Raw genomic sequence first — 57,671 nt, forward strand, 5'->3', positions numbered from 1 at the left:
ACATACATAGGGGATGCTGAAGTTGGAAGCAAGTGCAATTTTGGCTGTGGAACTGTTGTAGTAAACTATGATGGAAAAAATAAGAATAAAACCTTGATCGGAAATAATTCATTTATAGGATGTAATACAAATTTGGTGTCTCCAGTTAAGGTTAATGACAATACTTATATAGCTGCAGGTTCTACTATAACAGATGAAGTCCCAGAAGGTGCACTGGCTATAGCAAGGGCACGGCAGGTGAATAAGAAGAGTTGGGTGTATAAAAAAGGATTAAAGAAATAAAAATTTTTAGGAGGGCTTTACATAATGATAACCCATGGTAAAAATATTAAAATTTTTGCAGGAAATTCTCATCCTGATTTAGCTAAACAAATAGGGGATATTTTAGGCATTAAAGTAGGAGATTCCAAAGTTACAACTTTTAGTGATGGGGAAATATGTGTAAATATTAATGAAACAGTAAGAGGAATGGATGTATTTATAGTTCAATCCACAAATAATCCAGTAAATGACAATTTGATGGAACTTTTAATTATGATTGATGCTTTTAAAAGAGCCTCTGCAGGAAGAATAACTGCTGTAATACCTTATTATGGTTATGCAAGACAAGATAGAAAGGCTAAGGCAAGGGATCCAATTACAGCAAAACTTGTAGCTGATATATTAACAGCTACCGGTGCAGATAGAGTACTTACAATGGATTTACATGCTTCTCAAATTCAGGGATATTTTAATATACCTCTTGATCATCTTTTAGGAACACCTATACTTGCAAAATATTTTATACAAAAAGGATTTGATGAAAAGGATGATGTGGTTGTGGTTTCTCCGGATCTTGGAAGCGTAACTAGAGCCAGAAAGTTTGCAGATAAACTTCATGCGTCCATAGCTATTATAGATAAAAGGAGACCTAGAGTTAATGTATCAGAAATAATGAATATAATTGGAGATATAAAAGATAAGACCGTTATATTAGTAGATGATATGATAGATACAGCAGGTACAATAACAAATGGAGCTAATGCTCTTATAGAACGGGGAGCAAAAGAGGTTTATGCATGCTGTACCCATGCTGTTTTATCTGGACCTGCAATAGAAAGAATAAAGAACTCTGCTATAAAAGAGTTAGTAATGTTAAACACAATAAATTTACCAGAGAACAAGATACTGGATAACTTCAAGATATTATCTATAGCTCCAGTATTTGCTGAAGCTATAAGAAGAATATATGAAGATATTTCGGTGAGTAAATTATTCGAAGATTAATAATATAAAGGCATGTGGAAATAACCCACATGCCTTTATAGCGGTGATTTTGAGGCTTAGGTGAAGTTTGGTAGTAAGACATGTTTTATCCATTTAAATCTTATAGGATAAATATTTGTAACTTATTTGTAACTTTTGAAGATACAATATTATTTAGGCTAAAATATATGATAGATTTAATATAGGAATAATCGTTTAAGTATAATTATTTGACAATATTTGATTAAAAATTATATAAAGGGGTTAAAATCATGTAACTTATAGAATTATTTATCCAAATGTGGTAATTAGCTAATATTCCAATTTTCTTCAAAGTAGGAGATAAGCATTTCCTATAGCAAACTTCATCTGAACCTAATAATCATTTGTTCTAGGGGAGCAGCAGAGCTTATCTTATATTTTAGAGAAATTTTAGAAGTATTTTGGTAATGCTAGCTTTAGGATAAATATAGGTACGTGTTTATAATTTTAGGAGGGGAATGAAATGGAAGGCTCAATAGGAAAAATTTTAATTGTAGATGATGATGAAAATATATGTGAAGTAATAAAAATGTATGTGGAGAGTGCTGGCTATGAAGTGCAAGTTGCAAATGATGGAAAGTCAGCAGAAACAACATTTTTAGAATATAAACCGGATTTAGTGATCCTAGATATAATGCTTCCTAATATCGATGGAATAGATGTTCTTAAATGGATAAGAAAAGATTATGAAACTCCTGTAATTATGCTTACCGCAAAAGGAGAAACCTTTGATAAAGTTTTAGGGCTTGAACTTGGAGCAGATGATTATATAGTAAAGCCTTTTGAACCTAAGGAGATGTTAGCAAGGATTAAAGCAGTACTTAGGAGATACAGCGTAGATAATGAAAACAAAGAAGTATTGAAATTTGAACAGTTAACTATTGATATAAATTCCTATACAGTTACCTATAGAAATGAAGATATAAAGATGCCGCCAAAAGAGTTTGAATTATTATATTACCTGGCTAATAATAAAAATAGAGTATTTACTAGAGAGCAGCTTTTATGTGAAGTGTGGGGATATGATTATCCTGGAGATTCTAGAACTGTAGATGTACATGTTAAAAGATTAAGAGAAAAACTTCAAGGAGGACCTAACTGGCAAATAGAAACAGTATGGGGTGTTGGATATAAGTTTGAGGTGAAGTAGATGAAAAAGGGATTATTTTCAAAGCTTGTAGCTGCATTTACTGCAATTATTATAGTAAGTTTTGTAATGACAGCAGCTTTTTTGTCTTACTGGTTTGAGAGTTATTATTTTGAACAGAGAAAAAGTCAGCTGCTTAAAGAATCCCAATTTATAAGTTATAAGGCACTTCAATATTTAGCAGGAGACTTAACTTCAGATGAGATAAATGAAACTTTAAATAATATAGCCAAGTATCTTTCAGCGGATATATGGCTTGTGGATAACTATGGCTATGTGTATTCAGTATCAAAAAGTGAACACAAACAATTAGTAACTAATCCCACTCAGATAGTTACTAAAGATTTGGAGGAGCTTAGAGAAAATAAAACTGTAGATAAAAAAGAAATTAATTCAGATATACTTGTGGATCCAGTACATACTTTTGAAATACCTATTTTTTCAAATGGAGTTTTTAAAGGTGCTATACTTATGCATACTTCCATAAATGAACTAAGAGAACCTTTAAAGAGAGTATATGAAATTATATGGATATCTGCTATCTTAGCTATTATAATATGCTGTGTTGTAATTTATTATCTTTCTCAGAGAATAATAGTATATCCACTTAAGAAGATTAATTATGTAGCAGATAAAATATCAAAAGGAGAAGTGGAAAAAAGAGTATGTATAAATTCAAATGATGAAATTGGAGAATTGGCTAAATCTTTTAATAGTATGGCGGATTCACTGGAACAAGTGGAAAAAAACAGGAGACATTTTATATCTAATGTATCTCATGAAATAAGATCTCCATTAACGTCTATAAAAGGGTTTATAGGCGGAATGATTGACGGCATTATTCCGCATGAAAAACAAAATTATTATTTGTCAGTTACTTATTCTGAAATACAGAGACTTACAAGACTTGTAAATGATCTTTTGGATTTATCCGCTATTGAAGCGGGGCAATTCAAGCTTAGAATAGAGGAATTAGATATAAATGAAATTATAAGATTATGTATTATAAAATTTCAAACTAAAATAAACGAAAAAAAATTAAAAGTAGACGTAGTTATGGAAAATGACAAACTTTATGTAGCTGCAGATAGAGATAGAATAAATCAGGTGGTCACAAATCTGATAGATAATGCTGTTAAGTATGTAAATGTAGGTGGTAATATAAAAGTTTCAACTAAAATTAAGGGAGAGAAAGCATTTATATCTGTTTATAATGATGGTGATGGAATACCAGAATCAGAGCTGAAACATATATGGGATAGATTTTATAAATCAGATAAGTCAAGAACTTCAAAAGTTAGTACAGGGCTTGGACTTTCTATTGTAAGGAGTATATTAACACAACTAGGAGAAGATATATGGGTTGAGAATAGAGAATCTGGTGGCATTATATTTGCATTTACTTTAAAAAGGATTTAAGAAATTATTACATTCTGTTCATATTTGTGTAAAAATTTTTTACTATAATAACTCTAAATTTCAGTTATGAGGTGTATTTAATGAATGATAACAACAGATATGATGACATAAAAGACGTTTACTGGGAAAAAGTAGATGCAGATAGTGGAAAAATAAAATTTATAAATATGAATAGGCGATCGACTGTAAGAACATTGGTTAAACTGTGTTGTTTTATACTGGTGGCAGCTGTTTCGGGAGGCATATCTGGGGCATATATAGCAAATAAGAAGGAAAGTACCAAAATCTATACGCCTGATAATCAGTTATTGGTGGAATCTAATAAAGGCAATAAAAAACAAGAAGATACATCTGAAGATAATATATATACAAATTCTATATCGAAAGTAGCACAAACGGTAGGTTTATCTGTAGTTGGTATAAGCAATAAGGCAGAAGGATATTTTGGATTAGAGGATATGGGAAGTGGATCGGGTATAATAGTTGATTCAAATGGATATATAGCCACTAATTATCATGTAATAGAAGGGGCAGATAAGGTTACAGTAAGACTTTCAAGTGGAAGGATTCTAGATGCATCTATATTGGGAGTTAATCAGCAGGCCGATTTAGCTGTAATAAAGGTGGATGCTAAAAATCTTCCTGTAGTTAAATTTGGAGATTCTTCAGAGGTAAAAGTAGGTGATATTGTAATTGCCGTAGGGAATTCTCTAGGTCAGGAGTTTCCAAGTGTTACTGCAGGTATAATAAGTGCATTAAATAGAAAAATAGAGTATAATGGAACTGTATACAAAGTTATTCAAACAGATGCGGCTACAAATCCCGGAAATAGCGGAGGCGCTCTTTGTAATATAAAAGGTTATGTTATAGGTATTAATACTTTGAAGATAGGTTCTGATTCCAATGTAGAGGGTATAAGTTTTGCAATAAATATAAATGATGCTAAAAATATAATAAAATCCCTTATGAGTTATGGGGAAGTTTCAAAGCCTTACTTGGGCATATATGGTGAAAGTGTAACATCACAGAATAATAATGTTCAAGGGGTGTACATACAACAGGTGGAGAAAGATAGTGGTGCTGCAGCTTCAGGTATAAAACCTACGGATATATTGACAGAAATAGATGGTAAGAAGGTAAAGAGTTTATCAGATATAGAAGGGATACTGCAAGGACATAAGGTAGGAGATAAGGTTTTAGGGAAGATATGGAGAAATGGTAAAATCATAGAAATAGAAATAGTTCTTTCTGAAAATAAAGAAAGTGAATAATAAAGAGACTATTGTAAGTCTCTTTATTATTTATGTTTTTTAGTATAATATATTATTAAGATGATAATTTAAAGCTTAGATTGGAGTAAGAACATGTTTTTAATAGTTGGTTTAGGAAATATAGGAGTTAAATATCACCGTACAAGACATAATATTGGATTTGATTTTATAGATTTAGTGAGCAAAAAGTATAATATTACCTTAAATAGGGAAAAATTTAAAGGAAATTATGGAGAAGGGTTCATAGGACAAAATAAAGTTATATTATTGAAACCTGGTACTTATATGAATCTAAGTGGGGAAAGTGTAAGAGAAGCTGTAAATTTTTATAAGATTGAAAATGACCATATGATAATTATATATGATGATATAGATATAGATATTGGAAGGTTTAGAATAAGGTCTCGGGGAAGTGCTGGAGGACATAATGGTATAAAAAATATAATATTAAATCTAGGAACGGATGTATTTCCAAGAATAAAAATAGGTATTGGACATCCTACTGTAGATCTTGTATCTTATGTTCTTGGAAAGTTCTCTGAAGATGATAGGATTAATATAGAAAAGGTTTTAAAAACTAGTGTAGAAGCATTAGAGTGTATTACGGATTTTGGCATAGAAGTAGCTATGAATAAGTTTAATGGATTTAAGCTGTGAAATTTTATAATGTTACTTCAAACCGTTTAGTTTCTTTAATATAGAGAAACTAACGGTTATTGTGCGTTTGATTTTTTATGAATAAATATTATAGGGTGGTTGTTAAAATGAGACTAGATGGACTTATGGAACCTATTAGAAAAAGCAGTGAATTTGGAGATATTATAGCGGGGATAGATAGAAAGAAGTTTCCTATAGCGGTATTTGGACTTTCGGAATCTTCTAGAAGTTATTTAATATATGCAGTATATAATCAGCAAGATAAGCCTTTTTTAATCATTACTCATAGTGATGTAGAGGCTAGAAAGTTATACGAAGATTTGTGTTTCTATTTACCACAAGTATATTATTTTCCTACTAAAGAAGTAGTGTTCTATAATATAGATGCTATATCTGGGGATCTAAGATGGGAAAGATTAAAAGTTATAAGAGAAATGTTGAATCCGGGTAAAAAAATCATAATAACTTGTGTGGAATCCTTAGCTTCTGTATATGTGCCTGTAGAATTGTATAAAAATTACATATTTAAGATATCTGTGGGGGATAAAGTAGATTTTAAAAATATTAGTGAAAAATTAATACAGTGTGGATATGAGAGAATGGAAATGGTAGAGAGAAGAGGACAATTTTCTATAAGAGGGGGTATAATGGATATATATTCTCCTATTTCACAAGAACCCTATAGAGTTGAATTATTCGGTGATGAGGTAGAATCTATCAGAAATTTCAATTTAGAATCTCAAAGAAGTATTGAAAAGATAAATAATATAGAAATATTTGCTGCAAAGGAGATTATATTTGACAGAGAGCGAATTGAAATAGGAAAAAGCAAAATAAAAGAGGATTTAGCATCAATAGTAGAAAAACTAAAAGAGAATAAAAATAATGAAGGAATGGAAAAGATAAAAACGATAACAAACAAAAATCTGGAAACCCTTCAAGAAACATGGACATTTGAGAGTATAGATAGCTTTCTACCTTATTTTTATGAACATACTTCTTCTTTCTTAGATTATGCAAAAAATTATTTTGTGATTGTAGATGATATAAAAAGATGTAGTGGAAAATTAGATAGTGTATATTTTGAGTTTCTGGAAAATTATAAAAATTTTCTGGAAAGGGGGAATGTATTACCAGGACAGAGTAAAATGTTACTTGATAGATCTGAATTGATTGATGAACTTAATTATAGAGAAATTATTATATTAGATGCTATTGCCAAATCTACTAAAATTCTTCCACCAAAACTAATAGTGAATTTCACCCAGATAACTTTAAATAATTATCAGGGCAAATTAGAGCTTCTTATTGAAGAAATAAAGCATAAGAAATCTAAAAGCTTTAAAATTTTAATTTTATCCGGTACAAGGGCAAGAGGAGAAAGGCTAGTAGATACCTTAAGGGATAACGGAATTGAAAGTAGTTATAGGGATGTGGTGAACGAAATTAGGCCTGGTGAAGTGGTTATAACTTTTGGAAATCAATTAAAAGGGTTTGAGTATCCAGAGATTAAGATAAGTGTTATTTCCGATAAAGAGGTTTTTGGGAAAGCTAAAAGAAAAAATATAAGAAAAACTAATAAAAAGGGAACAAGTAAGATAAAAAGTTTTACAGAATTGAAACCAGGGGATTTTATAGTTCATGTAAACCACGGTATAGGAGTATATAAAGGAATAAAACAGCTGGAACTTCAAGGGCATAAAAAAGATTATCTGGAACTTGTGTATGAATGTGAGGATAAATTATATGTACCAGTAGAACAGCTTGATATGGTACAAAAGTACATAGGCTCAGAGGGGAAAAATCCAAAGATAAATAAACTAGGAAGCTCAGAATGGAGTAAAGTTAAAAAGAAGGCAAAGAAATCAATAGAAGAGATGGCAGAGGATTTGATAAAATTGTATGCAATCAGGTCTACTTTAAAGGGATATAAATATTCAAAAGATACTATATGGCAAAAACAATTTGAGGATGAATTTCCCTATGAAGAAACTCCAGATCAGCTATCTACTATACAGGATATAAAGATGGATATGGAATCAGATAAAGTAATGGATAGATTACTTTGCGGGGATGTAGGCTATGGTAAAACGGAAGTTGCAGTGAGGGCTGCTTTTAAAGCGGTGATGGATGGCAAGCAAGTAGCTTTTTTAGTTCCAACTACAATATTGGCACAGCAGCATTATAATAATTTTATTCAAAGATTTTCTGATTTTCCTGTAAAAATAGACATGATAAGTAGATTTAAAACTGCCGCACAACAAAAGGCTACTATAAAAGCTGTTAAAATAGGAGATGTAGATGTACTTATTGGAACTCATAGAATACTTCAAAAAGATGTACAATTTAAGGACTTGGGGCTTCTTATTATAGATGAGGAACAAAGATTTGGAGTTAGCCATAAAGAAAAAATTAAACAGATAAGAAAGAATGTAGATGTATTAACTCTAAGTGCCACCCCTATACCTAGAACACTTCATATGTCCCTTGTGGGAGTTAGAGATATAAGCGTTATAGAAACACCACCAGATGAAAGATATCCTATACAAACTTATGTAGTTGAATACAATGACCAGCTGATTAGGGATGCTGTTTTAAGAGAGTTAAGCAGAGGAGGACAGGTTTACTTTGTATATAACAGGGTGGAGAGTATAAAGGAAATGGCATCTTACATAGCTAAGTTGATTCCAGAAGGTAAAGTGGCAGTGGCTCATGGTCAAATGCAAGAGAGGGAACTTGAAGGAATAATAATGGACTTCATGCAGAATAAGTATGATATTTTAGTATCTACTACTATAATAGAAACGGGCATGGACATACAAAATGTAAATACCATGGTAATATATGATGCGGATAAAATGGGACTATCTCAATTATATCAATTAAGAGGAAGGGTGGGAAGAACTAATAGAATAGCCTATTGTTATTTAAGTTATCGCAAGGATAAAGTTCTTAAAGAAGTGGCAGAAAAAAGACTTAAGGTTATTAAAGAATTCACTGAATTGGGTTCTGGATTTAAAATAGCATTAAAAGATCTGGAGATAAGGGGAGCAGGTAATATGATGGGTTCCTCTCAACATGGGCACATGGCAGCTATAGGATATGATTTATATTGTAGAATGCTTGAGGATTCTATAAAATTGATAAAGGGTGAGATAGATAAGGAACCGGTAGAAACTACAGTGGAATTGAAAGTAGATGCATATATACCGGATAATTATATAGAAAATGAAGTCCAAAAAATAGAAGTGTATAAGAAAATAGCCGCTATAAGTTCCTATGAAGATATGTTGGATATAAAAGAGGAATTAGAGGATAGGTTCTATGATATACCACCATCTGTGTATAATTTGATGGATATAGCTTATATAAGAAGTATAGGTAAGGAACTTGGAATAGAATCTATAAAAGAATCAAAAAATGAAGTGGCCTTTACCTTTCAGAATGAAGATAGAGTAGATAAAAATATATTAAAGGCATTGGTGAAAACTTATTTTGGTAAAATAGTTTTAAAAATGAATAAAAAACTTAGTTTTGGATATACATTAAAAGATGTAAAGAGAGAAAATCTTTTGAGTAATGTTAAGGAAATTGTTAAATATATGATACAAATATATGAACAAAAATAGTTTTGTAGTAAAAATGCTTTTATGTTAAAATAAATTTGTATTTTGTAAAACTTGAAGAAAGTGGGGGAATAAACTGTGAAAAATATAGGAAGGTTGGCGGTTACTGCACTTATAGCAGTATTTATATTTTCAGTAACTGGATGCAATATGATAGAGAAAACACCAGAGGCCATAGCTAAGAGTATGGTAGCAGAGGTTAATGGGGAGAAGATAACAAGAAGTGATCTAGATAAGGATCCAAATACAATACAATTAATAGCCCAAGTTAAGCAGCAATATGGGGAAAACTATAAAGAAAATGAAGATGCGGTTAATACTATAAAGACTCAAAAAGAGCAGATACTTGATGATTTAATTACAAATAAGGTAGTTGCACAAAAAGCTAAGGAATTGAAACTTTTACCGGATGAGACTAAACTTAAATCTGATATGGAGACTCAAATTGCACAACTTAAGAAACAGAATTTTAATGATGATGCAGAACAATTTAATACTGCATTAAAAGCACAGGGATTTACTGAAGAATCATTTAAAGCTATGTTTTTATCTCAGTTGAGAACTCAGCAGACTCTGGAAAAAGTAACTGAGAGTATTTCAAAAAATATAAAAATAACAGATAAGGAAATAGAAGATTATTATAATGCCAATAAGAGTAAATATACAGAACAACCTAATAAGATGCATTTGGCTCACATACTGGTAAAGACTGAAGATGAAGCCAAGAAAGTAAAAAAGAGATTAGATGATGGAGAAGATTTTGCAAAAGTTGCAAAAGAAGTATCGGAAGATACAGCTAGTAAAGATAACGGTGGAGATTTAGGAACTGTAAATTATGATAATTCAGGATTTGATGCTGATTTTATGGCAGGAGCTCTGGCATTAAAAGAAGGTGCTATATCAAAACCAGTTAAAAGTAGTTTTGGATATCATATAATAAAGTGTATAAAAAAGGAAGAATATCCAGTTAAGGCTCTTAGTGCAGTTAAGGATCAGATAAAAACACAACTTGAAAGTGATAAAAAGAACAGTTTAGTTTCCCAAAAAATTCAGGAATGGAAAAAAGCTTCTACCATAACTAAAAAAGAGAAAAATATTATATAGAAGAGATTACATATCAAGTGATTCTTAGAAAAACTTATATTTAACTTGGAATGTTCTAAATTTATTTGGAAAATAACTTTAGAATAAAAAGCTTTAAAAGAACTGTAGTATGTATTATTACAGTTTTTTTTAAGTTTTTTCTAATTTAAATAACAATTGTGTATAAAATTTCATGTTTAGAAAGATAATAATAATACAAGTTATATATAATTTTTAAGGAGGAATCAATTAAGTATGAAAGCAACAGGAATTGTTAGAAGAATAGACGATTTAGGTAGAGTTGTTATACCAAAGGAAATAAGAAGGACTCTTAGAATAAGGGAGGGAGATCCTTTAGAGATATTTACAGACAGAGAAGGAGGAGTCATACTGAAAAAATATTCTCCTATTGGAGAGTTAAGTGATTTTTCAAAAGGGTATACAGAATCACTTCAGCAGACTATAGGTCATATAGTTATGATTTGTGATAAAGACAGCGTAGTATCCGTAACTGGTACACCAAAAAAGGAATATATAGAAAAGAAAATAAGTCCTGAACTAGAAAAACTTATAGAAGATAGAAGGACAGTATCAACATGTAGGAATGAAAATCAGATTATTCCGTTATATGATGATGAGGACATAGAAGGAAAGTATTCAGCTCAGGTTATATGTCCTATAATAGCAGGAGGAGATGCAATTGGAGCTGTAATAATAGTGTCAAAAGAAGAAGCTGAATTTGGGGATGTGGAAATTAAATTAGCCGAAACTGCATCATCCTTTTTAGGAAAGCAAATGGAACAATAGATAATAGTGGCAGCAAAGCTGCCATTTTATTTTTATCCATTGATATATTAAGACATTATTGACTGAAATATAAAAAATATTCACTTAAAGTAATAATAGCCTCTGGTTTTAAATAATTATAAACAGGGAAATAAATTGTTTGGTAATATAGTAAGCTGGAGGTATATTTATGAAAAAACAATCGCTTATAAAAGGAACCGTTGTATTAGGAATAGCGGGTATAATATCTAAATTTTTAGGTCTATTTTTTAGATGGCCTCTTCAAATGCTTATTGGAGATGAAGGTGTAGGATATTATCAGATGTCTTTTCCATTATATATGTTTTTTATTGCGGTGGCGTCAGGCATACCGGTAGCAGTATCTAAAATGGTATCCGAAAGAAATGCTACAGGGGATTATGAGGGAGTAATTCAGGTATTTAAAAAATCCGTACTTTTAATGTTTGTCTTAGGGACAGGTTTTACGGCCATACTTCTTATATTTTCTGACCCTATTATACATTTTTTAAAATGGGATAAAAAATCCTATTATTCTCTAGTAGCAATTGCATTTGCACCTATGTTTATATCTATAATGAGTGCTTTTAGAGGATTCTTTCAAGGACTCCAAAATATGAATTATACTGCTATGTCTCAAGTGGTAGAGCAAATAGGAAGAATATTGGTAGGAGTTGGACTTGCATATTTACTTTTACCTAAAGGCATAGAGTATTCCGCAGGAGGGGCGGCATTGGGAGCTGCTGCCGGAGGACTATTTGGGGGAATATATCTAATAATTAAATATGTTCATGTGAGAAAAGAGATAAAGGTATTTAAAGTATCAGATAATAAAGAAATATTGACTAAATTACTATACATAGCAGTTCCAGTATCTCTGGGAGCGGCTGTAAGCAGTATAATGAGTCTTATAGACTCAGCTTTGGTACCCCAAAAATTACTAGAAGCGGGATTTACATATAGGGATGCTGCCATATTATATGGACAACTCACTGGGAAAGCCTTTATATTAATAAATGTACCCTTAACATTATCCTCTGCATTATGTGCTTCTCTAATGCCTATAATTGCAGAATCCCATATATTAAATAAAAAGGTTGATGTTATAAACAAAGTAGATCTATCCTTTAAACTTTCTAATGTAATTGCATTCCCATCCATGTTAGGATTATATACTTTGGCATATCCAATTTTAGATCTAATATTTCCTGGTCAGTCTGCAGGCTTTAATATACTACAATATTCAGCCTTATCTATACCATTTATAATATTAGTGCAGACATCCACAGCTATATTGCAGGGAGTAGGATATTATATTAGACCTGTATTTAATTTAGCTGTAGGATGCATTATAAAAATAATTATAACTTTATCTATGGTACCCGTTCCTTCTATAAATATTTATGGAGCAATTTTAGGAAGTATAGGAGGATATGCGGTAACATGTGTTTTAAATATAGTATTTTTAAGTAAAAAGTTAAAAATAAATATGAATTATTTCCAGACTATGGTTAAACCAGCATTTGCTTCTTTTTTTATGATAGGATCTGTTGTAATTATATATTGGTACGTCTATAATTATACCATGAGCAGCAGAATAGCCTGTTTTTTATCTATTATTTCAGGTCTAATTATATATGTGCCTCTTATAGTTGTATTTGGCATATTTAAATATAGTTATATAAAAGATAAATTTTTAAAGAAATAAGGAGAGGTTACAAGTGATTAAAGTAGTAGGATTAGGTCCTGGTTCTCCAGATTCCCTTACCATGGGTACTATTGATATACTAAAAAATACAGATAGAATTTATTTAAGAACAGAAAAACACCCTACGGTAAGCTATTTAAGACAGTTAGGCATTAATTTTGAAACTTATGATTATGTATATGAAAAAGAAAAAAAATTTGAAGATGTATATAGTAATATTGTAAAAGATTTAATATTTAAAGAAAAACAATTTAAAGAAATAGTTTATGGGGTACCAGGTCATCCACTGGTAGCGGAAAAATCTGTTATGTTATTGTTAAAACTGTGCGAAAAGCAAGCTATAGATGTAAAAGTAATACCTTCAGTTAGTTTTATAGATGTAATTATGGAAAGATTAAAAATAAATGTAGTTGAAGGAATAAAAATAATAGACGCTTTTGATATAAAAAGTCATCTGATGGATAAACGAGTAGGAATAATAATAACACAGGTATATGATAGGCTAATTGCATCAGAGGTAAAGTTGGCACTTATGGATTATTATAAAGATGATACAAATATATTTTTTATAAGAGCTGCGGGGGTTGAAGGAATAGAAAGTATAAGGGAAATTAAATTATATGAGCTTGACAGACAAAGTGATATAGATTATTTAACTTCAGTTTATATACCTAAAGGTATAGAAATCATCTATGATTTAAAAGATTTGTTAGATATAATGGAAAGATTAAGAAGTGAAACAGGATGTCCGTGGGATAAAGAACAAAATCATGATAGTTTAAAAAAATACCTTATAGAAGAAAGTTATGAAGTTATAGAATCCATAGAAGAAAAAGATGATACAAAATTAGTAGAAGAATTAGGAGACGTATTATTACAGGTGATTTTTCATTGTCAAATAGGAAAAGAGGAAGGTTTTTTCAATATAAATGATGTAATTAGGGCTATATGTGATAAAATGATAAAGAGACATCCACATGTATTTGGAAATATGGAAATTGATAATTCTAAGGAGGTGCTAGCAAGCTGGGATAAAATAAAGAAAAAGGAACAAGGATTAAAAACATATACAGATGAACTCAGACATGTAGCTAAAACTTTACCGGCCTTAATGAGAGCTTTTAAGGTTCAGGAAAAAGCCGCAAAGGTAGGTTTTGACTGGGAAAAAGTTGAATATGCTTTAGATAAGGTATTAGAGGAATATTATGAAGTCAAAGAGGTATATAAAGGTGAACAAAAGGTAAAAATATTAGAAGAAATAGGGGATTTAATATTTGCATGTGTAAATGTTGCAAGATTCCTTGACATTGACCCCGAGTTTGCATTAAATTATACTATAGAGAAATTTATAAGGCGTTTTGCATATATAGAAAAAAATTCTAGAGAACATGGATTAGATATGGCAAATATGACTTTGGATGAAATGGATGAACTTTGGGAGGAAGCCAAAAATAAGTTTTAAATACTTTGTATAAAAAAGAAGGAATTTTTAATTATGTATAGAATATGCTAATATGCCTATATAAAAAATATGTTTAGTAATTCAGAAAGCAATAACAATTTTAAAGATATGTACAAATATACATAAATAAATGGTAAATATTTTTTGTATATTATCTAAGTGTATTTAAGGTTCATCCACATATTTTGTAATTTGATACTTGTAAATAATACAAATGTATTTAAATTAGGCATTCTCAACATACATTGATAATAAATGTTAATTATCATAAAATATAAGGGTGAACCTGTATTTGTTGATTAAATTAAATTTTAATTTTAAAATTTAATTTAAGAATAGCCAAAGCTTCGTTTATAGTATAGGTATGTATATTTGTGTACTTTTATCTATAAAAATAAGAGGAGGTAAAAAGATGAATAAATCAGAATTAATTGTTGGTATAGCAGAAAAATCCAAGTTAACTAAAAAAGATGCAGAGGCAGCTTTAAAGGGATTCATAGAAAGTGTAGAGGAGACATTAGAAAAAGGAGAGAAAGTTCAATTAGTAGGGTTCGGGACATTTGAAACAAGAAAAAGAGCTGCAAGAGTTGGAAGAAATCCAAGGACTAAAGAAGTGATAAACATACCAGAATCAACAGTTCCTGTATTTAAGGCTGGTAAGGAATTTAGAGATAAAGTAAATAAATAGTATAGTTTATACAAAACGCCTGGATGAAAATCCGGGCTTTTCCTTTTAAATATATGATATAACAAACTAAATAAGTATTAGATCAGGAGGATTAAATATGAGATTGGATAAATATCTTAAGGTATCCAGAATAATAAAAAGAAGAACAATAGCAAAGGAAGCCTGTGAAGGCGGACGAGTTACTATAAATGGTAAAATAGCCAAACCTAGTACGGAAGTTAAAGAAGGAGATATAATAGAAATTAAATATGCAAATAGATCTCTAAAGGCAAAGATTCTGGATATTCAAAATCATGTTAAAAAAGAAGAAGTTCAAAATATGTATGAAATAATTTCAGGTTAAGAATATATGGTAATATAATTTATTCAGCTCACATATATTTATTATATGTGGAGGGGATGTTTTATGGAGAAAAAAGAAATAAATATAGAACATAAGAAGAGTCTTCTGAGTCTTGAAAGTAGGAGGAAGTTAATTTTAACGGGTATTATAGAAGTAGTCAGTTTTAATGAAGACCAAATAGTTTTAAATACTAATCTTGGAACCCTCAATATAAAAGGAAAAGATCTGAAAATGAATAAGTTGGATGTACAAAATGGCGATGTTGTTATTATAGGAGTTATAAATGCCTGTGTATATACAAGCAGTGAACCCAAAAAAAAGAGACAAAATCTAATATCAAAGATATTTAAATAATAAAGATATAGTTATTTAGGAAAGGGTTACTATGATTATATCAATAGGAGAACAAATTCGACTTATAATATTTAGTATTATGGCAGGAATAATAACCGGAATATTATTTGATTTTTATAGGTTAATACGAGGATACTCTAATTTAAGTAAAATAATAATGTTCATAGAAGATACTCTGTTTTGGATATTTACCGCTATAATTGTATTCGTGTTTTTACTTTATACTAATTATGCATATATGGGTATGTATGCATATGTATTATTAGCAGTAGGAATATATATATATATGAAATTTTTCAGCAATATATTTGTAAAATTTCACAAGAGCCTATTTAAAGTGTGGGGAAGGATTTTTAGGATAATTATAAATATATTATGTTATCCATTCCAGTACCTTATTTATAATATCGCGAGAAAAAATAAAAAAAATTATAAAAATTAACTTGAAGAAAATGAAAAATCAAATTACAATATAAATATGATGTTTTATAGTTAATGGATTATTAATGTTTGTTGAAAAAAGTATATACTATAGATATTTTAAATCATAGAAAATTGGTGATTATTTAATGAAAGTAAGAATTAAATGGAAAAAAATATTTTTTTTATTAATAATTCTATATGTGGTATATATTTTTGTAAGTCAACAGATTACTATGTATAATATAAAAAAACAGATTACTGAGAGAAAAGTTGAAGAGATTAGGATGAAACAAAAAAATCAAAAATTACAGGATGAAGTTAAGATGTCTACATCTGATGCTTACATAGAAAAGTTAGCTAGAGAAAAATTAGGTCTTATTAATGAAGGTGAAACTCCTGTAATAGACAAAAAAAATTAATAGTCATCAATATATAATAAATAATAAAAGTAGAATTTTAAGTGTCTACAGAAATTATGGAGGATAAATTGTTGTGGAACTAGAAAAAATTTCAGGGAAGGATCCAAGGAGTCCTACTCTGAAGGGGAAGAAGAAGATTATATTATATAGTATTATTTTTAAGGAGGAGTCTTTTTAATATGACCTTAAAGGCAGGAAGCATACTAGAAGGTACAGTGATTAATATTACCAGTTTTGGAGCATTCGTGGACGTTAATGGTAAAACAGGATTAGTGCACATATCTGAAGTGTCAGATACCTATGTTAAAAATATAAGAGATTATTTAAAAGAAAAAGATAAGATAAGAGTCAAAATAATTTCTATTGATGATAATGGTAAGATAAGTCTATCTATGAAACAAGCAGAAAAGGATAAAAAAAGTTTAAAACCACAGGAAATAGACTGGCAAAAAGAAAAAACCAGAAATAATCAAGGCAGTTTTGAAGATAGATTATCTAAGTTCTTAAAAGATAGTGAAGAGAGATTTCAAGATATTAAAAAGCATCAGGATTCAAAGGGCAAAGGGTACAAAAAATCATCTAATTATTAGTTAAAGAGGCTGGTGCCTCTTTATTATTTTGTAAAATTAAAAAGTTTCATAAAATGGTTGACAATAAAATATTTATCATATATAATAACTTATGTCGTCAAATTGAGACTTTATCGCTGGAGTGGCGGAACAGGCAGACGCACAGGACTTAAAATCCTGCGGGCTTTAAAACCCGTACCGGTTCGATTCCGGTCTTCAGCACCAAAATATAGCGCGGGGTGGAGCAGTTGGTAGCTCGTCGGGCTCATAACCCGAAGGTCGTAGGTTCAAGTCCTTCCCCCGCAACCAAAATTATATAAGGCGGAATAGCTCAGTTGGCTAGAGCATTCGGTTCATACCCGAAGTGTCGTAGGTTCAATTCCTATTTCCGCTACCATTTTAAATTTGCTGGAGTGGCGGAACAGGCAGACGCACAGGACTTAAAATCCTGCGGGCTTTAAAACCCGTACCGGTTCGATTCCGGTCTTCAGCACCAAAATATAGCGCGGGGTGGAGCAGTTGGTAGCTCGTCGGGCTCATAACCCGAAGGTCGTAGGTTCAAGTCCTTCCCCCGCAACCAAATTGTATATAAGGCGGAATAGCTCAGTTGGCTAGAGCATTCGGTTCATACCCGAAGTGTCGTAGGTTCGATTCCTATTTCCGCTACCAGTAGCTTGCAAATTTTTGCAAGCTTTTTTATGATTATATAGTATTTGGGTCATATATTTAAAATATTTTGAGTTTTATGGGTCTTATATGTAAAATATAAATATAGCTTTTATATATATTTACATCAAAGTGAAAATTGATAAGAAACTTGGACATTATTGTCCTAAAAAAAATATACTATTATTTCATGTTATGACATTTATTTCCATTCATTACTGCTATAATTAATAACAGTAATTTTATAAGGTGGGTGGTATAATAATGCAATATGGAGTAGAGGTTGTTACTTATCAAAGAACAGAAAAGTTAAAGGGTGAAGAAAAAAAGCGTAAATTTGAACAATTAAGAAATATAGTAAAACTAATATTTTATTTTTTGTGTGGATTTTTAGTATCTAGGGTCATGATGGTAAATCTTATGGCTCCTTTTGGCATAGCTTTTTTTATATCTATGGCTTTATGTGAAAAAAGAAAACCTGCATTAGTAACAGGAATTGGTACATTGCTTGGATATATTTCAATATATGGAAATATAAAATATCTTCCCTCTTATTGTATAGTAACTGTTACATTAGTAACTTTAAATTATATATTAAAAAATAGTATTAAAGTTAAAAAGTTAATTTTATTTTTTGCTGTTACTTTCTTAGAGCTTTTTGCTTATAAATTTTTTGCAATTAATCTTTCACCTGGGGTAGCTATTTTAAATTCTATGTTTGAAATTATGTGTATATTCCCATTATATTTTATTATTAATTATTCTATAATATGTTTTAATCAATTAAAGACTAGGCATCTTTATAGTAGTGAAGAAATAATTAGCATGTCCATAACTACTTCATTAATTATAGCGGGTACTTGGGGAACGACTATTCAAGGTGTATCTATTAGGAATGTAGTGGCATTGACTTTTATACTTATACTGGGTTATGTAAAAGGAAGTGCTTCGGGTGCTGCAGGTGGTGTAGCTATGGGTACAATAATAGGAGTGACATCTAATGATATGATGACCTATGTTTCAGTCTATGGGTTATGCGGACTTATATCAGGCTTATTTAGAGAAACAGGTAAATGGATGAGTGGCGCAGGTTATATCATAGGATTTGCTGTATTAAAGATGTATTCTAATATAGGTTCTCAGTTTAAAATAATAGAAGTACTTATAAGCTGTATTATATATTTTGGAATACCACAGAGTATATATAGAAAAGTAGAATTAGAATTGGATTGGCAAAAGAAACAAGAACATTTAAAGGAGAATTATGCGGATAAAATCAAATCTATTTTTATGCATAGGCTTGATAGTTTTTCTCATGTACTTAATGATATATCTTCTGTTCTTTCAAGGTTGGCTAGTAATAATAAGCTTACTATGAAAACTAAGAGTAGCGCACTTATAGAAAATTTAGCAGATAGAGTTTGTTCAAATTGTGATATGAATAATATGTGCTGGAAGAGAGAAACTTTTTATACTTATAATGCATTTTTAGAATTAATACAGAATTACCAGGAAAATAAAAAGTTTATTCCAGAGGAACTACAAAAAAAATGTACTCGGAGAACTTTGCTTTTAAAGAATACTAAAGAGATTGTAAATAATTATATTGTAGACGAGATGTGGAAGAGTAGATTAAGTGAATGTAGGGAGCTATTGGCATATCAAATAGGCAATATGGGAAAAACTGTAGGTGAGATAGTACAGGATTTAAACTTAGATGTGAGGTTTAATACATCAGTAGAAAATAATATACGGAGGATCTTAAACAAAAATAATATAAGGTACAAGGATGTATTTTGTTTTAAAGATAAAAATGAACATCTAGTTATAAATTTATCTATGGAGGTCTGCGGAGGAAAACAAGATTGTATAAAAAAAATATTACCTTTAATTAATAATATAACTGGGAAGCTTATGGCCTTAAGTAAAGATAGTTGTGATATAAATTTTTCAGCTAACAGTTGTAGTGTAACTTTTGAAGAAACTCCAAAGTACCATATTGTCACTCATGTGATTAGTCAGTGTAAACATGGAGAAAAGTATAATGGAGATAGTTATAGTTTTTGTAAACTACCGGATGGCACTTATATGACAATTATAAGTGATGGAATGGGTTCTGGACCTCAGGCTGGAGAAGAGAGCAGTGCTGCCGTTGAACTTATAGAGAAATTTGCAAAGGCAGGTTTTAATAAGATGACTGCTATTAATACAGTTAACTCTATTATGGGGATCAAATTTACTGAAGATGAAAAATTTTCTACGTTAGATTTGAGCAGTATAAATTTGTATAAGGGAGAAATAGATTTTATGAAAGTTGGAGCTACAGCTAGTTTTATAAAGAGAGGAGAAGATATTTTAGTAATAAAGTCAAAGACACTCCCTATAGGTATATTAGATAAACCTGATATAGATATAATAAACAAACCTGTAATGAATGGGGATTTTATAATAATGGTCAGTGATGGCGTAATTGACTATAATAGTGAATCAGCAGGTAATTTTATATGGATGATAGAATTTTTAAGGAAGTTAGATTGTACTGAGCCTAAGGACATGTGCGAGAAAATTATGGATAAATCCAAAGAATTATCTGGAGGAAAGGTAAAAGATGACATGACAGTAATAGTGGAAAAAGTTTATACTCTTTATTGAAGTATTCTATAAGTAGTTCAAAATATAGATTTATGTTAATGCAGGTTAAAAAGTACTGTGTTTATGTTATAATTGGGTTGTTGAATGAACAGTAACTATGATAATAAATGAGATGATAATTTTTACAGTAAATACACTTATGCTGTAAAAATTAAATAGAGTTAGGGAAGTGTAGTTGTTGATAGAAAATGTACTTAATACTATAGAAGAAAATAAAATGTTTAATAGAGGTGATAAGGTAATAGTAGCTGTGTCAGGAGGGCCTGATTCCATATGCTTATTACATATGTTATATGTTCTGCAAAATAGATTAGGCATAACTTTATATGCAGCTCATGTAAATCATTGTTTAAGAGCAGAAGAAGGGGATAAGGACGAGGAGTATGTAAAAAAATTTTGTGAAAGTTTATCTGTTGAATTTAAAAGTTTAAAAATGGATGTAAATTATATTGCCAAAGAAAAAAGAATATCCTGCGAAAGTGCAGGAAGAGAAGTAAGATATAAATTTTTTGAAGAATTAAAGAAAGAATTAAAAGCTGAAAAAATAGCTATAGCTCATAATGCTAATGATCAGGCAGAAACTGTTCTAATGAGAATTATGAGAGGGGCGGGTCTACAGGGTTTAACTGGTATAAATCCTGTGAGAGATAATGTTTTTGTAAGGCCTTTAATACGTATTACCAGAGATGAAATTGAAAAATATTGTGATAATAATAATCTTCATCCCAGAATTGATAAGACTAATTTGGAAACTATATATTCAAGGAATAAAATAAGATTAGAGCTTATACCTTATATACAAAATAATTTTAATAAGGATATAGTTACGGTGTTAAATAGGCTTTCTGATATAATAAAAATAGATAATGATTATTTGAATTATATTTCTCGGGAAAAATTTAAAAAATATTGTGAAATAAAAGCACAAAAGGTTATAATATTTAAAGAGGCATTTCTAGAGGATAAAGCTGTATTAGTTAGAATAATTAGGATGTCCCTGGAAGCTGTGGAAGGAAATTTAAAAGATATTGAAAAAATCCACATTTTCAGTATAATAAATGTTCAAAAGTGTTCTACAGGTAAAGAAATAATGTTACCTCACAATTTGGTGGCATTAAATAATTATGGAAATATAATAATAAAAAAATATATAAAAGAATGTATGAAAAATTGTGAGGTACAGTATGTATTACAAATGGGATTTAACAATATTACTGATATTAAGTCTAAAATTTATATAAATTTAATTGAATTAAAAGAATATGCATATTATAAAAAAGATAGATTTATTCAGTATTTTGATTATGATAAAATAAAAGGGAGTATTATATTAAGGAACAGAAGGAAGGGAGATAGATTTATACCGCTTGGAATGATTGGAAATAAGAAATTAAAGAGTTTATTTATAGATTTAAAGATATCTAAAGATAAGAGGGATAAAATTCCCCTAGTATGTTTTGGAGATAACATTGGGTGGATTGTTGGATATAGAATAAGTGAACTTTTTAAGGTAGATAAAAACACTAAGAATATTTTGGCTATAAAGTTTGAAAGCGAGGAACTATAACATTATGAGTAATATGGGTGACGACATTAAGGAGATATTAATTAACAAAAGTGAAATTAGGAAAAAAGTAAAACAAATAGGGAAAAAGATAAGTAAAGATTATGAGGGGAAAGAGTTAATGCTTGTAGGCATATTAAAGGGCTCAGTTCCTTTTATGGCAGATTTACTTAGAGAAATAACTATTCCATGTAGCATGGATTTTATGGCGGTTTCAAGTTATGGAAGTTCTACAAAGAGTTCAGGAGTTGTTAGAATATTAAAAGATTTAGATTTTGAAATAGAGGATAAATATATATTGATAGTAGAAGATATTATAGATTCAGGCACGACTTTGTCTTACCTGATTGAATATTTGAAAGGCAGGAAAGCTAAGAGTATAGAAATAGCGTGCCTTTTAAATAAACCTGAAAGAAGAAAGGTTAAAGTTGAAGCCAAGTACATAGGATTTGAGGTCCCAGATTATTTTTTGGTGGGATATGGATTGGATTATGCAGAAAAGTACAGGAATTTTCCTTATATTGGTGTATTAAAAGAGGAAATTTACAAATAATTAGTATTAAAACTTATTGTAAAGGAATTTTACTTATGATACAATTTTACAGTATAAAACTAGAAAGAGAGGGGGGCCTTTAATGAAAAAATTTTCAAGTGCAACGGCCTGGGTTATAGTTTTTATATTAGTGATTCTTTCAGCATTGTGGTTGGTAAGAACCAATGAAAATTCAACAGCCATTAGTTTTAGTGATTTCCAAAAGTATTGGTTAAGTAATGATATTAAAAATTTTCAGCTTAGAGAAGATAAAATGACAGTTCAAGGTAGTTTGAAAAATGGAACAACATATGAAACAGTAGTTCCATCTGAAAGATTATTTCAATTTATAGGTGAGCACCCTAAAGAGGGAGAAGTTCAAGAGATATATCTTAAACCCGCTACAATACCAATGTGGGTACAGTATTTACCAACAATTCTTTTAATACTTATGCTTGTAGCATTTTGGTTTATGTTTATGCAGCAATCTCAAGGTGGCGGAGGAAATCGAAATGTTATGAATTTTGGTAAGAGTAGAGCTAAAATGGCTACACCAGATAAGAAGAAGGTAACTTTTGCAGATGTAGCTGGGGCAGATGAAGAAAAAGAAGAATTGGCAGAAATAGTGGATTTTTTGAAACAACCTAAAAAGTATATAGAAATGGGAGCTAGAATTCCTAAGGGGGTTTTACTTGTGGGGCCTCCGGGAACTGGTAAGACACTTTTAGCTAAAGCTATATCTGGTGAAGCAGGAGTGCCATTTTTTAGCATATCAGGTTCAGATTTTGTTGAAATGTTTGTTGGTGTAGGAGCTTCAAGGGTAAGGGATTTGTTCGATCAGGCGAAGAAAAATTCTCCGTGTATAGTATTTATAGATGAGATAGACGCAGTTGGAAGACAAAGAGGAGCAGGACTTGGTGGAGGACATGATGAAAGGGAGCAAACCTTGAATCAACTTTTAGTTGAAATGGACGGCTTTGGAGCTAATGAAGGAATAATTATGATAGCTGCAACAAATAGGCCTGATATATTAGATCCTGCACTTTTAAGACCAGGAAGATTTGATAGGCGAATACTTGTAGGAGCACCTGATATTAAAGGCAGAGAAGAAATTCTTAAAGTTCATTCTAGAAACAAACATTTAGCAGATGAAGTAAAGTTAGATGTTCTGGCTAAGAGAACACCTGGGTTCACAGGTGCGGATTTAGAAAATCTTATGAATGAATCTGCACTTTTGGCAGTTAGAAATAATAAGAATTTAATAGGCATGAATGAATTAGAGGAAGCGGTAACTAGAGTAATAGCAGGTCCTGAAAAAAGAAGTAGAGTGATCGATGAGGAAGATAGAAAGCTTACAGCTTACCATGAAGCAGGTCATGCAGTGGTAATGAAACTTTTGCCTAATGCTGACCCTGTACATGAAATAAGTATAATACCAAGAGGAATGGCAGGAGGATATACAATGCATCTTCCAGAAAAGGATAGTGCCTATACCTCAAAAGCTAAGCTTAAAGATGAGATTGTAGGACTTCTTGGAGGAAGAGTAGCAGAAAAATTGGTTATAGGCGATATAAGTACAGGAGCTAAAAATGATATTGACAGAGCAACTACTATAGCTAAAAAGATGGTAATGGATTATGGTATGAGTGATTTGGGACCTATTGCATTTGGTTCAGGTCATGATGAAGTGTTTTTAGGAAGAGATTTAGGAAAAGGAAGAAATTTTAGTGAAGAAGTGGCTTTTGAAATAGATAAGGAGATAAGAAAATTAATAGATGAAGGATATGATAAGGCTGAAAAACTTCTTTCGGAAAATATGCATAGACTTAAGGCTGTGGCAGAGAGACTTTTAGAAAAAGAAAAATTGGAAGCAAGTGAATTTGAGGAAATATTCGCTCAAGCTTAATTTTGTATATTATATAAAAAACCCTGTGTGCATTTCACGGAGTTTTTTATTTTATTTTTTTATAATTTTAAAATTTAAGCAACAGTGATATAATAAACATGTGTGTGTTGTTATAAATCTAAATGAAATGAGATGATTGTGATGGAATTTAATCTAAAAGAAGGCATTACCTCTACCATGGAAATGCATGTAACTGATAATAATACAGCTAAGAAATTAGGATCAGGTAATTTAGATGTATTTGCCACACCAGCTATGATAGCTCTTATGGAAAATACATCTAAAAATAGTGTAGATCTTCATTTGCCTACAGGATATACTACTGTTGGAATAGAAATAAATGTAAAACATATTAAAGCATCTCCAGTTGGGGCTAAGGTTAGATGCGAAGCATCTCTAAAGGAAGTTAAGGGAAAAAAATTAGTTTTTTATGTTGAGGCCTGGGATGAAAGTGGAAAGATTGGAGAAGGATCTCATACTAGATATATAGTAAATAGTGAGGATTTTATGAAGAAAATACAATAAAGTATAGCTTGTTATTTAATCTTGACAAATAAAATTTTATTGATACAATTAAATTGTTAATTTGAGAGAAATTAATGTTTTGGGGCAGTGGAAAATCTGCTCTTTAATTATGTATATATTGATAAACAAGTCAAAGGTGGTGTTATGTTTAATGATTTTAGTCTTAGATGTTGGAAATACTAATATTGTTTTAGGGGTCTATGATAACAGAGAGCTTATATCAGTTTGGAGATTATCTACAGACTCTAAAAGAACAGCAGATGAATACGGAGTTCAGGTAATAGATTTATTCCTCCAAAGTAAATTAAAACCGGAAGATATAACTGGTTCTATAATATCTTCAGTAGTCCCTACTATTATGTATTCATTAGAACATATGATAATAAAATATTTTCAAGTTAGTCCTATTATAGTGGGACCAGGAGTAAGAACAGGCATAAATGTGAAATATGATAATCCAAGGGAAGTAGGGGCTGACAGGATAGTAAATGCTGTAGCTGCCCATGAAATTTATAATAGATCCCTAATTATTATAGACTTCGGAACAGCTACTACATTTTGTGCGGTTACATCTGCAGGAGATTATTTAGGAGGAGCTATATGTCCAGGCATAAAAATATCTTCTTCTGCTCTTTTTGAGATGGCAGCTAAACTTCCGAGAGTAGAGATAATAAGACCACAAAATATTATAGGAAAGAATACGGTTTCTAGTATGCAATCTGGTATAGTATATGGATATATTGGTCAGGTGGACTATATAGTTAAAAAGATGAAAATGGAAATGATGGATTTAGGAGAAGAAGAACCTTTGGTAATAGCTACAGGAGGACTTGCTAAACTCATAAATGAAGGAACAAAATCCATAGATATAATTGATTCTGTATTGACTTTAACAGGGCTTAGATTAATCTATGAAAAGAACAAAGAGTAGGTATGATAATGAGAATAGGAGAGATAGAATTTAAAAACAATGTATTTTTAGCTCCTATGGCAGGTATAACAGATAGGGCATTTAGAGAATTGTGTATAGAATTTAAATGTGGACTTGTTTATACTGAGATGATAAGTGCAAAAGCTTTATTTTATGGCAGCAAGGCTACAGAAAATATGTTAGTTGTATCTCCGGTAGAAGCACCCATAGCAGTCCAAATATTTGGGAATGATCCGATCATAATGGCTAAAGCTTGTGATTATTTTAATGAAAATAAAGATATTTGTATTGTAGATATAAATATGGGTTGTCCAGCTCCTAAGATAGTAAGAAATGGAGAAGGTTCTGCACTTATGAAGAATCCAGGGCTTGCATCAGAAATAGTAAAAGAAGTAAAAAAAGCATTTTTAAAACCAGTAACTGTAAAAATGAGGATTGGTTTTGATTCTGAGAGTATAAATGCTGTAGATTTTGCTAGAGTCATGGAACAATCAGGAGCAGATGCTGTAACTATTCATGGGAGAACTAGTACTCAAATGTATAACGGTAAAGCAAATTGGGATATAATAAGTGATGTAAAACAATCAATTAAAATTCCCGTAATTGGTAATGGAGATGTATTTACTGTAGAAGATGCAAATAGACTTTTTAAATTTACTAAATGTGATGGCATAATGATTGGAAGGGGAAGCTTGGGAAATCCATGGATATTTTCTCAGATATATGAGAATAAAAATTCCCAGTCTGTCACCTATCCTACTCCACAGCAAAAAATAGATATGTGCATAGAACATTATAATAGGGCTATTTATTATAATGGAGAGTATAAGGCTGTGAGAGAAATGAGAAAACAAATAGGGTGGTATATAAAAGGTCTAAAAAACAGTAAGGAAATAAAAGAGAAAATTAACTGTGAAGAACGCAGTGAAATTGTACTTGAAATTTTAAATCAATACAAATTTATGTTGTAATTTTTAATTTGATATAGGAATAATATAGTATTGTATAGTAATTTAAGGAGAATATAAAATGTGAAATCAATCCTATATGCTGATTCCAATATGGCTAAATTTTATGATGATAATAGTTTTTGGGGAAATATAAAAGATAGACTTAAAATGAGAATAAAAGAAGAGCTTTTCATAAAGGAATTGAAATTAAAAATTAAAAATGTAAAATTTCCTCCTAATATTAATATAAATTCATATAATAGTAATATTTTAAGAGCTAAAAAAATGTGTAAAATTAAAGACATAGAATTGGCACCTAAAGTATATAGATATTTAGATTATACTCTATATAGTAAATTTCAGAAAAAGTTAATGGCTTTTAGTATTGTGGAAAGTTCTAAAATTATACTCAGAAATAAAAAAAAGAGTATAAGGTGTAGTTGTATGGCAGTTTATGATGCTGCAGATCCTATTTTATTTGATACTATATGTTATTTATCTAGGGAAGCTAAATATATAATACTTATATCTAAAAAGATCACAAAAGTAAACAATATAAGCAAATATATTATAGCAAATTATGGAGTTACACCTATAATTACTTCTGATATAAAATTTTCTTTTAAAAATGCAGATTTTATAATAACATCTAGAAGAATAACTATAGATAATAATAAATATGTATGGTATGTAGATAATAGCTATATACCATGTGGTAATAATATAGTAAACGATATTAGTTATAAAGTTCCTTGGGAATTTAAATATGAAGAAGTATCATTTGAACTTTTAGGATCTATACTTTCACAGATGGATGAGCGAGATGTAAAAAAATCTTTAAATTATAATGGTATATTTTTAGACAAAATAAAGTTTAATAAAAATATATTAATATTATAGATATATTGAAATCTATAATATTTTAATTAAATTTTGAAAATGTTGACATTGTAATAGTGCTGTTTTATAATTACTTAAATGATAATTAGCGTAAATAAGGCAAGGTATATTAAAGATTTTAAGACATTACTGGGGTATAGGAGAATTTTTATAAATTATTAAAAGGGGAGAATAAAATGAGCGGATTAAAAAAATATGTTATGACCTATGAAGGCATAAAAAAGCTGGAAAATGAATTAGAATATTTAAAGACAGTCAAGAGAAAAGAAATCACTGAAAAGATTAAAGTAGCTCTTTCCTTTGGAGATTTAAGTGAAAATTCAGAATATGATAGTGCTAAAAACGAACAAGCATTTGTAGAAGGTAGAATAGTACAACTAGAAAATATGCTTAAGAATGCCAGCATGGTAGATGAAGATGAAGTTCCATTAGATATAGTGGGTATAGGCTCGATTGTAAAAGTTAAGGATTATGATTTAGATGAAGAAGTAGAATATTTAATTGTAGGGTCTGCGGAAGCGGATCCTATTAATAATAAAATATCAAATGAATCCCCTGTAGGCAAAGGACTTGTGGGAAAAAAACCCGGGGATGTAATTGAAATACAGGTCCCAGATGGAGTTAGTAAGTACAAGATACTTAATATAAGAAGATAATTTGGAGGGTAATGTCAATGGCAAAAGAGGAAAAAAATTTACATGTACTAGAAGAGAATTTCAATCAATTGATAAGGGAGAGGATACAAAAGTTTAAAAATTTACAAGAGCAAAATAAAGATCCCTTTGAGGTATATAAGGTTGAGAGAACCCATACTTCAAAGGAAATAAAAGATAACTATGAAACTTTAGATGGCACAGATGTTACTGTGGCTGGAAGACTAATGTCTAAAAGAGTTCATGGAAAGGCTGGATTTTCAGATTTATATGATAGATATGGTAAAATTCAACTATATATAAAGATAAATGATGTAGGAGAAGAAAAATTAAAAGAGTATAAATCCTATGACATAGGGGATATTTTATCTGTAAGTGGCAAGGTTTTTAAGACTAAAACAGGAGAAGTATCAATTCATATTACGGATTTTCAACTTGCAGCTAAATCACTTAAACCTCTTCCAGAAAAATGGCATGGACTTAAGGATCCGGATTTGAGATATAGGCAAAGATATGTGGATTTGATAATAAATCAGGATGTTAGAGATACCTTTTTAAAGAGGACTGCTGTAATAAGAGCTATAAGGGAATTTTTAGATAGTAGAGATTACATAGAGGTAGAGACACCCATACTGTCATCAATAGCTGGTGGAGCAGCTGCTAAGCCATTTATAACTCATCATAATGCTTTGGATATAGACATGTATTTAAGAATAGCAACTGAATTATATTTAAAAAGGCTAATAGTAGGTGGCTTTGAAAAAGTATATGAGATAGGTAAAAATTTTAGAAATGAAGGAATAGATGTAAGGCATAATCCTGAATTTACAGCTATGGAATTATATGAAGCTTTTTCAGATTATAATGATATGATGGAGTTAACTGAGAATATGCTGGCATATGTATGTGAAAAGGTGCTTGGCACTACAAAAGTTACATATCAGGATACGGAAATAGACTTTAAACCTCCTTGGAATAGAATTACTATGGTAGATGCAGTTAAACAATTTACGAAAGTAGATTTTAGTGAAGTTGAAAGTGATGATGAAGCTAGAAAGATTGCTGTTGAAAAAAATATTGAACTTAAAAAAGAATTAAAGGATTGTACAAAAGGGGATATATTAGTGGGAATGTTTGAAGAATTTTGTGAACATAAATTTATTCAACCAACTTTTGTAATGGATTATCCTGTTGAAATATCACCTTTAACTAAAAAGAAAAGAGGAAATGATAAATATACTGAGAGATTTGAGGGCTTTATATTTGGTAGAGAGGTATGTAATGCATATTCAGAGTTAAATGATCCTATAGTTCAGAGGGAAAGATTTATGCAGCAGATAAGAGAAAGAGAACTAGGAGATGATGAAGCCTATATGATGGATGAAGATTTTATAAATGCTCTTGAAATAGGCATGCCTCCTACAGGAGGACTTGGGATAGGTCTGGATAGAATTATAATGTTTCTTACAAATTCTTATTCTATAAGAGATGTTATATTATTTCCTACTATGAAGCCAAGTCAACAGTAGAAAGTATTCCTTAATAAGTAAACTTTATCTTAATTTAAGAATCACTTGATGTTATAGCATAAAAATTTGAAATCCATAAATTTTTAGATTTATTAGTAAAAAAATATTGCATTTTTTAAATTGCGTGATATAATAATACATGTGAGTTCTTCCGTGGTAGCTCAATGGTGGAGCATTCGGCTGTTAACCGAAGGGTTGGAGGTTCGAATCCTCTCCACGGAGCCATTTTATTTTTTGTAATGGTTAAAAGCTTACTTAGTTATAGTTACATGTAGTAATTAACAGATAGGTATTATAATTTAATAAGTTGCTTTGATAAAGGATAGTAACAATTTAAGTCTCTAGATGGAAAGAGAAGTTGTGGATGGTGTAAACAACTGAGATTTTATTGTGAAGGAACTTTGGAGTTATATGTTTAAAAGATGAGCTTGTGCTAAAAAGGGTGGAACCGCGGATATGAAATTCGTCCCTTAAAGGCAGGCTTTTTTTATATTTAAAAATCTAAATATAATTTAAATTGATTATGGGAAGGAGAAATAATTTATGCCTTTTGAAAAAACTATGGATAAGATAGTAGCTTTAGCTAAGAATAGGGGATTTGTATATCCAGGATCGGATATATATGGAGGATTGGCTAATACATGGGACTATGGTCCTATTGGGGTAGAATTAAAGAACAACGTAAAAAAAGCGTGGTGGCAAAAGTTTGTACATGAAAGTCAGTATAATGTGGGTATAGACTGTGCCATACTTATGAATAACGAAGTCTGGGTTGCTTCAGGTCATGTAGGAAATTTTTCGGATCCGCTTATGGATTGTAAGGAATGTAAATCAAGATTTAGAGCTGATAAGTTAGTTGAGGAACACATGACTTCAAAGGGTGTAGAGAAAGCTAGTGCAGATGGCTGGAACAATGAAAAGTTAAAAAAGTATATAGATGATAATAATATTGTTTGTCCTGATTGCGGAAAAACAAATTTTACAGACATCAGACAGTTTAATCTTATGTTCAAGACTTTTCAAGGGGTTACGGAGGATTCAAAATCAGAAATATATTTAAGGCCAGAAACAGCACAGGGTATATTTGTGAATTTTAAAAATGTCCAAAGAACAAGTAGAAAAAAAATACCTTTTGGAATAGCTCAGATAGGAAAAGCCTTCAGAAATGAAATAACTCCAGGAAACTTTACTTTTAGAACTAGAGAATTTGAACAGATGGAATTAGAATTTTTCTGTGAACCTGGTACTGATTTAGAATGGCATAATTACTGGAAAGAGTATTGCTGGGAATTTTTATTGAAACTTGGCATAAAAGAGGAAAATATAAGATTTAGAGTTCATGAAAAAGAAGAACTTTCTCATTACAGTAATGCCACTTCAGATATTGAATATTTATTTCCATTTGGATGGGGAGAACTTTGGGGTATAGCAGATAGAACTGATTATGATTTAACTCAACATCAAAATCGTTCGGGAAAAGATATGACTTATTTAAATCCAGTCACTAATGAAAGGTATATACCTTATTGTATAGAACCCTCTGTAGGAGCTGATAGAGCAGTGCTTGCATTTTTAGTTGATGCCTATGATGAAGAAGAACTAGAAGGAGGAGATGTAAGAACAGTAATGCATTTCCACCCTGCTATAGCGCCCTTTAAGGCTGCCATTTTACCTTTAAGTAAAAAGTTGTCGGAGAAAGCTCTGGATGTTTATAATATGCTGAGGAAAGATTTTAATGTGGATTATGATGATGCTGGGAGTATAGGCAAAAGATATAGAAGAGAAGATGAAATTGGTACACCATATTGTATAACTATAGATTTTGATACTATGGATAATGACACCGTTACTATAAGAGATAGGGATACTATGAAACAATTTAGAGTAAAAATAGATGAATTGAAAGACTTCATGAAAGAAAAAATACAGTTTTAGTAGGTGTATCATGTTAATTTTATTACCTCTATTAAGAGGCAGTGAAATTAGCATGATACTATTTTTATTTATTGTAAATATTTACCATAAATTATTTTAATTGCATGTCAATAAATATTCTACAGCAAAAATTTACCGGACTTTCGTCCGGTAAATTAGGGTTTAATCATGGGGATATGTTATATGTTTAATTAAAACTTGGGGAATTATATTAATGTTTTCTTACGACACAACTAGAGTATATCACAAGTGAATGATAATTTTCAATAGCGAAATATAAAATCATTAAATTAAGTATTTTCATATAATTTTGATTTTACTAGACAATTTCATCTTAAAGATAGATGTATATTATATTTTTCATAAAATCATATCTGTTTTATTTCCAATATTTGCATTGTCATCATATGCTTTTATAAAATATTATGTTATTATATAATCAAGTATAGGTTTATCTAAAGTGGCAATTAGATATATTCCATCTCTTTTAAAGGGGAGATGAGTACTGCTGCGTGCTTGGATAAGTTGTTCTAAGGTTCAGATGAAGAAAAACATTTCTCATAAATGAACTCACCTGAACCCTTGAATTACTTGATTGTAATAGGCTTATTTTGGAGGTTTTTAAATGAAAAGAAATTTCGATGACTTTAAACAATTCATAAAATGTAAAAAAATAGGGGTAGTGGGAATAGGAATAAGTAATAAACCCTTAATTGATTTTTTATTAAAATTAGGTGCTAGGGTGAGTGCTTTCGATAAAAAAAGTCCAGATGAGATTGGAGAGGTAGCTAGAGAATTAAAAGAAAAAGATGTAGATTTGGTATTGGGTGAAAAATATCTTAATGATTTAAGTGATTTTGATGTAATATTTAAGACACCTTCCATGAGGATAGATAGTCCAGCCTTTGTAAAAGCTAAAGAAAAGGGTGCATATGTAACCTCTGAAATGGAGGAGTTTATTAGATATTGTCCTGCTAAAATATATGGTGTAACTGGAAGTGATGGAAAAACTACAACTACTACGCTTATGTATAGTATTTTGAAGAAGCAGGGATATAAAAGTTGGATAGGTGGAAATATAGGTACTCCTTTATTTTCTAAGGTAGAAGAAATAAGACCTGATGATAGAGTTGTAATTGAGTTATCCAGTTTTCAATTAATGACTATGAATATTTCACCTGAAGTGGCAGTTATAACTAATGTAAGTCCTAATCATCTGGATATTCATAAAGATATGGAAGAATATATAATGGCTAAAAAGAATATATTTAAATATCAGTCTAATTCAGATTTATTAGTATTAAATAAAGACAATGAGTTAACAAATTCTATGACAGGAGAAGCTTTGGGAAAAGTAAAACAATTTAGCATTAAAGAAAAGTTAAATAAAGGAGGATATTTAAATAAGGATAGTTTGTGTATAGATGGAGATGAAGTATGTAAACTATCAGAAATTAAGCTTAAAGGGATGCACAATGTAGAAAATCTTTTGGCAGCTTTTTGTGCTCTAAAAGATGATGTGAATATTGAAAGTATGAGAGAAGTTGCTACTACTTTTTCAGGAGTGGAGCATAGATGTGAATTTGTAAGAGAAATAGACGGGGTAAAATATTATAATGATTCTATCGCTTCAAGTCCTACAAGGACATTAGCCGCTCTTAAAGCTTTTGAAAAACCTGTAATATTAATAGCTGGTGGATATGATAAAAAAATACCTTTTGATATCTTAGCAGAAGAGGGATATTCGAAAATTAAAACTTTAGTACTTATAGGAGCTACGAAATATAAAATAAAAGAGGCTTTTGAAAATCTTGAGCTTAAAAAACAGGTTCACATACCAATCATAATGGCTAATTCTTTAGTTGAAGCCGTAAATTCAGCAAGGAAAGTATCACGTAGGGGTGATGTAGTTACTTTATCTCCTGCTTGTGCTAGTTTTGATATGTTCGCTAATTTTGAAATAAGAGGAAATATGTTTAAAGAAATAATCAATCGTATGTAATTGATATTAAATGATTCTAAGGTTCATGTGGAGTTTGCTATAGAGAAATACTTATCTCCATCTGAACCCTAAAAAGATTTATCTAGGCGCGTAGAGTGCTTATCTCCGACCTTAAAAAAGCTGGGAATGTTAGCTAATTCTAGCCTTCGAATAAAATATTTTAAAAAGAGAAACTAACTTTTTGTGGCGAGTTTCTCTTTTTCTCGGAGTTAATATGAAGGTATGAGATAACGTTTCCTAGTGTATCCTTATGTGAATATGATAGAGTTTTGCAGAAATTAATAGAATCAATTAGATAAGCAGAGTATATGATGATTGTACTTATAGAATAAAAATCAAGTTGTGGTATGATATCAAATGTCATAAGTTGATAAGGGGTTTTGTCCATAAAAACGTAAAAAATCTTTTTAAATTTATTGACAAAGTTGAGAATATATGATAAACTACAAAAGCCATTGAAGAGAAATGGTATATGATCCTTGAAAATTAAACAGAATAAGGAAGATAGGTAAACTTATTTATTAAGAATAAACCAGCAATTCTTTTGAGCTGCGAAAGCAGTAAAGAGAGTAATTTCGTAATGTAGTATATTCAAGCAGTATTCTGCTGAAAGAGATATACTAAAATTGCTAGTAGCGAGTACAGCGAGGAAAAGGCTGAATGAGGAGCGGAACTTACTTACGTAATTGAGCACCGGAATGAGGCATTTGACAAAGCTGGGCGAAGTTAATAGTAATTTTCAACAGAGTCAAATAAAACTTTTAAAATAAGAGTTTGATCCTGGCTCAGGACGAACGCTGGCGGCGTGCCTAACACATGCAAGTCGAGCGAAGAAGTCCCTTCGGGGATGGATTAGCGGCGGACGGGTGAGTAACACGTGGGTAACCTGGCTCAAAGAGGGGGATAGCCTTCCGAAAGGGAGATTAATACCGCATAAAAGGTAAATATCGCATGGTAAATACCTTAAAGGAGAAATCCGCTTTGAGATGGGCCCGCGTCGCATTAGCTAGTTGGAGGGATAAAAGCCCCCCAAGGCGACGATGCGTAGCCGACCTGAGAGGGTGAACGGCCACATTGGAACTGAGATACGGTCCAGACTCCTACGGGAGGCAGCAGTGGGGAATATTGCACAATGGGGGAAACCCTGATGCAGCAACGCCGCGTGAGTGAAGAAGGTTTTCGGATCGTAAAGCTCTGTCATCCGGGACGATAATGACGGTACCGGAAGAGGAAGCCACGGCTAACTACGTGCCAGCAGCCGCGGTAATACGTAGGTGGCGAGCGTTGTCCGGAATTACTGGGCGTAAAGGGTGTGCAGGCGGATATTTAAGTGAGATGTGAAAGACCCGGGCTTAACCCGGGCAGCGCATTTCAAACTGGATATCTAGAGTGCAGGAGAGGAGAATGGAATTCCTAGTGTAGCGGTGAAATGCGTAGAGATTAGGAAGAACACCAGTGGCGAAGGCGATTCTCTGGACTGTAACTGACGCTGAGGCACGAAAGCGTGGGTAGCAAACAGGATTAGATACCCTGGTAGTCCACGCCGTAAACGATGAGTACTAGGTGTAGGGGGTATCGACCCCCCCTGTGCCGCAGTAAACACAATAAGTACTCCGCCTGGGAAGTACGATCGCAAGATTAAAACTCAAAGGAATTGACGGGGACCCGCACAAGCAGCGGAGCATGTGGTTTAATTCGAAGCAACGCGAAGAACCTTACCTGGACTTGACATCCCCTGAATAACTCGTAATGGAGGAAGCCCTTCGGGGCAGGGAGACAGGTGGTGCATGGTTGTCGTCAGCTCGTGTCGTGAGATGTTAGGTTAAGTCCTGCAACGAGCGCAACCCCTGTCGTTAGTTGCCATCACGTAAAGGTGGGCACCCTAACGAGACTGCCGCGGTTAACGTGGAGGAAGGTGGGGATGACGTCAAATCATCATGCCCCTTATGTCCAGGGCAACACACGTGCTACAATGGGCAGAACAGAGAGAAGCAATACCGCGAGGAGGAGCAAATCTCAAAAACTGCCCCCAGTTCGGATTGCAGGCTGAAACCCGCCTGCATGAAGTTGGAGTTGCTAGTAATCGCGAATCAGCATGTCGCGGTGAATACGTTCCCGGGTCTTGTACACACCGCCCGTCACACCATGAGAGCTGGCAACACCCGAAGTCCGTAGTCTAACCAAAAGGAGGACGCGGCCGAAGGTGGGGTTAGTGATTGGGGTGAAGTCGTAACAAGGTAGCCGTAGGAGAACCTGCGGCTGGATCACCTCCTTTCTAAGGAGTCGAAAGGCTGGGAAATAACCTGCCTTAAAAGCTGGAATTTGAGATAAATAAGATTTACCGGGTTTATGCTTAAAATGTGAGTGTAGACCAGACCAGAAATTGATAATAACGAACAAGTCAAGGAAAAGCTTGAGTGAGGAGCAGAGTTTACTTGTGTAAATGAGCACCGCAGGGAAAGTTTTGACGATGGATTGCGAAGTTATTAGCAACTTTCTGCTTATTCTGTTTAATTTTGAGGGATTATATCCTTCTAATTTTTGATTTGGGGGTATAGCTCAGCTGGGAGAGCACCTGCCTTGCACGCAGGGGGTCAAGAGTTCGAATCTCTTTATCTCCACCATATGGGGGCTTATAGCTCAGCTGGTTAGAGCGCACGCCTGATAAGCGTGAGGTCGATGGTTCGAGTCCATTTAAGCCCACCAAATAATGTCTTTTAATTTTTTAAAAAGTAAGTAATTATTAATGGATATTAACACTTTATTCTAATTAATTGTAAGTTGTACTTATAATTCATGCATTTTCAATTGTGAAATGTGAATTGAGAATCGTATAATTGAAGAAATTGTCCTTTGAAAATTGCACAGTAAATAAAAGAAGTAAAGCTAAGGTTAGAAATAACCTTTGTAGTATTAAGTATAATTAAAGTTATGCTTATAGATAGGTTATAACAAACAGTTATAATAAATAACTAAGGATAAAAATTGATAATAACGAGTACAGCAAGGAAAAGGCCGAAGGAGGAGCAGAATTTACTTATGTAAATGAGCACCACAGTGAGGCATTTGACGCAGTTGTACGAAGTTAGTAGCAATTTTTAAAAGAAAATTAGTGATAACGAGCAGAGCGAGGAAAGACTTGAGTGAGGAGCAGAGTTTACTTGTGTAAATGAGCACCGCAGGGAAAGGCTTGACGAAGCTGTGCGAAGTTAGCAGTAATTTTCGGTAACAAGGTCAAGCTACAAAGGGCGCATGGAGGATGCCTTGGCACCAGGAGCCGAAGAAGGACGTGATAAGCTGCGAAAAGCTCTGGGTAGGCGCAAATAGCCAGAGAACCAGAGATGTCCGAATGGGGAAACCCACCTATAAAACAATAGGTACTGCATGCTGAATATATAGGCATGGAGGGGAAAACCCGGGGAACTGAAACATCTAAGTACCCGGAGGAAGAGAAAGAAAAATCGATTTTCTAAGTAGCGGCGAGCGAAAGGGAAAGAGCCCAAACCGGAAACTTGTTTCCGGGGTAGAGGTCAGGTAATAAAAAATGTGGAAGCTTAATTGAATTCAACTGGAAAGTTGGGCCGCAGAAGGTAAAAGCCCTGTAAGTGAAAAGCAGAAACAAAAAAACCTGTACCAGAGTACCACGAGACACGAGAAACCTTGTGGGAAGCAGGGAGGACCACCTCCCAAGGCTAAATACTACCTGGTGACCGATAGAGGAGGAGTACCGTGAGGGAAAGGTGAAAAGAACCCCGGGAGGGGAGTGAAATAGAACCTGAAACCGTGTGTCCACAAACAGTTGAAGTACGTTAAAGTACGACGGCGTGCTTTTTGTAGAACGAGCCAGCGAGTTACGGTATGCAGCAAGGTTAAGTACTTAAGGTACGGAGCCGAAGGGAAACCGAGTCTGAAAAGGGCGGGGAGTTGTATGCCGTAGACCCGAAACCGGGTGACCTATCCATGGCCAGGTTGAAGCGGAAGTAAAATTTCGTGGAGGACCGAACCACGTTGGTGTTGAAAAACCATGGGATGAGCTGTGGATAGCGGAGAAATTCCAATCGAACTCGGAGATAGCTGGTTCTCCCCGAAATAGCTTTAGGGCTAGCGTCGGGAGTGAGTAATGGAGGTAGAGCACTGACTGGGGTAGGGGCTGACAACAGTTACCGAACCTTATCAAACTCCGAATGCCATATACTTGAATCCCGGCAGTCAGACTGCGAATGATAAGATCCGTAGTCAAAAGGGAAAAAGCCCAGACCAACAGCTAAGGTCCCGAAGTGTAAGTTAAGTGGAAAAGGATGTGTGATTTCGAAGACAACTAGGATGTTGGCTTAGAAGCAGCCATACATTTAAAGAGTGCGTAATAGCTCACTAGTCAAGAGGTCATGCGCCGAAGATGTCCGGGGCTAAAACTTACCACCGAAGCTATGGGCCTGAAAGGGCGGTAGGGGAGCATGCTGCACAGGCAGAAGCCATACCGGAAGGAATGGTGGACAGTGCAGGAGAGAGAATGCTGGCATAAGTAGCGAGAAATAAGTGAGAATCTTATTGGTCGAAAACCTAAGGTTTCCTGGGGAAGGTTCGTCCGCCCAGGGTAAGTCGGGACCTAAGCCGAGGCCGAAAGGCGTAGGCGATGGACAACCGGTTGAGATTCCGGTACCACATTTTTGCGAAAAAGAACAGAAGGGATGACGCAGAAGGATAGGATGTGCACACGAATGGATGTGTGTCCAAGGAGTGAGGGAGGACATAAAGGAAAAACCGTATGTCCGATAATCCTGGGCTTTGAAGGGGAGTCCGCAAGGACGAGTATCTGATTTCACACTGCCAAGAAAAGTCTCTATGGAGCAGGAGTGTGCCCGTACCGCAAACCGACACAGGTAGGTGAGGAGAGAATCCTAAGACCATCGGAAGAATTGTTGTTAAGGAACTCGGCAAATTGACTCCGTAACTTAGGGAAAAGGAGTGCCTCGAAAGAGGCCGCAGAGAAAAGGCCCAAGCAACTGTTTATCAAAAACACAGGTCTCTGCTAAAGCGAAAGCTGAAGTATAGGGGCTGACGCCTGCCCGGTGCTGGAAGGTTAAGGGGACTGCTTAGCGTAAGCGAAGGCAAGAACTTAAGCCCCAGTAAACGGCGGCCGTAACTATAACGGTCCTAAGGTAGCGAAATTCCTTGTCGGGTAAGTTCCGACCCGCACGAATGGCGTAATGATTTGGGCACTGTCTCAACAACAAATCCGGCGAAATTGAAGTGCAAGTGAAGATGCTTGCTACCCGCGATTGGACGGAAAGACCCCGTAGAGCTTTACTGCAGTTTATCACTGAATTTTGGTATTGCCTGTACAGGATAGGTGGGAGGCAGAGAAGGAAGTGCGCCAGCATTTCTGGAGTCAACGTTGGGATACCACCCTGGCAGTACTGGAATTCTAACCGGAGTGCATGAAACTGGACACGGGACAATGATAGGCGGGCAGTTTGACTGGGGCGGTCGCCTCCAAAAGAGTAACGGAGGCGTACAAAGGTTCCCTCAGAAGGGTTGGAAATTCTTCGGAGAGTGCAAAGGCAAAAGGGAGCTTGACTGCGACACACACAGGTGGAGCAGGGACGAAAGTCGGGCTTAGTGATCCGGTGGTACCTCGTGGGAGGGCCATCGCTCAACGGATAAAAGCTACCTCGGGGATAACAGGCTGATCTCCCCCAAGAGTTCACATCGACGGGGAGGTTTGGCACCTCGATGTCGGCTCGTCGCATCCTGGGGCTGGAGTAGGTCCCAAGGGTTGGGCTGTTCGCCCATTAAAGCGGCACGCGAGCTGGGTTCAGAACGTCGTGAGACAGTTCGGTCCCTATCCGTCGCGGGCGTAGGAAATTTGAGGGGAGCTGTCCCTAGTACGAGAGGACCGGGATGGACTGACCGCTGGTGAACCAGTTGTTCCGCCAGGAGCACAGCTGGGTAGCTAAGTCGGGAAGGGATAAACGCTGAAAGCATCTAAGTGTGAAGCCCACCCCAAGACAAGATTTCCCATGGCGAAAGCCAGTAAGACCCCTCCGAGAAGAGGAGGAGATAGGTCAGGGGTGTAAGCATGGCAACATGTTAAGCTGACTGATACTAATAGGTCGAGGGCTTGACCAAATAATATTTACTGTGCAATTTTCAGGGGATATAAATTTTCTGAAGAAAAGTATTGACAGGCAGCGGGAATGACAGTATAATATAAAACTGTAGTAAGAAAACACTTTGAAAATCTGGTGGCAATAACGTGGAGGCAACACCCCTTACCATTTCGAACAGGAAGGTTAAGTTCCACAGTGCCCATGGTACTGCAGGGGAGGCCCTGTGGGAGAGCAGGTCGCTGCCGGATAAAGAATAAGGATCTTTAGCTCAGTTGGTTAGAGCAACCGGCTCATAACCGGTTGGTCCGGGGTTCGAGTCCCTGAAGGTCCACCATATGGGGGTATAGCTCAGCTGGGAGAGCATCTGCCTTGCACGCAGAGGGTCAAGAGTTCGAATCTCTTTATCTCCACCAAAACGAGTAACAATTTTGTTACTCGTTTTTTATATTTATCCGAGCACTACCATTTCTAATGCTTCCATCTTCTTTAACCTCTGAATTGTTTGATTTGTCTAAAATTTACCATTGATAGACTTGATGAAATATATGTATTTAGACATATCATATGGAAATTTTGAATACATTTTATCATTGAATAAAATGTAATATATGCTTAAAATAGAAGCATAATAAAAATTATTATGAAAATTATTTAATTTTTAAAAGGGATTTTTAATTATTAAGTAGAATATTATATAAATAGAGTATAATTAATGAAGTAAAATATATAAATTAAATGTAAAGTACAAGGAGGAATTGCCTATGAAAACATATTCAACAAAAAATTTAAGAAACATAGGAATTATTGGACATAGTGGTTCTGGAAAGACCACATTGACAGAAGCGATACTTTACCATACAAAAACTATAGACAGATTAGGAAAAATTGAGGATGGAAATACAACTAGTGATTATGATCCAGAAGAGAAGAAAAGACAAATATCTGTATCAGCCTCAACAGCTTCATGTAAATGGAAAGATATAAAAATAAATTTGGTTGACATACCAGGATATTTTGATTTTATAGGAGAAACTTTTCAAGGATTAAGAGCAGTTGATTTAGCTATGATTGTTGTATCAGGTGTGTCAGGAATCCAAGTAGGAACTGAAAAGTCTTGGAGTCATGTAAATAAGGAAAAACTTCCAAGGGCGTTTTATATAAATAAATTAGATAGAGAAAATTCAGATTTTGATAAAGTATTAGCTGATTTAAAAGAAAAGTTTGGTTTATCGGTGGTGCCTATACAATATCCTATAGGGAAAGAAAATAATTTTCAGGGTATTGTAAACGTTATTTCAAGAAAAGCTAAAATATTTGATGATAAAAGTAAGACAATGAAGGATGTTGATATTCCAGAGGATATTGTGGAAAAGATTGATGATTGTAAAAATATGATTATGGAGGCCGTGGCAGAAACAGACGAAGAGCTTCTAGATAAATATTTTAATGAGGGTACTTTAAGTGATGAAGATATTTATACGGGACTTATAAATGGCTGTACTAAAGGAGATGTAGTTCCTGTAATGTGCGGCTCTGCTGCCAATGTAATAGGGGTGGAAACTCTGCTTGAGAATATAGTTCAGTGTTTTCCATCTCCAGCAGATGTGGAATCTATTACCGCTAAGAATTTAAAGGATAATTCTGAAGTTACAATCAAAATAGATGAGGAAGAACCTTTTTCAGCATTTGTTTTCAAGACTATAGCAGATCCTTTTGTAGGAAAGTTATCCTTGTTTAGAGTTATGACAGGAAAGCTTAGATCCGATATGACGGTGTATAATGTTAAAAAAGATAAAAGTGAAAAAATAGGGTCTATGTATTTTTTAAAGGGTAAACAACAAATAGCTGCATCTGAAATAATAGCAGGTGATCTGGGTGCTGTGGCCAAATTACAATTTACAAGTACAGGAGATACCCTATGTGAAATTTCATCTCCTGTTATGTTTGAGGATATCAAATTTCCAACAGAGGTAATAGCAAAAGCAGTTTTGCCTAAATCAAAAAATGATGAAGATAAGATATTGAGCGGATTAAATAAATTGTTGGAAGAAGATCCTACTTTTAAAGTGACTAGGGATATGGAAAATGCAGAGGTAATAATCTTTGGAATGGGAGAAACACACACAGATATAATATCTTGTAAATTGAAATCTAAATTTGGTGTTGATGTTATCTTACAAGATCCAAAAATACCTTATAGGGAAACTATAAAAAAAGTTTCTGATGTACAAGGTAAACATAAGAAACAGTCTGGAGGACACGGACAATATGGAGATGTAAAAATTAAATTTGAACCTAGGGTAGATGGAGAAGATGATTTAGAGTTTGTGGATAAAATAGTAGGAGGCGTAGTACCAAGACAGTATATACCAGCTGTTGAAAAAGGACTTAGAGAATGCATAAGTCAAGGAGTTCTAGCTGGATATCCTGTCATAAGGCTAAAAGCTACTCTTCATGATGGTTCTTTCCATCCTGTAGATTCTTCAGAAATGGCGTTTAAGACAGCTGCGTCTATTGCATATAAGAAAGGTCTCCTGGAAGCAGAACCTGTGCTGTTAGAGCCGATTGTACATTTAGAGGTATCTGTTCCTGAATATTATATGGGGGATATAATAGGAGATATAAACAAAAAAAGAGGAAGAGTTCTTGGAATGAATTCTTCTGGGGAGAATCAAGTAATAATAGCAGAAGTGCCTCAATCAGAAATGTTTAGATATGCTACGGATTTGAGATCTATGACTCAGGCTAGAGGGGATTTTACTATGAGATTTGAAAGATATGAAGAGGTTCCGCCTGCTCAAGCTAATAAAATAATAGAATCTGGGAAAAATGTAAAAGTTAAGGACGAATAAATTAAAACTTGAAGAAGGAGACTGTTGCGCTGGGAAAATTAGTGCAGCAGTCCTTTTTTAAGTTTAATAATATGAATATTTTCATTTGCTAAATTAAATAATAATTTTATTGGCTAGTATAATGTAGTTAATTTAAGGAGAGATTTTATGTCAAAATACAAAATGAACATAATGGGCAAAATTGCTTTGCAAGATTATAGCAGCATACAAGATTATATGTCAATAGTGAATAGAGATGATGATTTAACCATAATTATAGATAAAAATGATGATGAAGATATAAAAATCATATGTAATATGTTAGAGAACAAAAATTTTGTAATTAGTTCAAGTAAAGTTTGTGATGGAAATAAACATTATATAAGAGCATTTAAAAATATAGATTGAAGTATAATTTTTGGCGAATTATATGATATAATAAAAAATTATAAGAGTGTATATAAAATTTTAATATATAATTTCTTAAATTAAAAGGAGATAAATAGTATGGTTAAGTTATATTTAGTAAGACATGGGGAAACTATATGGAATATAGAGAGAAAAATGCAGGGCGGCATGAAAGATTCACCTCTGACTAAGAAAGGTATTGAACAGGCGAACTTATTAAAAAATAGAATGGAGAATATAAATTTTGATATAATATATTCAAGTCCATTAGAAAGAGCAGTAAAAACTTCTAGAATAGTAGCAGCACAGAGAAATATACCTATAATAAAGGATGACAGACTCATGGAAATAGATATAGGAGAATGGGGAGGATTGACTAAAGAAGAAGCTAGAGAGAAAAATCCAGAACAGCTTAATAATTTTTGGACAAACCCTAAAATGTACGTTCCTATTGCAGGAGAGAGCTTTTTACAGGTGAAAATTAGGGCTATATCTCTGATAAAAGAAATTATTAGTAAATATGAAGGCAAGAGTATTTTAATTGTAACTCATACTGTAGTATTAAGAATTCTGATGGCGTATTTTGAAAATAGACCTCTAGATGAGTTGTGGGAAGGTTCTTATATTCACCAGGCAAGTTTAAGTGAGGTTGAAATAGAGAATGGATGTTATAATATTTTGTTGTATGGAGATACATCACATCTAGGAGAGGTAAAAAGTGTAAATACAATATAAAATTATAGCATATCTTAGAAATATGGAGAAAAATATATTTAAATTTGGTATTTGATTAAAAAATACTGAATTTAAATATATTTCAATGTTGATTTAATATTTAATTAATAATATTATTAAATAAAGTCAAAGAAAGTCAAAGTCAAGAAGGTGATGAATTGGCAAGATTATCAGATATAATAGAAGAATTCATAAAGGATATGTTTAATAATGGTAATAATAATGATGAGCTTCAGATTGGAAGAAATGAATTAGCAAATCATTTTAGTTGTGCCCCCTCACAGATAAATTATGTATTAACTACTAGATTTACTATGGATAAGGGATATTATATAGAGAGTAAACGAGGAGGGGGCGGGTATATAATTATAAAGAAAGTAGAGCTTAACTGCAATAAGAATTTACTTGATATTATAATAGAAAGAATAGGAGATAGTATAACTTATAATGCGGGAGCACAAATTATAGAGGGATTATTTGAGGAAGAAATTATAACAGAGAGAGAGGCCATAATATTAAAGGCAGTTATAAATGACAGAACATTAAATACTATGATGGAAAATAAGAATAAATTAAGAGCAGATATATTGAAAGCCTTGATGCTCATTATATTCAATACCCCTAAATTTGTTATTAATAGATAAATATGTGATATAATATTATTATAATATTATATTTACATGTGTGGGAGTGATGATATGCTTTGTGATATATGTAAAAAAAATGATGCCACAGTTCATGTGACGAAAATAATAAATGGACATAAACAAGAGATCAATCTGTGTGAAAAGTGTGCAAAGGAAAAAGGAGAATTGAGTTTTGTACCCTCAATAGATTTTGTTTCTTCATTTGGATTTCAGAATATTTTAAGTGGAATTATGGATTATATGAGTAGTGGGAATAATGAGCAATACAAAACTTTCGATATACGTTGTAAAAATTGTAATACATCCTATAGTGAATTCAAAAAGACGGGACTTGTAGGATGCAGTGAGTGTTATAAAAATTTTACTAATATTTTAGAACCAATAATTAAAAGAGTACAGGCAAATTTAGATCATACAGGTAAAGTTCCTAAAAAAACAGGGAAAAATATTATAGAGAAAAAAAATCTTGTGAAATTAAAAGAAGACCTTCAAAAAGCAGTATCTTTAGAAGAATATGAAAAAGCTGCCACTATAAGAGATAAAATAAAAGAGATTGAAAAACAAGTTCATTTAAATAAAGACAGCAAAAAGGAGGAGTAGTTATGAATAATTGGGTGACTACTTATGAAGATCATAACTATGGCTTGGTAATAAGCAGCAGGATAAGATTAGCCAGAAATTTAGCTAAAATTCCCTTTTCACATAAATTAAATATAGAAGAAAGTAAAAAAGTAATTAAAAATGTAGAAAATGCCTTTTATACATTTTCAAATACGGAAGAAAAGTTTAAGAGTAATTATTTATGGAATAAAAATGACAATGAGAAAAATATTTATCTAGAAAAGCATCTTATAAGTAAAAATTTGATAGATAATTCATCTAAAGCAGCTTTTATATTAGATGATAAGGAAACCATAAGTATTATGATAAATGAAGAGGATCATGTGAGAATTCAGTGTATAACAGGAGGTCTAAATTTAGAGGAGGTATATGATGTAAGTGAAAAAATAGATGATTTATTAGAAGAAAATTTGGAATATGCTTTTGATGAAAAGCTAGGATATTTAACAGCATGTCCTACTAATGTAGGAACGGGACTTAGAGCTTCTGTCATGCTTCATTTACCTTCACTTTCTTTAAATAATCAAATAAATGGATTGTTAAATGCATTAGCTCAAGTTGGTATGACTATTAGAGGATTATATGGCGAAGGTTCAAAAGCTATAGGAAATATATATCAGATTTCCAATCAGGTAACTTTAGGCCGTAGTGAAGAAGAGATATTAAGTAATTTAAAAGCTTTAGTTCTTCAAATAATAAACCAAGAAATAATTTCAAGAGAGAATCTTATGAAGAAATATAAATATGAGTTAGAAGATAAAATTTATAGAGCACTTGGAGTATTGAAATCTGCAGTGCTTCTAAACTCAAGTGAATGTTTAAAGCTTTTATCAGATGTAAGATTAGGAGTAGAGATGGGGATAATTAAAGATGTAAATGGTATAACTTTAAATAAACTCTTGGTGGAATCCCAGCCGGCTACAATACAGAAAATATACGGAGAGAGTCTATCAAATAAAGATAGAGACTTTAATAGGGCCAAATTTGTTAGAGAAAAATTAGCTGTAAATACAGCTTGAAAAGGAGAGTGAAATACATTATGATGTTTGGAAGATTTACAGAAAGAGCACAAAAAGTATTAATTTATGCTCAAGAAGAGGCACAAGCACTCCAACATGGTTATGTGGGCACAGAGCACATACTTTTGGGAGTATTGAAAGAGGATGGAATAGCTAAAAACTTTTTAAATAACATGAATATTACTATAGAAACAGTAAGAAGCTTTATAGAAGAATATGAAGGCAGAGGAGAGATTGATTTATACAATAAGGAAATACCTCTTACTCCAAGAACAAAAAGACTTTTGGAGTTGAGCTTATTTGAAGCTAGAAATTTAAATCACAACTATATTAGTCCAGAGCACATTCTACTTGCGTTAATTAGAGAAGCAGAGGGAGTCGCATTTACTATTTTAAATAATTTAGGTGCTGATTTTAATAAGTTAAGAAAACAGCTTATAGATTCTCTTTCAGGAGAACAATCTGTTAGTTCAAATAATTCTAAAAAAGAAAATGGAGAGCCTACTCCAACCTTAGACCAATTTGGCAGAGACCTAACTGATATGGCAAGAGAAGGAAAATTGGATCCAGTTATAGGTAGAGAAAAAGAAACTCAGAGAGTTTTAGAAATATTAAGCAGAAGAACTAAAAACAATCCTTGTCTTATAGGAGATCCAGGAGTAGGTAAGACAGCCATAGCAGAAGGATTGGCAGAAAAAATAGTGGCAGCCAATATACCCGAACTTTTAAAAGGAAAAAGAGTAGTCACTTTGGATCTTTCTTCAATGATAGCAGGTTCCAAATACAGAGGGGAGTTTGAAGAAAGACTTAAAAAAGTTATGGAAGAGATAAGGAAATCAGGTAATGTAATATTATTTATAGATGAAATTCATACCATAATAGGAGCTGGAGCTGCAGAAGGGGCTATAGATGCTTCTAATATATTAAAGCCGGCTTTGGCTAGAGGAGAAATACAATGTATAGGAGCAACCACTATAGATGAATATAGGAAGTATATAGAAAAAGATGCTGCGCTTGAGAGAAGATTCCAGCCTATATTAGTAGGAGAACCTACTAAAGAAGAAGCAGTCCTGATATTAAAAGGTTTAAGAGATAAATATGAAGCCCATCACAGAGTGAAAATAACGGACGAAGCTATTGAGGCTGCAGTAAATTTATCTGATAGATATATTACAGATAGATATTTGCCGGATAAGGCTATTGATCTTATTGATGAAGCGGCTGCTAAAGTAAGAATACAAAATTTGATTGCTCCACCGGATTTAAAGAATTTAGAAGCTGAATTGGAAAAAGCAACTAAAGAAAAAGAAGATTCCATTAGATTACAAGATTTTGAAAAGGCTGCTAAGTTAAGAGATATAGAAAAGGAATTGAAAGATAAGTTAGAAGGATTAAAAACTAATTGGAAAACTAAAAAAGAGGTATCTACACTATTAGTAGGAGAAGAAAAAATTGCTTCTGTAGTGTCACAATGGACTAATGTACCTGTAGAAAAATTAACCGAAAAAGAATTACAGAGATTATTAAAATTAGAAGATATTCTTCATAAAAGAGTAATAGGTCAGGATGAAGCAGTTAAATCTATAGCAAGGGCAGTAAGAAGGTCCAGGGTTGGACTGAAAGATCCTAAGAGACCTATAGGTTCATTTATATTCTTGGGACCTACTGGTGTTGGAAAAACTGAACTATCTAAAGCACTGGCAGAGGCCATGTTTGGTGATGAAAATAATCTTATAAGAATTGACATGTCTGAATATATGGAAAAACACACCGTATCTAAACTTATAGGATCCCCGCCAGGATATGTAGGATATGATGAGGGAGGACAGCTTACGGAAAAGGTAAGAAGAAATCCTTACTCAGTAGTATTATTTGATGAAATCGAAAAAGCACATCCTGAGGTATTTAATATACTGCTACAAATACTTGAGGATGGAAGATTGACGGATGGAAAAGGAAAAACTGTAAACTTTAAGAATACTATAATTATAATGACATCCAATGTAGGGGTATCTACTATTAAAAAGCAAAAATCTATGGGATTCACTATTGTAAATGATAATGAAAAACAAGATGAGTATAATAAAATGAAAGACAATATAATGGAAGAATTGAAAACTTCTTTTAGACCTGAATTTTTAAATAGAATTGATGATATTATAGTATTCCACCAATTACAAGAAGATGATTTAAAACAGATAGTAAAGATTATGTTAAATGATGTTTCTATGAGACTTAAAGAGAAGGAGATAGACATTAACTTTAATGAAAAAGCACAAGAATTGTTAGCAAAAGAAGGATTTGATATAACTTATGGAGCAAGACCACTTAGAAGAGCTATAACTAAGACTGTAGAAGATAAACTTTCAGAAGAAATGTTAAAGGGTAATGTTAAAAGAGGAGATAAGGTGGAAGTAGCTGTTCAAGGAGAAGAGTTGACTTTTAATAAAGTTGACTAAAAACAAATAAAAATAAGCTCCATTCTCTATAGAAAGAGTAGGAGCTTATTTTTATGGAATTTTAAATAGTTTTAAAAAAATTATATAATTTTTCACAAAACTATTTAATTATATTGTATAATTATATCTTATATAGGAGGAGATGATTACATGGTGAAGAAGAAAACTATCTTTATATGTCAACAATGTGGATATCAATCTCCAAAGTGGCTAGGGAAATGTCCTAGTTGTAATAATTGGAATAGCATGATAGAAGAACTTAAACCAACTAAAGGAGCATATCCTCCAAATTTAGGATTTGGAAGTATGCCAAAAAGCATAAATGATGTAAAATCTGGTGAGCATGAAAGACTGGATACCGGCATAATGGAATTAAATAGAGTTCTTGGAGGAGGTATTGTTAGAGGTTCTATTACACTTATATCAGGAGCTCCTGGTATTGGCAAATCCACATTACTTTTACAAGCGGCTAGTAATATTGCAGATAAATATGAAAAAGTACTATATGTTTCTGGAGAAGAATCAGAAGAGCAGATAAAAATGAGAGGGGATAGGCTTAACTCCTTATCAAATAATCTTTATGTGGTTTCTGAGACTAATTTAGATAAAATAGAAAGTTATATAGAAAAAAATAAACCTACCTTTGTAGTCATAGATTCTATACAAACTTTATTTAAAGAATATGTAAGTTCTGCGCCAGGGAGTGTATCTCAAGTTAGAGAAACCTCCAATCATATTATGCGTATAGGAAAGTCAAATGGTATATCTTTTTTTATAGTGGCACATGTTACAAAACAGGGTGAACTTGCAGGGCCTAGGGTATTAGAACATATAGTTGATACTGTACTATCTTTTGAAGGGGAAAGAACGGAAGAGTTTAGAATACTTAGAACGGTAAAAAACCGATTTGGTACCACAAGTGAAATTGGTGTATTTGAAATGGCAGAACATGGACTCAGGCAAATATCCAATCCCTCTACAGCATTTTTAGGAGATAGGGACTTTCAGAAAGAAGGATCTATAGTTATTGGGATAATGGAAGGCAGAAGACCTATATTAGTTGAAATACAGGCTTTAGTTAGTGAGACTAGGGCAGTTATTCCAAGAAGAACAGCAGTAGGTGTGGATATATCCAGGTTAAATTTAATTTTAGCAGTATTAGAAAAAAAGATTAAAATTCCATTTTATAATTGTGATGTTTATGCTAATGTAGTAGGGGGACTTAAATTAGAAGGTACATTTGGAGATTTAGGATTAGCACTGGCTCTTATATCCAGTTCTAAATCTAAAGAAATGAGTTTAGATAATCTTTTGGCAGTAGGAGAAATAGGTCTCACGGGTGAAATCAGGCCAGTATCTTTCTGCGATAGAATTGTAAGTGAAGCAGAAAAAATGGGATTTAAAAATATATTAATACCAAGTAGAAATAAAGAGAAAATAAATAATAAGAAAATAAATATTATAGGTATATCTTCTTTGAAGGAATCCTTAAATAAAGTTTTTTGATTAGGGTGATAATTTTGAGATTAGAAAAAGAAAAGGAACTTAAAAGTATATTAAAACTTTTAGCTCCTGGAACTCAGCTTAGAGAAGGGCTCGAAAATATATTGAGAGCTAAAACTGGCGGGCTTATAGTGCTTGGAGATAGTGAACAGATATTAAAAGTAGTAGATGGTGGATTTGCTATTAACTCAGAGTATAGTCCTTCTTATATATATGAACTTGCAAAAATGGATGGTGCTATAATACTTAGCAGTGATTTAAAAAAGATACTATATGCAAATACTCAGCTTATTCCAGATTCAACTATTCCTACCTTTGAAACTGGAACAAGGCATAGAACAGCGGATAGAGTGGCCAAACAAACAGGAGTTATAGTTATTGCAATTTCTCAGAGAAGGAATGTTATAACGGTATATAGGGGACATATTAAATATGTTTTGAGGGACAGCAGTGTTATGCTTGGAAGAGCCAATCAGGCACTTCAAACTTTAGAGAAATATGTAGCTGTATTAGATAGAGTTGTCAATAATCTTAATATTCTTGAATTTCAAGACATAGTTACATTATTTGATGTAATGACAGCTATTCAAAGAACTGAAATGGTAATGAAAATAGTATCTGAAATTGAAATATACATATGTGAACTAGGGAATGAAGGAAGACTAATTTCCATGCAATTAAATGAACTTATTAAAAGTGTTGAGCGAGATGGGATATTAATGATAAGAGATTATTGTCAGACTGATATGGATTATGATGATATATATAAACAAATTCAAGAAATAAGCTCTGATGATATTTTAAATCTTGATTTTATCTCCAGAGCTATGGGATATGTGGGAGTACCGTTGGTTGATACACTTGTATCACCAAGGGGATATAGAATGTTAAGTAAAATTCCTAGAATACCAGCTACTGTAATAGATAATTTAGTTAAAAATTTTAAAGAATTGAAAGGGATTATGGAAGCCTCTTATGAAGACCTTGATAGAGTTGAAGGAATAGGTGAAGCCAGAGCTAGAGCAATAAAAAATGGGCTGAGGAGACTTAGAGAACAAATTATGATAGATAATAAATTTTAGCACAAAATAATATTTGATATTATTTTGTGCTAAAAATTATCTAAAAGAATATTTCCCTAAAGTATTTATTTTATCATATTCTTTTAAAAGTATATCGTATAGGTTTAAATCAAGTATATTACATAAAGAAGTAAGATAAAATAGATTATTTCCTATTTCATTTTGTATCACATCTCTACAGTTATCACACAGAGAGCCTTTTGTATGTGTATTTAAACAATTTTTTAAAAATTCAATATTTAAAGTGTTGTCTTCAGATAGGTGCTGTTTTTTAGCGCAAACTTCTATGCATCCACAATTGGTAACAGATTTTGCGATGGCTCTGTTTATTCGGGCATTTGATTCTTGAAATTTAGTAATTATATCTAAAATACTCTTATGTCTTAATAATGATTCACTTACAGCATTTTGAAAGTCGTCAAATATTATATCCTTCATCCAGTTCAACTCCTTATATAGATTTAGCATATTATCTACAATATTTAAATGTAGTGTCAAAAACATTTGTTAGTAAAATAAATTTATTCTTAAGTTCTATAATACCATATTTTACTAACAATAAATATATATTTAAATTAGAAATTATACTATATAACTTATATAAACAATAGTTTTCGTAAAATGTATTTATAAATCTATGAAATTTACTTTATATATATAATAAACTAATAGTCCCATTATTGATAGGGGGAATTGTATATAAAATACTTGAGGATTATTTTTATACAGATATATTGATTAAATAAATTATTTAAGTAAATAATTTATTAAATAAAACTAGTTTTATTGAAAAAAGTGTCCACTTAATATATTATATTAAGTAAATAAAATGAAAAAAATGTAATTAACGTATAAGGAGGTGTATTTATTGTTAAAAAAGATACTTAGAGGGCTTTTTACAATAATAGGCTTAATATTGGGATATTTGGTAGGAGATGTTGTTATAAATTCTGAGTATTTTACCCAAATATTTTATGTGAGTGATAATCCTATAAAAAAGATCTTATTTTTAATTTTATTAACTTTGTTTTTTGGAATTATACTATTTTTAATATCACCTTGGATTAATTCAGTTATTATGAAGATTATGGATTATATTGAAAAAAACATTCAAAAACTTCCTGCAACAGAAATACTATTAGGGGTGGTAGGAGCATTAATAGGCCTTCTTATATCATCAGTATTTCTCAATTTATTGGCGAAGGTGCCTATTATAGGGGCTGTGCTGGCAGTGATAGTAGCTGTACTTATGGCTGCTCTAGGAGCTAATATAGCCATAAGAAAGAGAGAAGAACTTATGTCCTTGCTATATAATATTGGGTATAGGAGAGTTCAAGGAATTAATAAAGATAAAAAAGTTAAAGATGAGTGTGAACAAAAGGTATATCCTAAGGTTCTGGATACTTCTGTAATAATAGATGGCAGAATATTTGATATATGTCAAACTGGATTTGTTGAAGGACCATTAATAATCCCAGATTTTGTATTAGCAGAATTGAGACATATAGCAGATTCTTCAGATGGATTAAAGAGAACTAGAGGAAGAAGAGGACTGGATGTATTAAATAAAATACAAAAAGAGCTAAATATTGATGTTCAAATATATGAAAAAGACTTTCCTAACATTGCGGAGGTGGATAGTAAACTTTTGAAGCTTTCACAGGTATTAGATGGCAAGGTAGTAACAAATGATTATAATTTAAATAAGGTTGCAGAATTTCAGGGAGTACCGGTACTGAATATAAATGAACTTGCTAATGCAGTAAAACCTGTGGTACTTCCTGGAGAAGAAATGAATGTTCAGATAATTAAAGATGGAAAAGAATCAGGACAGGGTATAGCTTATTTAGATGATGGTACCATGATAGTTATAGAGGGAGGAAAAAAGTCTATAGGAGAAACAAAAGATGTAGTAGTAACGTCTGTACTACAAACTGCAGCGGGAAGAATGATATTTGCAAAACAAAAAGAGGAGTTACAACCTTATGAAAAGTAACTATGCCGTCATTGTAGCTGCAGGTAAGGGAAAAAGAATGAAAATGCCAATTAATAAACAATTTATTTGTATTCAAGGTAAACCGATCTTGTATTATTCTATTAGTGTATTTTCAAAAAATCCAATAGTAGATAAAATTGTATTAGTATGTGCTGAAGATGAAATTGAATATTGTAAGCAAGAGATAGTTAAAAAGTATGATTTTAACAAGGTAGTTAAAATAGTTAGTGGAGGAAAAGAGCGGCAGGATTCGGTATTCAATGCATTAAAAGTGTTGGAGAATTGCAATGTGGTTTTAATTCATGATGGAGCAAGACCATTTGTTACAGATAGGATAATTGAAGATGGAATAAAATATTCCAATATGTATGGGGCCTGTGCCTGTGGAGTTGTACCTAAAGATACCATAAAGATTAAAGGCAAAGAAGGATTTAGTTATAAAACGTTGGAAAGGAAGGAATTATTTACAGTTCAAACTCCTCAGTGTTTTAACTATGATTTAATTTATGATTGTCATAAGAAACTTGCAAACAATAAAGTTCAAGTTACTGATGATACTACAGTAGCGGAATACTTTGGAAATAGAGTTTATTTATATGAAGGAAGTTACGATAATATAAAGATAACTACACCTGAAGATTTAATTATAGCAGAAAATATATTTAAAATACATAAATATATATAAATTAAGATGGAACCTTGCAGTTTTATGTACTTAATATAAGCTGCAGGTTCTGTTTATATTAAAGAATAATGGACAGTATATGAATGGGGCTTAAATAAGTTCTAATAATGTGATAAAATATTTAAGGAATTAAAATTAAACATTTTATGATATTAATTATATGATATTAGTGGATGGTATACGGATAAGATTAAGGGAGGTATAAAGGTTAGTGAGAATTTTTAATACAATGACTAGAAGAAAAGAAGAATTTGTTCCTTTGATTCCAGGAGAAATAAAAATGTATGTATGTGGTCCTACAGTATATAATTTTTTCCATATAGGTAATGCCAGAACTTTTGTTGTGTTTGATACTGTAAGGCGATATTTTGAATATAAAGGTTATAAGGTAAATTTTGTACAAAATTTTACTGACATAGATGATAAAATGATAAAGAAGGCAAATGATGAGAACATAACTGTACAGCAGCTTGGAGATAGATTTATAGATGAATATTACAGGGATGCAGATGCTTTAAATATAAAAAGAGCTACAGTAAATCCAAGGGCTACACTTTATATATCTAAGATAATTGAGTTTATACAGGATTTAATAGATAAAGGTTATGCTTATTCAGTAGATGGAGATGTATATTTTGATGCAAAAAAGTTTAATAATTATGGCAAACTTTCAGGACAAAATATTGAACAACTTCAATCAGGAGCTAGAATAGATATAGATGAAAGAAAAAAAAATCCTATGGATTTTGCAGTTTGGAAGAGTGAAAAGGAAGGGGAACCTTCATGGGAAAGTCCTTGGGGAATGGGAAGACCTGGGTGGCACATAGAGTGTTCTTGCATGGCGTATAATATATTAGGTGAAACTATAGACATACATGCAGGGGGTTCTGATTTAAAATTTCCACATCATGAAAATGAGATAGCTCAAAGTGAGGGTAGAACAGGGAAAGTATTTGCTAAGTATTGGATGCATTCTGCATTTGTAAATATAAATAATCAGAAAATGTCTAAGTCCTTAAATAATTTCTTTACTACACGAGAGATTTTGGATAAATATGAACCAGATGTTATAAGGTTATTTATGTTATCCGGTCATTATAGGACTCCTATAAATTTTAGTATTGAACTTTTAGATTCTACTAAATCAGCATTAGATAGAATTTATAATTCGATTATAAATTTAGAAGAACTTTCAAGTAAAGTTAAGAATGATGGAATATTGGATAGTGAAATAAAATATAAAGAACATCTAAATAGTTACAAACAACGATATATAGAGAAGATGGATGATGATTTTAATACTGCAGATGCCATATCAGTGATTTTCGATTTAATAAGAGATATAAATACTAATGTAGATGAAAATTCATCCATGGAGATAATTAAATGTTCACTTGATCTAATAAGAGAATTAGGTTTTCCTCTTGGAATACTTCAGAAGTCTAAAAGGGGAAGTATAGAAACAGAAGTTGAACTTTTAATAGAAAAAAGACAAAAAGCTAGAAAGGATAAGAATTGGGCATTAGCAGATAAAATAAGAGATGATTTAAAAGATAAAGGAATAATCTTAGAAGACACTTCAGATGGAGTAAGGTGGAAAAGGATATAATTTATTTATATAACTTAAATCAGGAGAAATTAAATGGAGAGTAATTTACTGAAAATAAAATTTGATAAGGTAGATATTAGGCAACTGAATCCCCTTACACTTGCATTTGTGGGAGATGCTGTATATGATGTACTTGTTAGAACTTATTTAATAAATAAGTTTCAAAGTATATCTGTTCATAATCTCCATGTTAGAGCCATAAAGTTTGTAAAAGCTCATTCTCAAAGTGAAATTATAAAGAGATTGGAAAAACAATTATCAGAGGAGGAGCTTTATTTTTTTAAAAGAGGAAGAAATGCCAAATCTGGAACAGTTCCTAAAAATGCAGATATACAAGAATATAGATTTGCAACGGGATTTGAAACTTTGATAGGTTTTTTATATTTAACCGGTGAAGTGGATAGATTAAATTACCTATTCGAATTTATAATCGCTTTGAATGATAAGGGCGAATTTTAGGATAAAAAATGATTAAATTAAAAGGTAGAGATATGAAAAATAAGTATAGTGTTTTAAGGCATAAAAACAAAATAGAAAATTTCAAAAGTGAGTCCCAATTTAGGGAAGATTTAATTGAAGGAAGAAATGCAGTTATGGAAGCTTTAAAGTCTGACAATGTAACTATAGAACAAATTTTTGTATTAGATGGAAATATGTCAGGTTCTATAAATACCATATTTGCAATTGCTAAGGAAAAACATATAGTTGTAAAAAAAGTGGATAAAAGAAAGCTAGATAGAATTTCTCAAACGGGAGTACATCAAGGGGTAATTGCAAAAGTAACCCCTTATAAATACTGTGAATTGGAAGACATACTGGATTATGCCTCAGAAAGAGGAGAACCTCCTTTTATAATTATATTAGATGAGATACAAGATCCTCATAATTTTGGAGCTATAGTAAGAACAGCAGAGGTATCTGGAGTTCATGGAATTATAATACCTAAAAGGAGAAATGTTGGTATAACTCCTACGGTATATAAGTCTTCTGCTGGAGCAGTGGAATATATGAAAATATGTAAAGTTACAAATTTAAATACTATAATAGAAAAACTAAAAAAAGAGAATATATGGATATATGGGGCCGACATGACGGGAGAAAACTATTGCTTTGATGTTGATTTTAACAGTTCCATAGCTTTAATCATAGGAAGTGAAGGAAAAGGAATATCAAAGCTGACCAAACAAAAATGTGATAAGTTAGTGAAGATACCTATGATGGGTAATATATCCTCCTTGAATGCTTCTGTGGCAGCAGGCATGTTAATGTATGAAATACTAAAGCAAAAAATGAAAAGTGATAGAAATTGAGAATTATTTTTGTAGATGGATATAATGTAATAAATAGTTGGCCTGAATTAAATGATATAAAAAATTATAGTTTTGAAGCTGCAAGACAGCAACTTATAGAAACCTTAAGTAATTATGCAGCTTATAAAGGATATAGTATTTTTATAGTATTTGATGCCCATATGGTGGCAGGAAGCTTGGAAAAAAGGGAAAAAGTTAGCGAAAATGTTGAGGTAATATTTACTAAAGAAAATGAAACAGCAGATTCTTTTATAGAGAAAACGGTCAATAGAATAGGACGTAGAAGTGAAGTATTTGTGGTAACTTCTGATTCTTTAGAACAACAAATAACATTTCAAAGAGGAGCTGTGAGAATGTCTTCTATTGAATTTTATCATGAAGTTAAGCAAATAGAATCAAAAATAAAAAGCAAAATTGAGAATAAATATTCTAAACAAAAACATACTTTGGAGGATAGAATAGCAAAGGATATGCTGGAAAAACTTGAAAAAATTCGCAAAAGTCGTTGAAATCTATTGACTATAAATTTAATTTTAATGTATAATTAATTTATGTTCTTTATATTTGTTTTGGAGGGGATATCTTGGTTGATATGGGTTATAATGGTAAGAAAATTTCCTCCTTTGAAGAAAAATTGGATGAGGAAGTAGT

Annotated in this window: 46 protein-coding genes, 11 tRNA genes and 3 rRNA genes (2 of these 60 running past the window's edge); 59 read left to right on the forward strand and 1 reads right to left on the reverse strand. The window is 32.2% G+C overall.

Translation table 11 applies throughout. The annotated features are described in order from the left end of the window. From glmU to disA, 52 genes are all read left to right on the forward strand, one after another. On the forward strand, positions 1–282 hold the 3' end of the coding sequence (gene glmU / locus BS101_RS01350; protein ID WP_073537208.1) for a bifunctional UDP-N-acetylglucosamine diphosphorylase/glucosamine-1-phosphate N-acetyltransferase GlmU. 1,089 nt of this gene lie to the left of the window's left edge; 282 of the gene's 1,371 nt are visible here — the last part of the coding sequence; the start codon falls outside the window, past its left edge; it ends in the stop codon at positions 280–282. 24 nt (positions 283–306) lie between these two features. After that, positions 307–1,266 (forward strand): ribose-phosphate diphosphokinase, encoded by a 960-nt coding sequence (locus BS101_RS01355; protein WP_011988743.1) that lies wholly within the window; start codon positions 307–309, stop codon positions 1,264–1,266. A 484-nt stretch (positions 1,267–1,750) separates the two neighbouring features. Then, positions 1,751–2,437: a response regulator transcription factor gene (locus BS101_RS01360; RefSeq protein WP_011988744.1), complete on the forward strand. Its 687-nt coding sequence runs from the start codon at positions 1,751–1,753 to the stop codon at positions 2,435–2,437. Further along, on the forward strand, positions 2,438–3,853 hold the full coding sequence (locus BS101_RS01365; RefSeq protein WP_073537209.1) for a sensor histidine kinase: 1,416 nt from the start codon (positions 2,438–2,440) through the stop codon (positions 3,851–3,853). A gap of 80 nt (positions 3,854–3,933) precedes the next feature. Then, positions 3,934–5,124, forward strand: a complete 1,191-nt coding sequence (locus BS101_RS01370) for a S1C family serine protease (RefSeq protein ID WP_073537210.1) — start codon at positions 3,934–3,936, stop codon at positions 5,122–5,124. Between the two features lie 93 nt (positions 5,125–5,217). Further along, positions 5,218–5,781: an aminoacyl-tRNA hydrolase gene (gene pth / locus BS101_RS01375; protein WP_073537211.1), complete on the forward strand. Its 564-nt coding sequence runs from the start codon at positions 5,218–5,220 to the stop codon at positions 5,779–5,781. 107 nt (positions 5,782–5,888) lie between these two features. Continuing rightward, a complete protein-coding gene (gene mfd, locus BS101_RS01380; RefSeq protein ID WP_073537212.1) occupies positions 5,889–9,410 on the forward strand; it encodes a transcription-repair coupling factor in 3,522 nt (1,173 codons plus the stop codon). Between the two features lie 75 nt (positions 9,411–9,485). Beyond that, the gene (locus tag BS101_RS01385) at positions 9,486–10,511 is read left to right on the forward strand and encodes a peptidylprolyl isomerase (protein WP_073537213.1); all 1,026 of its coding nucleotides are present in this window, start codon (positions 9,486–9,488) and stop codon (positions 10,509–10,511) included. 234 nt (positions 10,512–10,745) lie between these two features. After that, positions 10,746–11,297 carry a stage V sporulation protein T gene (gene spoVT / locus BS101_RS01390; RefSeq protein WP_011988750.1) on the forward strand — a complete coding sequence of 184 codons (552 nt, stop codon included), beginning with the start codon at positions 10,746–10,748 and terminating at the stop codon, positions 11,295–11,297. A gap of 169 nt (positions 11,298–11,466) precedes the next feature. After that, complete coding sequence (locus BS101_RS01395; RefSeq protein ID WP_073537214.1) at positions 11,467–13,002, forward strand: putative polysaccharide biosynthesis protein; 1,536 nt, start codon at positions 11,467–11,469, stop codon at positions 13,000–13,002. Between the two features lie 13 nt (positions 13,003–13,015). After that, the gene (mazG, locus tag BS101_RS01400; protein ID WP_073537215.1) at positions 13,016–14,464 is read left to right on the forward strand and encodes a nucleoside triphosphate pyrophosphohydrolase; all 1,449 of its coding nucleotides are present in this window, start codon (positions 13,016–13,018) and stop codon (positions 14,462–14,464) included. A 412-nt stretch (positions 14,465–14,876) separates the two neighbouring features. Then, positions 14,877–15,152: an HU family DNA-binding protein gene (locus tag BS101_RS01405; protein ID WP_011988753.1), complete on the forward strand. Its 276-nt coding sequence runs from the start codon at positions 14,877–14,879 to the stop codon at positions 15,150–15,152. Between the two features lie 97 nt (positions 15,153–15,249). Continuing rightward, positions 15,250–15,495 (forward strand): RNA-binding S4 domain-containing protein, encoded by a 246-nt coding sequence (locus BS101_RS01410; RefSeq protein ID WP_073537216.1) that lies wholly within the window; start codon positions 15,250–15,252, stop codon positions 15,493–15,495. A 63-nt stretch (positions 15,496–15,558) separates the two neighbouring features. Further along, positions 15,559–15,849 carry a sporulation protein YabP gene (gene yabP, locus BS101_RS01415; protein WP_073537217.1) on the forward strand — a complete coding sequence of 97 codons (291 nt, stop codon included), beginning with the start codon at positions 15,559–15,561 and terminating at the stop codon, positions 15,847–15,849. A 31-nt stretch (positions 15,850–15,880) separates the two neighbouring features. Continuing rightward, positions 15,881–16,291: a spore cortex biosynthesis protein YabQ gene (yabQ, locus tag BS101_RS01420; RefSeq protein WP_073537218.1), complete on the forward strand. Its 411-nt coding sequence runs from the start codon at positions 15,881–15,883 to the stop codon at positions 16,289–16,291. A 127-nt stretch (positions 16,292–16,418) separates the two neighbouring features. Next, positions 16,419–16,691, forward strand: coding sequence for an FtsB family cell division protein (locus tag BS101_RS01425; RefSeq protein ID WP_073537219.1), 273 nt, complete (start codon positions 16,419–16,421; stop codon positions 16,689–16,691). Between the two features lie 179 nt (positions 16,692–16,870). Continuing rightward, entirely contained in the window at positions 16,871–17,281 is a 411-nt protein-coding gene (locus BS101_RS01430) for a S1 domain-containing RNA-binding protein (RefSeq protein ID WP_073537220.1), read from the forward strand. Between the two features lie 115 nt (positions 17,282–17,396). Continuing rightward, positions 17,397–17,485, forward strand: a tRNA-Leu gene (locus BS101_RS01435). Positions 17,486–17,493: 8 nt separating this feature from the next. After that, a tRNA-Met gene (locus BS101_RS01440) sits at positions 17,494–17,569 on the forward strand. Between the two features lie 11 nt (positions 17,570–17,580). Then, positions 17,581–17,657: transfer RNA gene (locus BS101_RS01445), tRNA-Met, on the forward strand. Positions 17,658–17,667: 10 nt separating this feature from the next. Beyond that, positions 17,668–17,756 (forward strand) — tRNA-Leu (locus BS101_RS01450). A gap of 8 nt (positions 17,757–17,764) precedes the next feature. Next, a tRNA-Met gene (locus BS101_RS01455) sits at positions 17,765–17,840 on the forward strand. Positions 17,841–17,852: 12 nt separating this feature from the next. Further along, positions 17,853–17,929 (forward strand) — tRNA-Met (locus BS101_RS01460). A 261-nt stretch (positions 17,930–18,190) separates the two neighbouring features. After that, positions 18,191–20,578 carry a stage II sporulation protein E gene (gene spoIIE / locus BS101_RS01465; protein ID WP_073537221.1) on the forward strand — a complete coding sequence of 796 codons (2,388 nt, stop codon included), beginning with the start codon at positions 18,191–18,193 and terminating at the stop codon, positions 20,576–20,578. A 178-nt stretch (positions 20,579–20,756) separates the two neighbouring features. Then, on the forward strand, positions 20,757–22,145 hold the full coding sequence (gene tilS / locus BS101_RS01470; RefSeq protein WP_073537222.1) for a tRNA lysidine(34) synthetase TilS: 1,389 nt from the start codon (positions 20,757–20,759) through the stop codon (positions 22,143–22,145). A 4-nt stretch (positions 22,146–22,149) separates the two neighbouring features. Next, a complete protein-coding gene (hpt, locus tag BS101_RS01475; protein ID WP_073537223.1) occupies positions 22,150–22,695 on the forward strand; it encodes a hypoxanthine phosphoribosyltransferase in 546 nt (181 codons plus the stop codon). 82 nt (positions 22,696–22,777) lie between these two features. Continuing rightward, positions 22,778–24,580: an ATP-dependent zinc metalloprotease FtsH gene (gene ftsH / locus BS101_RS01480; protein WP_073537224.1), complete on the forward strand. Its 1,803-nt coding sequence runs from the start codon at positions 22,778–22,780 to the stop codon at positions 24,578–24,580. A 141-nt stretch (positions 24,581–24,721) separates the two neighbouring features. Then, entirely contained in the window at positions 24,722–25,105 is a 384-nt protein-coding gene (locus BS101_RS01485; RefSeq protein ID WP_073537225.1) for a thioesterase family protein, read from the forward strand. Positions 25,106–25,256: 151 nt separating this feature from the next. Next, positions 25,257–26,036, forward strand: a complete 780-nt coding sequence (locus BS101_RS01490; RefSeq protein ID WP_073537226.1) for a type III pantothenate kinase — start codon at positions 25,257–25,259, stop codon at positions 26,034–26,036. Between the two features lie 8 nt (positions 26,037–26,044). Further along, positions 26,045–27,007 (forward strand): tRNA dihydrouridine synthase DusB, encoded by a 963-nt coding sequence (gene dusB / locus BS101_RS01495; RefSeq protein ID WP_073537227.1) that lies wholly within the window; start codon positions 26,045–26,047, stop codon positions 27,005–27,007. A gap of 60 nt (positions 27,008–27,067) precedes the next feature. Then, positions 27,068–27,886 (forward strand): hypothetical protein, encoded by an 819-nt coding sequence (locus BS101_RS01500; protein WP_073537228.1) that lies wholly within the window; start codon positions 27,068–27,070, stop codon positions 27,884–27,886. Positions 27,887–28,062: 176 nt separating this feature from the next. Next, positions 28,063–28,542, forward strand: coding sequence for a transcription elongation factor GreA (greA, locus tag BS101_RS01505; protein ID WP_011988767.1), 480 nt, complete (start codon positions 28,063–28,065; stop codon positions 28,540–28,542). Between the two features lie 17 nt (positions 28,543–28,559). Next, positions 28,560–30,068 carry a lysine--tRNA ligase gene (gene lysS / locus BS101_RS01510; RefSeq protein WP_073537229.1) on the forward strand — a complete coding sequence of 503 codons (1,509 nt, stop codon included), beginning with the start codon at positions 28,560–28,562 and terminating at the stop codon, positions 30,066–30,068. A gap of 150 nt (positions 30,069–30,218) precedes the next feature. Then, positions 30,219–30,293, forward strand: a tRNA-Asn gene (locus BS101_RS01515). A gap of 318 nt (positions 30,294–30,611) precedes the next feature. Then, positions 30,612–32,003, forward strand: coding sequence for a glycine--tRNA ligase (locus tag BS101_RS01520; protein WP_073537230.1), 1,392 nt, complete (start codon positions 30,612–30,614; stop codon positions 32,001–32,003). Positions 32,004–32,628: 625 nt separating this feature from the next. Continuing rightward, positions 32,629–34,005: a UDP-N-acetylmuramoyl-L-alanine--D-glutamate ligase gene (murD, locus tag BS101_RS01525; RefSeq protein ID WP_073537231.1), complete on the forward strand. Its 1,377-nt coding sequence runs from the start codon at positions 32,629–32,631 to the stop codon at positions 34,003–34,005. 762 nt (positions 34,006–34,767) lie between these two features. Next, positions 34,768–36,280, forward strand: a 16S ribosomal RNA gene (locus tag BS101_RS01530). Between the two features lie 273 nt (positions 36,281–36,553). Further along, positions 36,554–36,629: transfer RNA gene (locus BS101_RS01535), tRNA-Ala, on the forward strand. 5 nt (positions 36,630–36,634) lie between these two features. After that, positions 36,635–36,711 (forward strand) — tRNA-Ile (locus tag BS101_RS01540). Between the two features lie 526 nt (positions 36,712–37,237). Further along, positions 37,238–40,134: ribosomal RNA gene (locus tag BS101_RS01545) — 23S ribosomal RNA — on the forward strand. Positions 40,135–40,246: 112 nt separating this feature from the next. Continuing rightward, positions 40,247–40,363 (forward strand): 5S ribosomal RNA (gene rrf, locus BS101_RS01550). The 16S, 23S and 5S rRNA genes sit together here with 4 tRNA genes alongside, the layout of an rRNA operon. A 9-nt stretch (positions 40,364–40,372) precedes the next feature. Then, a tRNA-Ile gene (locus BS101_RS01555) sits at positions 40,373–40,449 on the forward strand. Between the two features lie 3 nt (positions 40,450–40,452). Beyond that, positions 40,453–40,528, forward strand: a tRNA-Ala gene (locus BS101_RS01560). Positions 40,529–40,876: 348 nt separating this feature from the next. Beyond that, entirely contained in the window at positions 40,877–42,967 is a 2,091-nt protein-coding gene (gene fusA / locus BS101_RS01565) for an elongation factor G (protein ID WP_073537232.1), read from the forward strand. Between the two features lie 147 nt (positions 42,968–43,114). Then, entirely contained in the window at positions 43,115–43,354 is a 240-nt protein-coding gene (locus tag BS101_RS01570; protein WP_073537233.1) for a hypothetical protein, read from the forward strand. 99 nt (positions 43,355–43,453) lie between these two features. Next, positions 43,454–44,089: a histidine phosphatase family protein gene (locus BS101_RS01575; RefSeq protein WP_073537234.1), complete on the forward strand. Its 636-nt coding sequence runs from the start codon at positions 43,454–43,456 to the stop codon at positions 44,087–44,089. A gap of 158 nt (positions 44,090–44,247) precedes the next feature. After that, entirely contained in the window at positions 44,248–44,733 is a 486-nt protein-coding gene (locus tag BS101_RS01580) for a CtsR family transcriptional regulator (protein ID WP_073537235.1), read from the forward strand. A gap of 54 nt (positions 44,734–44,787) precedes the next feature. Next, complete coding sequence (locus BS101_RS01585) at positions 44,788–45,336, forward strand: UvrB/UvrC motif-containing protein (RefSeq protein ID WP_073537236.1); 549 nt, start codon at positions 44,788–44,790, stop codon at positions 45,334–45,336. A 2-nt stretch (positions 45,337–45,338) separates the two neighbouring features. Further along, the gene (locus BS101_RS01590) at positions 45,339–46,376 is read left to right on the forward strand and encodes a protein arginine kinase (protein WP_073537237.1); all 1,038 of its coding nucleotides are present in this window, start codon (positions 45,339–45,341) and stop codon (positions 46,374–46,376) included. A gap of 20 nt (positions 46,377–46,396) precedes the next feature. Further along, positions 46,397–48,835 (forward strand): ATP-dependent Clp protease ATP-binding subunit, encoded by a 2,439-nt coding sequence (locus BS101_RS01595; RefSeq protein WP_073537238.1) that lies wholly within the window; start codon positions 46,397–46,399, stop codon positions 48,833–48,835. Positions 48,836–48,985: 150 nt separating this feature from the next. Further along, the gene (radA, locus tag BS101_RS01600) at positions 48,986–50,341 is read left to right on the forward strand and encodes a DNA repair protein RadA (RefSeq protein ID WP_073537239.1); all 1,356 of its coding nucleotides are present in this window, start codon (positions 48,986–48,988) and stop codon (positions 50,339–50,341) included. Positions 50,342–50,355: 14 nt separating this feature from the next. Next, on the forward strand, positions 50,356–51,420 hold the full coding sequence (gene disA / locus BS101_RS01605; protein WP_073537240.1) for a DNA integrity scanning diadenylate cyclase DisA: 1,065 nt from the start codon (positions 50,356–50,358) through the stop codon (positions 51,418–51,420). Positions 51,421–51,456: 36 nt separating this feature from the next. Here disA and BS101_RS01610 read toward each other — a convergent pair whose 3' ends face one another. Beyond that, a complete protein-coding gene (locus tag BS101_RS01610) occupies positions 51,457–51,858 on the reverse strand; it encodes a DUF1573 domain-containing protein (protein WP_073537241.1) in 402 nt (133 codons plus the stop codon). A 430-nt stretch (positions 51,859–52,288) separates the two neighbouring features. Between BS101_RS01610 and BS101_RS01615 the strand changes: the two genes are divergently transcribed. The 7 genes from BS101_RS01615 to sigH all read left to right on the forward strand — a co-directional run. Further along, the gene (locus BS101_RS01615) at positions 52,289–53,416 is read left to right on the forward strand and encodes a PIN/TRAM domain-containing protein (protein ID WP_073537242.1); all 1,128 of its coding nucleotides are present in this window, start codon (positions 52,289–52,291) and stop codon (positions 53,414–53,416) included. Next, entirely contained in the window at positions 53,406–54,101 is a 696-nt protein-coding gene (ispD, locus tag BS101_RS01620) for a 2-C-methyl-D-erythritol 4-phosphate cytidylyltransferase (protein ID WP_073537243.1), read from the forward strand. The genes BS101_RS01615 and ispD overlap by 11 nt, the downstream gene beginning before the upstream one ends. Before the next feature lie 211 nt (positions 54,102–54,312). Further along, the gene (gene cysS / locus BS101_RS01625; RefSeq protein WP_073537244.1) at positions 54,313–55,710 is read left to right on the forward strand and encodes a cysteine--tRNA ligase; all 1,398 of its coding nucleotides are present in this window, start codon (positions 54,313–54,315) and stop codon (positions 55,708–55,710) included. Positions 55,711–55,743: 33 nt separating this feature from the next. Further along, positions 55,744–56,169, forward strand: coding sequence for a Mini-ribonuclease 3 (locus BS101_RS01630; protein WP_073537245.1), 426 nt, complete (start codon positions 55,744–55,746; stop codon positions 56,167–56,169). 32 nt (positions 56,170–56,201) lie between these two features. Then, positions 56,202–57,020, forward strand: coding sequence for a 23S rRNA (guanosine(2251)-2'-O)-methyltransferase RlmB (rlmB, locus tag BS101_RS01635; RefSeq protein ID WP_073541022.1), 819 nt, complete (start codon positions 56,202–56,204; stop codon positions 57,018–57,020). Beyond that, the gene (locus BS101_RS01640) at positions 57,017–57,529 is read left to right on the forward strand and encodes an NYN domain-containing protein (protein ID WP_073537246.1); all 513 of its coding nucleotides are present in this window, start codon (positions 57,017–57,019) and stop codon (positions 57,527–57,529) included. The genes rlmB and BS101_RS01640 overlap by 4 nt, the downstream gene beginning before the upstream one ends. An 83-nt stretch (positions 57,530–57,612) precedes the next feature. Further along, a protein-coding gene (gene sigH / locus BS101_RS01645) for an RNA polymerase sporulation sigma factor SigH (RefSeq protein ID WP_041700891.1) crosses the window boundary here: on the forward strand, positions 57,613–57,671 show its 5' portion. It continues 574 nt past the right edge of the window; 59 of the gene's 633 nt are visible here — the first part of the coding sequence; the start codon lies at positions 57,613–57,615; its stop codon lies off the right edge, out of view.

It is taken from the genome of Clostridium kluyveri (genome assembly GCF_001902295.1).
Classification (GTDB): domain Bacteria; phylum Bacillota; class Clostridia; order Clostridiales; family Clostridiaceae; genus Clostridium_B; species Clostridium_B kluyveri_B.

Bases quoted from the DNA above. Each gene is read 5' to 3' on its own strand.
- BS101_RS01355 (WP_011988743.1), top strand. From the start codon at position 307: ATGATAACCCATGGTAAAAATATTAAAATTTTTGCAGGAAATTCTCAT.
- BS101_RS01360 (WP_011988744.1), top strand. From the start codon at position 1,751: ATGGAAGGCTCAATAGGAAAAATTTTAATTGTAGATGATGATGAAAAT.
- BS101_RS01365 (WP_073537209.1), top strand. From the start codon at position 2,438: ATGAAAAAGGGATTATTTTCAAAGCTTGTAGCTGCATTTACTGCAATT.
- BS101_RS01370 (WP_073537210.1), top strand. From the start codon at position 3,934: ATGAATGATAACAACAGATATGATGACATAAAAGACGTTTACTGGGAA.
- pth (WP_073537211.1), top strand. From the start codon at position 5,218: ATGTTTTTAATAGTTGGTTTAGGAAATATAGGAGTTAAATATCACCGT.
- mfd (WP_073537212.1), top strand. From the start codon at position 5,889: ATGAGACTAGATGGACTTATGGAACCTATTAGAAAAAGCAGTGAATTT.
- spoVT (WP_011988750.1), top strand. From the start codon at position 10,746: ATGAAAGCAACAGGAATTGTTAGAAGAATAGACGATTTAGGTAGAGTT.
- BS101_RS01395 (WP_073537214.1), top strand. From the start codon at position 11,467: ATGAAAAAACAATCGCTTATAAAAGGAACCGTTGTATTAGGAATAGCG.
- BS101_RS01405 (WP_011988753.1), top strand. From the start codon at position 14,877: ATGAATAAATCAGAATTAATTGTTGGTATAGCAGAAAAATCCAAGTTA.
- BS101_RS01410 (WP_073537216.1), top strand. From the start codon at position 15,250: ATGAGATTGGATAAATATCTTAAGGTATCCAGAATAATAAAAAGAAGA.
- yabP (WP_073537217.1), top strand. From the start codon at position 15,559: ATGGAGAAAAAAGAAATAAATATAGAACATAAGAAGAGTCTTCTGAGT.
- yabQ (WP_073537218.1), top strand. From the start codon at position 15,881: ATGATTATATCAATAGGAGAACAAATTCGACTTATAATATTTAGTATT.
- BS101_RS01425 (WP_073537219.1), top strand. From the start codon at position 16,419: ATGAAAGTAAGAATTAAATGGAAAAAAATATTTTTTTTATTAATAATT.
- BS101_RS01430 (WP_073537220.1), top strand. From the start codon at position 16,871: ATGACCTTAAAGGCAGGAAGCATACTAGAAGGTACAGTGATTAATATT.
- spoIIE (WP_073537221.1), top strand. From the start codon at position 18,191: ATGCAATATGGAGTAGAGGTTGTTACTTATCAAAGAACAGAAAAGTTA.
- hpt (WP_073537223.1), top strand. From the start codon at position 22,150: ATGAGTAATATGGGTGACGACATTAAGGAGATATTAATTAACAAAAGT.
- ftsH (WP_073537224.1), top strand. From the start codon at position 22,778: ATGAAAAAATTTTCAAGTGCAACGGCCTGGGTTATAGTTTTTATATTA.
- BS101_RS01485 (WP_073537225.1), top strand. From the start codon at position 24,722: ATGGAATTTAATCTAAAAGAAGGCATTACCTCTACCATGGAAATGCAT.
- BS101_RS01490 (WP_073537226.1), top strand. From the start codon at position 25,257: ATGATTTTAGTCTTAGATGTTGGAAATACTAATATTGTTTTAGGGGTC.
- dusB (WP_073537227.1), top strand. From the start codon at position 26,045: ATGAGAATAGGAGAGATAGAATTTAAAAACAATGTATTTTTAGCTCCT.
- greA (WP_011988767.1), top strand. From the start codon at position 28,063: ATGAGCGGATTAAAAAAATATGTTATGACCTATGAAGGCATAAAAAAG.
- lysS (WP_073537229.1), top strand. From the start codon at position 28,560: ATGGCAAAAGAGGAAAAAAATTTACATGTACTAGAAGAGAATTTCAAT.
- BS101_RS01520 (WP_073537230.1), top strand. From the start codon at position 30,612: ATGCCTTTTGAAAAAACTATGGATAAGATAGTAGCTTTAGCTAAGAAT.
- murD (WP_073537231.1), top strand. From the start codon at position 32,629: ATGAAAAGAAATTTCGATGACTTTAAACAATTCATAAAATGTAAAAAA.
- fusA (WP_073537232.1), top strand. From the start codon at position 40,877: ATGAAAACATATTCAACAAAAAATTTAAGAAACATAGGAATTATTGGA.
- BS101_RS01570 (WP_073537233.1), top strand. From the start codon at position 43,115: ATGTCAAAATACAAAATGAACATAATGGGCAAAATTGCTTTGCAAGAT.
- BS101_RS01575 (WP_073537234.1), top strand. From the start codon at position 43,454: ATGGTTAAGTTATATTTAGTAAGACATGGGGAAACTATATGGAATATA.
- BS101_RS01585 (WP_073537236.1), top strand. From the start codon at position 44,788: ATGCTTTGTGATATATGTAAAAAAAATGATGCCACAGTTCATGTGACG.
- BS101_RS01590 (WP_073537237.1), top strand. From the start codon at position 45,339: ATGAATAATTGGGTGACTACTTATGAAGATCATAACTATGGCTTGGTA.
- BS101_RS01595 (WP_073537238.1), top strand. From the start codon at position 46,397: ATGATGTTTGGAAGATTTACAGAAAGAGCACAAAAAGTATTAATTTAT.
- radA (WP_073537239.1), top strand. From the start codon at position 48,986: ATGGTGAAGAAGAAAACTATCTTTATATGTCAACAATGTGGATATCAA.
- BS101_RS01610 (WP_073537241.1), bottom strand. From the start codon at position 51,858: ATGAAGGATATAATATTTGACGACTTTCAAAATGCTGTAAGTGAATCA.
- ispD (WP_073537243.1), top strand. From the start codon at position 53,406: ATGAAAAGTAACTATGCCGTCATTGTAGCTGCAGGTAAGGGAAAAAGA.
- BS101_RS01630 (WP_073537245.1), top strand. From the start codon at position 55,744: ATGGAGAGTAATTTACTGAAAATAAAATTTGATAAGGTAGATATTAGG.
- rlmB (WP_073541022.1), top strand. From the start codon at position 56,202: ATGAAAAATAAGTATAGTGTTTTAAGGCATAAAAACAAAATAGAAAAT.